Raw genomic sequence first — 57,671 nt, forward strand, 5'->3', positions numbered from 1 at the left:
CCTGCACGACCCACCAATGTAAAAAGGCGCCCTAAAGGCGCCTTTTTGCTATGCGCAGAACGCCAGATAGCGGAACGGCCTGCAACGACTGCCAACAATGAAGAACAGGCTATCAATACGCTTCTGAGGGAGTTTTTTCACTTTCTACTCCAGGTTCGATAATCGCCACGACAGTACAGGGTGGCGGCGGCATGATTCCATTATTAATCGCTATCAGATTGCCATCCTCTCTTTGCGCAAACAGCGGTGTTGCACCGGGGTTGGTGCTGAGATACCCCGGCCAACCAAAATTGTTATTCAGGCGAGTGACTTTCATGACTGCGCCTTTCGCTATCAGGCTACTAAGCCGTGCCCAGGTCATATCAGTATCGAAAAGCTGTTCGTGACGCGTTTCTTTCTCACTACGTCCTTTAGTCACAGGCCCCGTACGGATTGAGAAGACGCGATTATTACCAAATATATGCTGAAAATGCAGGGTGGTCAGCGCATTCTGGTGACGATTTGGCGACAAGGCGATCACCTGACGAATCTCACTCAGATTCAGGTAGTTTTCCGCATGTTCAGACCAGACATTGCCATAATATGTTGGTAAGCCTTCCATTCTTGCCAGCCGGTAGTATTCCCAGCTGTTATCGCTCAGCTGAACCGGAATATCGAGTTTTCTGAGCGCCTGGGCCAGGGTTCTGGCGACCGTATTCGCCCCGACAATCAGCACTCCTCGAGGCCTACGTTGCTGCACGCCAAGCCAGCGCGCCAATTGGCTGCTGGTAAGGCTTTGCAAAACTACCGTACCTATAATGATTGCGAAAACGACGGTTACCAGCTGATCCGCGTTCTCATAGCCTTTTTTTTGCAGCGTCAAAGCAAACAGGGAACTGACAGCGGCAGCAACGATTCCGCGCGGGGCGATCCAACATAACATCAGCCTGTCACGCCAATGCAAGCTGGAACGCCATGTCGAAACAAGAATGCATAGTGGACGGGCCACAAACTGGACGATAAGCATCAATATCAGCAGCGGCCAGCCCATCGCCCAGAGTGCATGGATATCAAGACGGGCCGCCAGGATGATAAATAGCGCTGAAAGTAAGATGGCGGATAGCTCTTCTTTAAATTCAACGATATCCGAGGTCTCAACCTCTCGCATATTAGCCAGCCAGATCCCCAGGACCGTTACCGCAAGCAGACCAGATTCATCCGCCAGCGTATTGGACACGCCAAACGTCAATAGAACGAAGGATAAAACAGCGAAGTTTTGCAGATAACCCGGGATCCAACCACGCCTGAGCGCATTCCCTAAGAAAACGCCAAACACCGCCCCGCTCACCAGCCCTATAACGACCGTTTTTGTAAGCATGATCAGCAAATGAAGCCATGTGCCCGTTTGCTCCTGCAAAGTAATAAACTCAAATACTAATAGGGTAAAAATCGCTCCCACCGGATCAATGACGATCCCTTCCCAGCGCAGTACCTGATTAATAGAGGCTGTTGGGCGAACCACTCGCATGAGTGGAGAAATCACTGTCGGCCCTGTAACCACCGTGACCGCCCCGATCAGCGCTGAAATCTGCGGCGTGAGGCCTAAAATTCCCCAGCAGGTTAGTGAGATAACGGCGAAGGTAATCAACATTCCAACTGTGACTAAATTGCGCACAATACCACCCAAGCCGCGAATCTCATCAAAGCGTAGCGTTAGGGCCCCTTCAAACAGAATGATGGCCACCGACAGCGATACCAGTGGGAAAAGTAGAGGACCAAATAATATATCCGGTTGCAATAAATGCACCCCGGGGCCAAGTAGTACGCCGATGAGCAACAGCGGCAGGATAGAAGGTATACGTAATCGCCACGCCAACCACTGAGCAAGCAGCGAAGCAATGGAAATAATAACGAGCATAAAAGGGACTGATAATTCCATTTTTTACCATTCTCAAATAGCGTGTGGAAAATTCAACAGCTCGGCCGCCCGACAATGACACGCTCCGCACTATTCTCTGTATAGTGTAAACAAGTTGATCGAACGTAGTGTATTTAAACAATGATTCAAATTGGGGCTGTTGATTTCTGAACCGACTAAAGCAGGGTTTTCATCAGGCATGAGAAAAGGAAATATCTACGATTGTGCAGTATAAAAAGTAGCATTCCCCACCAGCGTTAAGAATGACGCTTAGCGCTGATAAAGCGGGTCCTCGATCCTGGCTGATGTCAGGTTTGCCCCCTCTTCACGCACGATTTCCCATAGCGCCTGCGCCGCGGTCGACAGAGAGCGATTTTTTCGCTGCGCCAGCATCAATTGGCGCTCCACAACTGGGGTTAATCTTTTTACCTGCAAACGACTGCCCTGCGGCAAGGGTAAAGCCAGCGCCGGCAGTACGCTTATACCAATCCCCGATTCCACCATCGGGAACAGCGTCGCCGGATGACCAATCTCCTGCACAATATCGGCTTTGATGGCAAAACGCGCCAGCGCGGCATCAATCAGCGGCCGACTGCCGGAAGCATAGTCCTGCAATACCAGCCTCTCCCCCTGCAACTCCTGCCAGTTGACCGATAACTGCCGGGAGAAACGGTGATCCTCACGACATAACAACAAAAATGGTTCCGCCAACACCGACTCGCACTGCAAGTCTGCCGCCGTCCCCGGATCGATAACGATACCAAAATCAACCTCGCCCTGACGGATACTTTCCAGCACCCACTGCTGTGGCCTGTCATGCAGTACGAAATCTATATCTGGATAGCGGCGATTGCTATGAGCGATGCATTGCGGGATCAGATGCGCCGAGATGGTCTGGCTGGCGGCGACGCGCACGGTCCCCGTCAACTGCTGCCCTACCCGCCCCGCTTCACGCAGGGTCACATGGAGTTCATCAAGCAAACGTTCAAGCTTGCCCGCCAGCTGATGGCCTGCTTCGGTAAGCACCACTTCACGCGTCGTTCTGTCGAGCAAACGCACGCCGGTCTGGTGCTCCAGCTCCTTAACGCTATGGCTCACTGCCGACTGGCTAAGACCAATAATTTCCCCGGCACGGCTAAAACTACGCGCTCTGGCGACGGTGACAAAGACTTTTAACTGACGTAACGAGTAATTCATCTGTTTTATTCATGAATAGATGCAATAAATCAATTTTATTTCTCAAAACAAAGAAAGCACAATAGCGGCATCGAATTTCAGGAGCGTTTATGAAACTTTTCCGCATTCTTGATCCATTTACACTGACATTGATTACCGTGGTTCTGCTGGCCTCGCTCTTTCCGGCGCGCGGCGAATTCGTCCCTTTCGTCGAGCATCTCACCACCGCCGCCATCGCGCTGTTATTCTTTATGCACGGCGCCAAGCTGTCGCGTGAAGCAATTATCGCCGGCGGCAGCCACTGGCGTTTACACCTGTGGGTGATGTGCAGCACCTTTATTGTTTTTCCGGTTCTGGGGGTTCTGTTTGCGTGGTGGGCGCCGATTAAGGTCGACCCGATGCTCTATAGCGGTTTTATTTACCTTTGTATCTTACCGGCGACCGTCCAGTCAGCTATTGCCTTTACTTCGCTCGCCGGCGGTAACGTCGCCGCGGCGGTCTGTTCCGCTTCAGCGTCAAGTCTGCTCGGTATTTTTGTCTCGCCATTGCTGGTAGGACTGCTGATGCATTTGCATGGCGCTGGCGGCGATCTGGAACAGGTCGGTAAGATTATGCTACAGCTGCTGCTGCCGTTCGTCCTCGGCCACCTGTCGCGCCCGTGGATCGGTAGCTGGGTGGCGAAACATAAAAAATGGATTGGCAAAACCGACCAGACCTCAATCTTACTGGTGGTCTACTCCGCCTTCAGCGAAGCCGTCGTCAATGGTATCTGGCACAAAGTGGGCGTAGGCTCGCTGCTGTTTATCGTCGTTGTCAGCCTGGTGCTGTTGGCTATTGTCATCGCGATCAACGTTTTTGTCGCCCGCCGCTGCGGCTTTAGCAAGCCGGATGAAATTACCATCGTCTTCTGCGGCTCGAAAAAGAGCCTGGCAAACGGGATACCGATGGCGAATATCCTGTTCCCGGCATCGATTCTGGGGATAATGGTGCTGCCGCTAATGATCTTCCATCAGATCCAACTGATGGTCTGCGCCGTACTGGCTCGTCGCTATAAAGCGCAGACAGACGCCCAACAGGCGCAGGAGAAATCCCGCGCTACGGCAGGTTAACGCGGTTGTTTCAGGGGCTGCACCAGTTGCGTCAGCCCCTCGGTCTTGATCAATAAGGTCAACGCCATCAGCTCGCCGAGATGCCCGGCAGGGAATTGATCCTTACGGGCAAACCACAGCAAATACTCTTCCGGGACGTCGATCAAACGGCGCCCCTTATATTTGCCAAACGGCATTTCGGTATTAGCAATCTCGATGAGCTGCGCTTTATCCACGTTATTCTCCCAGCAGGCGCATCATTTCGGCTTCGTCGATAACCTCAATGCCTAACTCCTGCGCCTTCGCAAGCTTAGAGCCCGCCGCTTCACCGGCAATCACCAGATCGGTTTTCTTCGACACGCTGCCGGCGACTTTCGCCCCCAGCGCGACCAGCCGCGCTTTGGCCTCATCGCGCGACAGCTGGCTCAGGCTACCGGTTAATACCACGGTTTTACCAGCAAACGGACTGTCAATTTCTTCCGCCTTCACCACCACCGGCGCCGGCCAGCGGACGCCTTCAGCGCGCAGTTGCGCGATGACCTCTCGGTTGCTCTCTTCGGCGAAGAAGTTAAAAGTATGCGTGGCGACGACAATCCCGACGTCAGGCACCTTCTGCAGCTCCTCAATCGAAGCCTGTTCCAGCGCTTCAATAGTGCCAAAATGCGCCGCCAGTCCCGCGGCGGTCGCCTCACCGACTTCGCGAATACCTAACGCATACAGGAAGCGGGCGAAGGTCGTCTCTTTCGCTTTCTCCAGCGCGTTGACCACATTTTGCGCCGATTTCGGTCCCATGCGATCCAGCCCGGTAAGCTTACCGGCGCTGAGCCGGAACAGATCGGCTGGCGTATGGACGTACTCTTTCTCAACCAGCTGATCGATGATTTTATCGCCCATACCGTCGACATCCAGCGCCCGTCGGGAGACAAAGTGCTTCAGCGCTTCTTTACGCTGTGCGCCGCAGATAAGTCCGCCGGTACAGCGCGCCACGGCTTCCCCTTCCACCCGTTCAACATCGGAATGACATACCGGACAATGTGTAGGGAAGATGATTTCACGCGTATGTTCCGGGCGTTCAGAAAGCACCACGTTGACGACCTGCGGGATCACGTCCCCCGCGCGGCGAATCACCACTTTGTCGCCAATACGCAGACCTAAACGTTCGATTTCGTCGGCGTTATGCAGGGTGGCGTTACTGACCAGCACCCCGGCCACGTGCACCGGTTCAAGGCGCGCTACCGGCGTAATCGCTCCGGTACGGCCAACCTGGAATTCCACATCGTTGACAAAAGTCATCTGCTCCTGGGCCGGGAATTTAAAGGCCACCGCCCAGCGCGGAGCGCGGGCGACGAAACCAAGCTGCTCCTGCAGCGCCAGCGAATCGACTTTAATCACCACGCCGTCAATATCAAAACCAAGTTTCGGACGGTCTTCTTCAACCTGGCGATAGTAAGTAAGCACTTCCTCTGGAGAATGACACAGCTTCACGCGGTCGCTCACCGGCAATCCCCACTGCTTAAACTGCTGCAAACGCGCGGAGTGGCTGGCCGGTAGTTCACCGCCTTCCAGCACGCCAACACCGTAGCAGAAGAAAGTAAGCGGTCGCTTCGCGGTAATACGCGGATCCAACTGGCGCAACGAACCCGCGGCGGCATTGCGCGGGTTAGCAAATACTTTGCCGCCGGTGCGGCGCGCTTCTTCATTGATTTTTTCAAATCCGGCCTGCGGCAGGAACACTTCTCCGCGCACTTCCAGCCGCGCCGGGATATTGTCGCCGCGTAGCTTCAGCGGAATAGCGCGAATGGTTCGCACGTTGGAGGTAATATCCTCGCCGGTGGTGCCATCGCCACGGGTCGCCGCCTGCATCAGCACGCCGTTTTCATAGAGGATACTGACCGCCAGGCCATCGAGCTTGAGCTCGCAGCACCAGGTCAGATCCGCCGTATCGCTTAAACGGTCCTGCACGCGTTTGTTAAAGGCGAGGAAACTCTCTTCATCAAAGACGTTATCCAGCGACAGCATGGGCACTTCATGGCGAATCTGGCTGAAAGAGGCCAACGGCGCCGCGCCAACGCGTTGGGTCGGCGAGTCAGGGGTAATCAGCTCAGGATGTTGCGCTTCGAGTTCGCGCAGTTCGCGCATCAACCGGTCATATTCCGCATCGGGAATCTCTGGGGTGTCCATAACATGATACAGATATTCATGATGGCGAAGGGTGGTTCGCAGTTCAGTCAGTTTTTGTTCGATTGGTTCCATAACGCACCATCAATGATAAAAAACCCCCGACGGGCGGGGGTTCAGATTAAGCAGACGACACGCTAGCGCGTAGATCAGGCGTTAGCCTCTTTTACTTCGCGAATACGATCCTGGTACTCACGCAGTTTCTGCGGCGTCATCATCCGACGCTGGTCGTCAAGCACCACGCCGCCAACTTCATCGGCGATGTACTGCGCCGATTGCAGCATCAGTTTAAAGTTTTGCAGCTCGTCGCCAAACGACGGCACCTGCATAAAGATAGTCACGCCTGGCGTGGTCATATCCACCATCGCATCCGGATTGAAGGTGCCAGGTTTAACCATGTTCGCCAGGCTGAACAATACCTGTCCGCTACCGTCCGGGCTTAAATGACGATGGAAAATATTCATATCGCCAAACTTAAAGCCGGCCTGCTGGATGCTGTTGATCAGCAGTTCGCCATTAAGCTGAGAACCGTGATGCGCGGCGACGTTCATCACGATGACCGTCTCTTTGCGCTCTTTCGGCTGCGGCGCGGCGGCCGGCTGCTGAGGTTCAGCGGCTGGCGCTTCAGGGGCCGGTTGCGGCTGCGGCGCGGCAGGCTGTTGAACCGGCGCAGGTTGTTGAGCAACAGGTTGTGGGACTGGTGCCGACTGTTGAGCTACAGGCTGCTGCGGAGCTGGCTGCACCGGCTGCTGATATTGCGGCGGTACCGGCTGCGGCTGATGGACCGGCTGCGCTGGATGTACCGGCTGAGCAGGGGCAACATGATGCGGCGGCTGGGCCTGCGGCTGCGGAGCAACAGGCTGCTGCGGGCGCGGCGCGTGCGGCGGCGCCTGATGAACCGGCTCGTCCTGACGCACAGGCTGCTGCACCTGACGCTCATAAGGAGGCTGATACTGGTGTTGCGGCGCCTGACGAGGTGCTTCTTGCTCCCCATATGCGCCGTTCGGGGCGTGATTAACCCGGTGAACGCGAACTTCACCTACGCCTTCAACATCGTCATCAAAGTCATCGCCTTCCGATGTTTCATCGTCGCGAGACTTCATACGTTTCAGTGGGCGATCGCGGAACATCGAGGAACGCTCTTTACGGCTGGTCCAGAAACCATGTACCAGTAAAGCGATTATGGCGATCGCGCCAACAATGATTAATATCAGACGCAAATCCTGCATCATTATATTCTCTGTTGTTCTAACACCTTGCCACCACGGCAAACATTTACTCACTAAGAGTATTTGCCGATTACATCAAGTGCAAGTGCGTCTGCCCCTTTCACCCCATAAAGATGAACTAAATCGTGCTTTTTGCTGTTTTTTCGAACATTTCCTAACTGGTTATTGTCTGACAACCCGATAAAATAAGCGGGCATTCACACTGAATGTTAAAAAAGGAGCATCGCCTGACTATGGTTTCATCATCCGCAACTACCCCACGTAGCGGCGTCTACTATTTTTCACAAGGCTGGAAACTCATCAGGCTGCCAGGGATCCGACGTTTCGTGTTCCTGCCTTTATTAGTTAACGTGATTCTGATGGGCGGCGCGTTCTGGTGGCTGTTTACCCGCCTCGATAGCTGGATCCCTTCATTAATGAGCCATGTGCCTGAATGGCTTCAGTGGTTAAACTACCTGCTGTGGCCGGTGGCGGTTATCTCTATTTTGTTGGTATTTGGTTACTTCTTTTCGACCATCGCCAACTGGATTGCCGCGCCGTTTAGCGGCCTGCTGGCGGAACAGCTCGAAGCGCGACTGACCGGCGCGACACCGCCCGACGTTGGCATATTCGGCATCATGAAAGATGTCCCGCGCATCATGAAACGCGAATGGCAAAAGTTTGCCTGGTACCTGCCGCGCGCCATCGTTCTGTTACTGCTGTACTTTATCCCCGGCATTGGCCAAACCGTCGCGCCGGTACTGTGGTTCTTGTTTAGCGCCTGGATGCTGGCCATTCAGTATTGCGACTATCCGTTCGATAACCATAAAGTGCCGTTTAAAACCATGCGCGAGGCGCTGCGTTCGCGGAAGGTCATCAACATGCAGTTTGGCGCGCTGACCAGCCTGTTCACCATGATCCCGGTTCTCAACCTGGTTATTCTGCCAGTCGCTATCTGCGGCGCGACGGCGATGTGGGTGGATTGCTATCGCGATAAGCACGCGATGTGGAAATAGTGCGCTTAGCTCTCTCTTTCGGGGCGGTTCACGCCGCCCCTTATTTCCGTCTTATTCCTTCTTGCTCATCATTATTTCCCTTCAGCATATAGATATGCTAAATCCTTACTTCCGGATATTGTTTAAGCGGGTATGCTGAAGCCGTACCCCCAAATTTCATACAGTTAAGGACGGGCCATGAGTAAGATTTTTGAAGACAACTCCCTGACAATCGGTCATACGCCGCTGGTACGACTGAACCGCATCGGTAATGGCCGAATCCTGGCCAAGGTAGAATCTCGTAACCCGAGCTTTAGCGTTAAATGCCGTATCGGCGCCAATATGATTTGGGATGCTGAAAAGCGCGGCGTACTGAAACCGGGTGTGGAATTGGTTGAACCAACCAGCGGCAACACCGGTATCGCCCTCGCCTACGTCGCCGCCGCTCGCGGCTACAAACTGACGCTGACCATGCCGGAAACTATGAGCGTGGAACGCCGCAAGCTGCTGAAAGCGCTGGGTGCTAATCTGGTGCTGACCGAAGGCGCGAAAGGCATGAAAGGCGCCATCCAGAAGGCGGAAGAGATTGTCGCCAGCGACCCGGAAAAATATCTGCTGCTGCAGCAGTTCAGTAACCCGGCTAACCCGGAAATTCACGAAAAGACCACCGGCCCGGAAATCTGGGAAGACACCGATGGCCAGGTTGACGTCTTTATCTCCGGCGTCGGTACTGGCGGTACCCTGACCGGTGTTTCTCGTTATATTAAAGGCACGAAAGGTAAAAAAGATCTGATTACCGTCGCCGTTGAGCCGACCGACTCGCCGGTTATCGCCCAGGCGCTGGCTGGTGAAGAGCTGAAACCTGGCCCGCACAAAATTCAGGGCATCGGCGCCGGCTTTATCCCGGGCAACCTCGACCTGAAACTGGTCGATAAAGTGGTCGCCATCACCAACGAAGAAGCCATCTCCACCGCTCGTCGCCTGATGGAAGAAGAAGGTATTCTGGCCGGTATCTCTTCCGGCGCTGCTGTCGCCGCGGCGTTAAAGCTGCAGGAAGATGAAGCCTTTACCAATAAGAATATTGTGGTTATCCTACCGTCTTCTGGTGAGCGTTATTTAAGCACGGCGCTGTTCGCAGATCTCTTTACCGAGAAAGAATTGCAACAGTAGTGCCAGTTTGTAAAAACCGTGTAAAAAAGCACCTTTTCGGGTGCTTTTTTGTGGCATACATCAAAGTTTTACCCCTCCTGGCATTGATTCACCTCGTAGGGTCTGGTATTTAACCAGCACATTTATTTTGAAGCGCGAAATTATTCAGATTTGGATTTCCGCAGGCTGAATCGATTTTATGATTTGGTTCAAGTCTTCCTTTCGCGGCATAATGTTTAATGAAGTGCTAGACGTCAACGGACTTAAGGTCCTCTCAGCGGTTCCGCTGCTGACGCCTTAGCCACACACGTAACGCCGGCGCTAACAATACAGGCTAAAGTTTGGTCGTTAGGCTAGACTTTAGGTCCACAACACTAAACCTATAAGTTGGGGAAATATAATGTTCCAGCAAGAAGTTACCATTACCGCTCCGAACGGTCTGCACACCCGCCCTGCTGCTCAGTTTGTTAAAGAAGCGAAAGGCTTCACTTCTGAGATCACTGTAACCTCCAACGGCAAAAGCGCCAGCGCAAAAAGCCTGTTCAAACTGCAAACTCTGGGCCTGACTCAGGGTACCGTTGTGACCATCTCCGCTGAAGGCGAAGATGAGCAAAAAGCAGTTGAGCATCTGGTTAAACTGATGGCTGAACTCGAGTAAGTTCACGGGTTCTTTTTAATATCAGTCACAAGTAAGGTAGGGTTATGATTTCAGGCATTTTAGCATCCCCGGGTATCGCTTTCGGCAAGGCTCTCCTGCTGAAAGAAGATGAAATTGTCATCGACCGGAAGAAAATTTCTGCCGATAAGGTTGATCAGGAAGTTGAACGTTTCCTGAACGGCCGCACCAAGGCCTCCGCCCAGCTGGAGGTCATCAAAACCAAAGCTGGTGAAACTTTCGGTGAAGAAAAAGAAGCCATCTTCGAAGGGCATATTATGCTGCTGGAAGATGAGGAGCTTGAGCAGGAAATCATAGCCCTGATTAAAGATAAGCACATGACTGCCGATGCGGCAGCCAATGAAGTTATCGAAGGTCAGGCAACTGCACTGGAAGAGCTGGATGACGAATACCTGAAAGAGCGTGCCGCTGACGTACGCGATATCGGTAAACGTCTGCTGCGCAACATTCTGGGCCTGGCAATCATCGATCTGAGCGCTATCGCGGATGAAGTCATCCTCGTTGCCGCCGATCTGACCCCGTCGGAAACCGCACAGCTGAACCTGAATAAGGTGCTGGGTTTCATCACCGACGCGGGCGGCCGTACTTCCCACACCTCTATCATGGCGCGCTCCCTTGAGCTGCCGGCAATTGTCGGTACCGGAAGCGTCACCTCCCAGGTGAAAAACGGCGACTATCTGATTCTCGATGCGGTTAACAACCAGGTTCTGGTTAACCCGAGCAACGAAAAAATTGAAGAGCTGCGTGCGCTGCAGGCGCAGGTTGCTGAAGAAAAAGCGGAACTGGCGAAACTGAAAGATCTGCCGGCCATCACCCTCGACGGTCATCAGGTTGAAGTTTGCGCTAACATCGGTACCGTTCGCGACGTAGACGGCGCTGAGCGCAACGGCGCGGAAGGCGTGGGCCTGTACCGTACCGAATTCCTGTTCATGGACCGCGATTCTCTGCCGACTGAAGAAGAACAGTTCGCAGCCTATAAAGCGGTGGCTGAAGCGTGCGGCTCACAGGCCGTTATCGTTCGCACCATGGACATCGGCGGCGATAAAGAGCTGCCGTACATGAACTTCCCGAAAGAAGAGAACCCGTTCCTCGGCTGGCGTGCCGTGCGTATCGCGATGGATCGTAAAGAGATCCTCCGCGACCAGGTTCGCGCTATCCTGCGTGCCTCCGCTTTCGGTAAGCTGCGCATCATGTTCCCGATGATCATCTCTGTTGAAGAAGTGCGCGCACTGAAGAAAGAGATTGAGATCTACAAACAGGAACTGCGTGACGAAGGTAAAGCTTTTGACGAATCAATTGAGATCGGCGTGATGGTGGAAACCCCGGCAGCCGCGACTATTGCTCGTCATTTAGCCAAAGAAGTTGATTTCTTTAGTATCGGAACCAATGATTTAACGCAATATACTCTGGCAGTTGACCGTGGTAATGATATGATCTCGCATCTTTACCAGCCGATGTCACCGTCTGTGCTGACTCTGATCAAGCAAGTTATTGATGCTTCTCATGCAGAAGGCAAATGGACTGGTATGTGTGGTGAGCTTGCGGGCGATGAACGTGCTACACTTCTGTTGCTGGGTATGGGGCTGGACGAATTCTCTATGAGCGCCATTTCCATCCCGCGCATCAAGAAGATTATTCGTAACACGAACTTCGAAGATGCGAAAGTATTAGCAGAGCAGGCTCTTGCTCAACCGACAACGGACGAGTTAATGACGCTGGTTAACAAGTTCATTGAAGAAAAAACAATCTGCTAATCCACGAGATGCGCGGCCCAAATTACTGCTTAGGAGAAGATCATGGGTTTGTTCGATAAACTGAAATCTCTGGTTTCTGATGACAAAAAAGACACCGGAACTATTGAGATTGTTGCTCCGCTCTCTGGCGAGATCGTCAACATCGAAGACGTGCCGGATGTGGTTTTTGCGGAGAAAATTGTGGGTGATGGCATTGCCATCAAACCTACTGGCAACAAAATGGTTGCGCCGGTAGAGGGTACCATCGGTAAAATTTTTGAAACCAACCATGCTTTCTCTATTGAATCCGATAGCGGCATTGAGCTGTTTGTTCACTTCGGTATCGATACCGTTGAACTGAAAGGCGAAGGCTTCAAGCGCATCGCTGAAGAAGGTCAGCGCGTGAAAGTCGGCGACCCGGTTATCGAATTCGATCTGCCGCTGCTGGAAGAAAAAGCCAAGTCTACCCTGACTCCGGTTGTTATCTCCAACATGGACGAGATCAAAGAGCTGATCAAACTGTCCGGTAGTGTCACCGTTGGTGAAACTCCGGTTATCCGCATCAAGAAGTAATTCTTGCTTGCCGAGAAAATGGCGCCTGAAGGCGCCATTTTTTTATGCTGGGCGGTAGCACTTTTCACTCGCCAGGATTTTCATCCCCTGCGGGCTACTTTCCAGAATCCGCCGTTCGCTATCCGCCACCCATAGCTCGCACTAGTAGCCAGGATCGCTTTCAAACAACGACCTCGCCCTACAGGCATCTTCCAGCGCGTTCATTCCCGTTGTCTCGAAATGGCCGACGGTTCTTCCCTCCCTGCGTACCACTAACCGATAGTTATGCATCGTTAATGCGCTCCAGACGGCGGTAAAATGAGTTCATCGCAGCCCTGACTCTCGGTCCAGGTCATTACCGCCAGCACGCGCTGAGCGGCGGCGCGCGTAGCGTCGCCCAACGGCATGTCGCGCACCAGGTTGCTGATGAGCTCGGCGCAGAACAGATCGCCGGTGCCTTTGAGGTCGGTTTCGACGCGAGGATGGACGACCACTTCGACCGCGTCGTCGGTGACCACCAGCACGTTAATAGTCGAAGCATCCGGTCCAGGCGCGCTGGTAATCACCACCCACTTTAGCGTATCGGAAAGCAGACTTCGCGCGGCGACCACCGCTTCCTGCTGGTTGTGGCACGGCATGCCGCTGAGGGTTTCGAGCTCGAACTGATTTGGTGTGATACCCCGCGCCAGCGGCAATAGATGGCGGCGATAAGCCTCGGGGATCTCCGCTTTTACGTAAATGCCGCTATCCACGTCGCCAATCACCGGGTCAACCAGAATACAGAGGTCGGGATGGTGCACGCGGATGCGCTGCAGCCACTGCGCCAGCAGCGCAATTTGCCCGGCGCTGCCCATATAGCCGGTGGTTACCGCCCGCAGCTCGCGAAGCGCATCACGCTCCTCCAGCGCCCGCAGATAGCCGCTAAACCACTCTTCCGGGATCACTCCACCGTAGAAAGTATCGTAATGTGGGGTATTGCTGAATAACACCGTCGGCACCGCCATCACCCGTAATTCATGCTGCTTGATTGCCGGTACCGCGATACTGTTGCCGACGCTGCCGTATACCACCTGCGATTGCACCGCCACAATATCAACCTCCAGCGCCCGGCTGTGGTCGTTAAAGAGCACGGACTGTATTTCGTCTTGCTGACTCATCCTTTCTCCCCCCGCTGGACAGCGGGTCATACTCTGATTATCATTCGTCCTATGCTAAAATTCATTTTGTCATAGGTCAATAATGTTCACCGGAAAAACCGCAAGCGAGATTTTCGATAACATCCGTCATCTGGTGCAGAGCGGCGCGTTGCAACCCGGCGAGGCGCTGCCGCCGGTGCGCGAACTGGCAGGCGAACTGGCAGTCAACCGCAACACGGTGGCGGCGGCCTACAAGCGGCTGGTGACTTCAGGCCTCGCCGTCAGTCAGGGGCGTAACGGCACGGCCATTAAGGCGCGCAATACGCTTAATGCGGTCGAGGGTGGCGATCCAACGACATCGCTGATTGATATTTCCGGCGGCAATCCGGATCCACGATGTCTGCCGGATATTGGCCGTTTTCTTCCGCAGCTGGCGCAGACCCCGCACTTATATGGCGATGCCGCCGTTGAGCCACGGCTGGCTGACTGGGCCCGGGAGTGGGTCAGCGGTGATATCGGCCAGGAATTTGACATCAACTTGACCAGCGGCGCGATTGACGCTCTGGAACGACTGCTCTGCGCGCTGCTGCTACCCGGCGACAGCGTCGCGGTAGAAGACCCCTGCTTTCTGAGCAGCATCAATATGCTGCGTTACGCCGGTTTCCAGCCCAGCCCTGTCGCCGTCGACGGTGAAGGCATGGACCCGGTGCGACTTGAAGAAGCACTGCGCAACGGCGCCCGCGCGGTAATACTGACTCCACGCGCCCACAACCCGACCGGCTGCAGTTTGACGCCGGAGCGCGCACAAGCGATTCGCACCGTGCTCGCCCGCTATCCGCAGACGCTGGCGATCGTTGACGATCACTTCGCCCTGCTCTCAGCGACATGCTGGCACAATCCGCTACCTGACGGCATTCAGCGTTGGGCGCTGGTGCGCTCAATGTCCAAAACCCTGGGCCCGGATTTGCGGCTGGCGATAGTCGCCAGCGACCCGACAACCTCGGCGGCGCTGCGCCTGCGCCTGAACGCCGGTAGCCAGTGGGTCAGCCATTTACTACAAGAGCTGGCGTTCGCCTGCCTGAATGATAGCGCTTTTGCCGCTTCTCTGACTGCGAGCCAGCGCCATTATCAGCAGCAAAATCAGCGGCTCGCCGCCGCGTTGGCCCGCCACGGCGCTGGCGATTATCCGCCTGGCGATGGTCTTAACTTCTGGCTGCCGCTATCAGCCGCCAGCCAGCCGCTGGCGTTGCGTCTGGCGCGGGCCGGTTGGCTGGTGCGTGAAGGTGAAGCCTTTGGCGTGAAAACACCGGCGCACGGCCTGCGCCTGTCGCTGGGCGCCTTAACCGAGGCGCAAATTGAACAACTTGCACACGATTTATCGCTGGTCTTACCTTGTTAAACACGGGAGTTGTTATGCGGATCCACTTTATCGTTCATGAAGTTTTTGAAGCGCCTGGCGCCTATCTGCGCTGGGTTAACGCGCGCGGCTATCAGGCCAGCTGGTCGCGAGTTTATGCCGGGGATCCGCTGCCGGCGAATGCCGAAGGTTTTGATATGCTGGTGGTACTTGGCGGCCCGCAATCACCACGCACCACGCTTGCCGAGTGCCCATGGTTTGATGCCCATGCCGAGAAAAACCTGATTGCCCAGGCGATTGCCGCCGGGCGTATCGTGGTCGGGATTTGTCTCGGATCGCAGCTCATCGGCGAAGCGTTGGGGGCGCCGGTGATGCAAAGCCCGGAAAAAGAGATTGGCCACTATCCTATCATCCTGACCACCGCCGGACTGCAGGATGACAACATCGCCCATTTCGGACCATCGGTGGTAGTCGGTCACTGGCACAACGATATGCCGGGCCTGACGCCTGCGGCGGAAGTCCTGGCTTCCAGCGAAGGGTGCCCGCGGCAAATCGTCAAATATAGCGATCGGGTCTACGGTTTTCAGTGCCATATGGAGTTTGACGCGGAGGTCATCGAGTTACTAATTACGCATTCGCAACATGAACTTGCCGCCGCAAAAGGCAGGCGCTTTATTCGCAGCGAAGATGAAATGAGGCTATGGGATTATCGCGAGATGAATCAAAAACTATGGGCGTTTCTGGATAAGCTGGTAGCGAAACACGCACTTTAGTTAACCGACCCCCAAGCCTGGCATGGGGGCCGTGATAGCGCGTTTAGATACCCGCCCCCTGGCTGAAGTGTTCTTCGCCGAACACGCCGGTTGAGAGATAGCGATCGCCGCGATCGCAGATGATCGCCACCACCACCGCGCCCGGATTGGCGCGAGCAATACGCAGCGCCCCGGCAACCGCGCCGCCGGAACTGACGCCACAGAAGATCCCTTCCTGTACGGCCAACTGGCGCATCGTGTTTTCCGCATCCTGCTGGTGGATATCCAGCACCTCATCCACCAACGAGGCATTAAAAATGCCCGGCATATATTCCTGCGGCCAGCGGCGGATCCCCGGAATGCTGCTGCCCTCTTCCGGCTGTAGCCCAATGATGCTTACCGGCTTCGCCTGTTCGCGCAGAAAACGCGATACGCCGGTAATGGTACCGGTGGTGCCCATGCTGGAAACAAAGTGGGTGATACGCCCGTCCGTCTGGCGCCAGATCTCCGGGCCGGTGGTGGTGTAATGGGCGTAAGGGTTATCCGGATTATTGAACTGATCCAATAGCTTACCCTCGCCACGCTCGGCCATCGCGGCGGCCAGATCGCGAGCGCCCTCCATCCCCTGCTCTTTGGTGACCAGAATCAATTCAGCGCCGTAGGCGCGCATCGCGGCACGGCGCTCCTGGCTCATGTTGTCCGGCATCAGCAGTTTCATCTGATAGCCTTTTAACGCCGCAATCATCGCCAGCGCGATACCGGTATTACCGCTGGTCGCCTCGATCAATACATCGCCGGGTTTAATTTCGCCGCGCTTTTCCGCTTCGACAATCATCGACAGCGCGGCGCGATCTTTTACCGAGCCCGCCGGGTTGTTGCCCTCAAGCTTGAGCCAAATTTCGCTGCCGTTGTCCGGCCCCAGACGTTGTAATTTCACCAGCGGCGTGTTGCCAATTGTTTGTTCTAATGTGTTCACTTCAGCTGTCCAATAAAAAGCCCGGCCGCGTCATGCGCTCCGGGCTGTCAGCCGGGGCAGCGCTGAGCCGCCCGGCAAAAGCACGTAGATTTAAGCTATCAGGCCGACTCTGCCAGAGCAAGTTCGCCGCGCGGCTCGATGCGCTCTGTTCCGTTATACAGGCGCGCATTCTGCAAGCCGACAAACAGGCGTTCGCCGCGGGACGGGGCCTCATCGCCCGCCAGCACCACGCTCAGCGGCTCGTCGTACCACCCAAGAGGCTGGACGACTAATTGGGTGTAGTGCCCCTTCGGACTGGCTTCCAGCACCTGCACCGGCAACGGCGAATCCAGGCTGGTACGGCGGCTGATATCTACTTCCCACGGCCGCAGGAACAGATCGACCGGCCCCTGGTATGCCGGGGTATAGCCTAAAGGCCAGCGGTGGGCGCCGACGTGGAACTGGCCACCGCGAATGGTGCCCTGCAGGCGGTTAACTTCGCCCATAAACTCGAGCACAAAACGGGTCGAAGGTTCACGCCAGACGCGTTCAGGCGCATCGGCCTGTTCGATGTTGCCCTGGCTCATTACCACTACCCGATCGGCGACTTCCATCGCCTCTTCCTGGTCGTGGGTAACAAACACGCTGGTGAATTTTAATTCTTCATGTAGCTGGCGCAGCCAGCGGCGCAGTTCTTTACGCACCTGCGCATCCAGCGCGCCAAAGGGTTCATCCAGCAGCAGAATTTGCGGCTCGACCGCCAGCGCGCGCGCTAACGCCACGCGTTGCTTCTGGCCGCCGGAAAGCTGCGCCGGATAACGGTCGGCAAGATGGGCCAGTTGCACCATCTCCAACAGTTTGGTCACCTTGGCTTTGATCGCCGCCGCATTGGGACGCTCACGGCGCGGCAGCACGGTCAGGCCAAAGGCGATGTTATCGAATACCGTCATATGTCGAAACAGCGCATAGTGCTGGAAAACAAAGCCCACTTTACGATCGCGCGCGTGCATTCGGCTCACGTCGGTACCGTGAAAACGGATATGGCCGCTGGATTGATGCTCCAGCCCGGCGATAATCCGCAATAAGGTGGTTTTACCGGAGCCGGACGGCCCCAACAGCGCAACCATCTGCCCGGAAGGGATATCCAGCGAGATATCATTCAGCACCTGGGTGCGACCAAACGATTTCTTAATATTGGCAATCTCAATGCTCATGATTTCCCTCCTGTTGCGCGCGTTTTTCCTGATTGGCCAGACGCCATTGCAACATACTCTTTAAAAACAGGGTCAAAATAGCCATTAACGTCAGCAGGGCCGCGGCGGTAAACGAACCGACGGTGTTGTAGTCCTGCTGCAGTAATTCAATTTGCAGCGGCAGCGACAGCGTTTCGCCGCGGATCGAGCCGGAAACGACCGACACCGCGCCGAATTCGCCAATCGCGCGGGCGTTGGTCAGCACCACGCCGTACAGCAGCGCCCAGCGAATATTGGGTAGCGTCACCCGACGGAACATCTGCCAACCGGAAGCGCCGAGCAGGATCGCCGCTTCATCTTCGTTGCTTCCCTGACTCATCATGACCGGCACCAGCTCGCGGACCACAAACGGACAGGTGACGAAGATAGTCGCCAGCACCATGCCCGGCCAGGCGAACATGATCTGCAGGTTGTGCTCATCAAGCCAGCCGCCGAGTGGGCCGTTGGAGCCATAAAAGAGTAAATAAACCAGACCTGCCACCACCGGCGAGACGGCGAACGGGATATCCAGCATCGTCAGCAGCAGCTGGCGGCCAGGGAAGGTAAAGCGTGTTACCAGCCAGGCCAGCAGCGTCCCGAACACCAGATTCACCGGCACGGTAATCAACGCGATCATCACCGTCAGCCAGATGGCGTGCAGCATGTCCGGATTGGCCAGGTTTTCCAGCACCGGCATTAACCCTTTACTGAAAGCCTGGACAAAAATATAAATCATCGGCACCACGAGGATGAAGGCGGATACCAGCATCCCGACGCCGATCAGAAACCATTTGCCCCAGTTGATCCGGGGCGCGTCATAGCGCTTCAATTGAGTAACTTCCGCCATTAGTGACCTACCACGCGTCGACCAAAGCGACTCTGCAGGGTGTTGATAGAGAACAGCAGCAGCAGCGAAGCCGCGAGGATCACCGAGGCAATCGCGCTCGCCGCCGGGTAATCAAACTCCTGCAAACGAATGAAAATCATCAGCGAAGTCACTTCCGTTTTCCATGCGATGTTGCCGGCGATAAAGATCACCGCACCGAACTCGCCAAGGCTGCGGGTAAACGACAGCGCAATCCCCGCCAGCAGGGCTGGCGACAGTTCAGGCAGCACCACTTTGCGGAAACTCTGTAAGCGCGTCGCGCCAAGGGTTTCCGCCGCCTCTTCATATTCCGGCCCTAACTCTTCCAGCACCGGCTGCACGGTACGCACCACAAACGGGATGCTGGTAAAGGCCATCGCCACCGCGATGCCAAGCCAGGTATAGGTCACTTTGATATCAAACTTCGCCAGCCACTCGCCGTACAAGCCATTAACCGAGAACAGCGAGGCCAGCGTCAGACCCGCCACCGCCGTCGGCAGCGCGAACGGCAGGTCCATTAGGGCATCGAGCAGCGTACGGCCTGGAAAACGATAACGGGTAAGAATCCACGCCATCAGCAGGCCGAACACGCCGTTAAAAATCGAGGCCACGAAGGCCGACAGCAGCGTGACTTTATAGGCGGCGACCACCTGAGGGTTGGTAATCACCTCCCAATACTGCGCCCAGCTCATCTGCGCCAGCTGCATCACCAGCGCGCTGAGCGGCAACAGTAAAATCAGGCACACAAACAGCAGGCTGGTGCCAAGGCTCAGGGTAAAGCCCGGCAGCACGCGCTTGGACGACACAGCCAACATTACTGACGCCCCGCTGCCAGCAGTTTGTCCAGCTCGCCGCCGCTGACGAAGTGGGTTTTCATCACTTCAGGCCAGCTGCCAAATTGGTCTTCCACGCGGAACAGTTCGGTCTGCGGGAATTTATCTTTCAGCGACGCCATCACTTTCGGATCGTTCACGCGATAGTAGTAATCGGTGATGATGGTCTGCGCCTGCGGACTATAGAGATAGTTCAGGTAGGCTTTCGCCGCTTTTTCAGTACCGTTGGCCTTAACGTTTTTGTCTACCCACGCGACCGGGAATTCGGCGAGGATATTGACCTTCGGCACAACGACTTCGAACCCCTGCGCTTCATACTGTTTACGGATGTTGTTAACTTCCGATTCAAAAGTAATCAGCACATCGCCCAACCCGCGCTCGACGAAGGTGGTCGTCGCGCCGCGACCGCCGGTATCGAATACCTCGACGTTCTTCAGGAACTGGGTCATGAACTGTTCGGTTTTGGCTTTATCGCCGCCATCGGCTTTGTCTGCCGCCCCCCAGGCCGCAAGATAGGTATAGCGCGCGTTGCCTGAAGTTTTAGGATTCGGGAAGATCAGCTTCACGTCAGAACGCACCAGATCGTTCCAGTCGTGAATATTTTTGGGGTTGCCCTTACGCACCAGGAACGCCATGGTCGAATAAAACGGCGAGCTGTTATTCGGCAGACGGCTCTGCCAGTCTGCCGGGATCAGGTTGCCTTTATCATGCAGAATCTGGACGTCCGTCACCTGGTTATAGGTCACGACGTCAGCCTTCAGACCTTGCAGAATCGCCAACGCCTGCTTGGAGGAGCCCGCATGTGACTGCTTAATGGTCAGCTTGTCGCCGCCGTTTTCTTTTGCCCACTGCTGTTCAAAAGGCGGATTAAGGGCGGCGAACAGCTCGCGGGAAACATCATAGGAACTGTTCAGCAGTTCAGTCGCCTGCGCCTGCGCCACCAGCAGCATGGAAGCCGCCAGCGCCAGATATCCTTTTTTCAGTGATTTAACGGCCATTGCGCACCCTTATCAAAAATGATCATTTACTGATGATCATCATATTTATAACGAGTACGAAAGGAGTAACGGTTTTATATACCGTTTGGCGATTTGGAAGTAGAAAAGAGAATAAGCAACTGGCAAAGCTTTGCTGAAAGCGGCTGTACGTATGCTGGATTCGCTTACACCCTAACCCTCTGGGTTAGGATTAGGGTGAGGGGAAAAATTACAGCGCCTGAATACGCTCCAGCGACGGCGCGAAGTAATAACCGCCGGTCACCGGTTTAGTGAAGCGCAGCATGGCATCGCGCTTACCGTCGGTATCGCCGAACATGCTCAGCAGCTGCTGCTCAATGTTATACAGGCGCGCGCAGTAGGCGCAGAAGTACAGGCCGTTAGTGCCGCTGGCGGTACCGTATGGCAGGCTCTGGCGGACGATTTTCAGCCCTTTGCCATCTTCTTTTAAGTCCACGCGGCTCAGGTGCGAAGTAATCGGGCGCTCGTCGCCGTCGATCTCTTCGTTGGCGTCTTTGGTACGGCCAATCATCATCTCCTGATCCGGCACGCTCATGCGGTTAAGCTGCTTAAGATTGTGCTCCCAGCGTTGCACGAATACGTAGCTGCCGCCCGCGTCAACGCCGTCTTTAATCACCGCGACTTCACGGCGGGTTTCTTCGCCTGCCGGGTTTTCGGTGCCGTCGACGAAGCCGCTCAGATCGCGTTCTTCCACCCAGCGGAAACCGTGAATTTCTTCTTTCACTTCAATGGCGTCGCCGAAAGCGGCCACCGCCGCCTGGGCGACGGAAAAGTTCACTTCATGACGGGCGGATAAAATATGAATCAACACGTCATACTGCGTGGATGGCGCCAGCCCTTTGCCGTAAACCGGAAAATCTTTTAACTCTTCCGCGCCTTCACCACCGCTCAGCTGACGCCAGACGGTATTGCCGAAAGCGACCACCGCGCCGAGTTTGGCGTCAGGGAATTTAGCCTGGAAGGTGGCCACGTTATCGACAAAAATTTTGCTCGCTTCGCGCAGGGCGTTAACGTCCCCTTTTACATTGGCTTCAATCCAAATCGCCGCGCGGCAATGTTCCGGCAAAATGCCGCTCTGAACCTGAGACATCGCTCCTCCTGAAATGATGCAACCACAACGCTATGACGTTGCTAACGCGCCATTGTAACCGTTTTTATCCGCCCACGTGTCTCTTCAGATCAAATTAGCGACGCCAGATAATTTTGCTGACTTTCCAGTTCTTCAGGGTATCGTCGGACGGCATCAGCTCGTCCGGGCCGCTCCAGTGGCCGGTAAAGGCGTAGCTGATGTGCTGGCTACCTGCGGCTTTACATTCCACCACCGCACCGTTATCAGAGACGCCTTTCTCGCAGTTGCCGAACGCTTTGCCGTACAGCTCGCTAAACGGGGTACCGATTTTCACGCCGCTGGCGGCGGGAATCGCGCTATCGCGCACGTCAATGCGGCTCACCGTACCGCCATCGCCGTTGATGGTCAGCGCCAGCTTGTCATCCTTTAGCGCTTCAAAATAGTGAACGATTTTGCCATCCGCGGTTTTCATTCCGCTGCGCAGACGGTAGCTGCCGCCGAGGGCATCGCTAATTGCCTGTTCATTGAGCGGCGTCGACGCCGTCAGTTTACCCACGCCCTGCTCGGTGACCTCGTTGGAGGAACCAAACCAGTTCCATGGATAGGCAGCCGACCAGTTCACCGCGCTCATCGTTGAGCAGCCGGTTAGCGCCAGCGGAAGCGCGCAAAGCATTAGACGTAGCGATTTCATAACTCAATCCTTTCTGATTCATTCAACGCATGTTGGAGTGCGCGATCGGCAAAAAGTGCCATTAAAGCGCTTCAAGGCGAAAACAGGCGTGCAACCTGCGGCTGGTTATCAGCCACCATAGCGCATAAATATCGGCCGCCAGCAGGGCGATGGTCAGCGTGGAAGGCGCCTCGCCGGTGAACCACAGCCACGGCTGCCAGGCCAGCAATAGCGCCTGTGAAGCAATCAGCAGCCAACGCATCAGCGGCCAGATCCGGGGAAAACGCTGACGCTGACCGCTCAACAAAAATGCCGCGACCGCCGGTACGCCGGGCAGTAAACCCAGCCAGAAGTTATCGTGATCGGGATAAAACAGGTTCAGCAGCGCATCCCCCTGCTGGCGGGAGGCGCCGGCCATGACGAATAGCACCCAGGTGCGCGCCTGCAGCAACAGCACGCCCCAAAACAACAGCGGCAGCCGTAAACGACCCTGGGTATCATAATCGGCAGGAATAAATTCAGTATTCTTCATCTTCAATCAGGCGCTTACCCAAGGTGAGTACATCCGAGTGCTCGTAACCGAGACGCTCGTACATCCCCTGCACCACATCGTTATCGTCACGCACCATAATTGAAATTTTCGGGCAACCGCGGGCGATCAGCTTCTTTTCCAGCCGATTGAGCAGCGCATTAGCGATACCGCGGCCGCGGTATTCCGGATGTACGCCAAGATAGTAAGCGGAGCCGCGGTGGCCGTCGTAACCGCCCATCACGGTCCCCACCACTTCACCGTTCACTTCAGCGACCAGAAACAAGCTCACGTCGTGGTTGAGCTTACGCTCGATATCCATTTCCGGATCGTTCCATGGGCGCAGAAGATCGCAGCGCTCCCAAAGGGTGATCACTTCTTCGAAATCCTGCTGGCGAAAAACGCGAATCTCCATGGTATTCCCCACCATTTACGGTTAAAAACAGTGATTATGGCGCGAATATGACTGATAGCCAATATCAGGCGAAATCATCAGCAAAAAATGGCATAATATCGCTTTGTCATGTATTGAAATGAAAAGTAAAACAATTCTTATTTTGAGTGGTCGTAACGGGAAACGCGATACGATATAACATTGGACATCACTTGTTTACAATTCAGGCCGAATGAGCACTTTTAAACCATTAAAAATACTTGCTTCGCGCCGTCAGGTGCTGAAAGCAGGACTGGCTGCGATGACGCTAACCGGCGTCGCTTCCCAAGCCACTGCCAAAGAGCAGCCGCTAAAAACTTCCAATGGACACAGCAAACCCGTCGCAAAGAAAGCAGGCAGCAGGCGTCTGGTGATGCTTGACCCCGGTCATGGCGGCATCGATACGGGGGCAATTGGCCACAACGGTTCGAAAGAAAAACACGTCGTGCTGGCCATTGCTAAAAATGTGCGCAGCATTTTACGCAGCAACGGCATCGATGCCCGTCTGACGCGTAGCGGCGATACCTTTATTCCACTGTACGATCGCGTTGAGATCGCCCACCAGCACGGCGCCGATCTGTTTATGTCGATTCACGCCGACGGCTTTACCAACCCGAGTGCGGCCGGCGCCTCCGTCTTTGCGCTCTCCAACCGCGGCGCCAGTAGCGCCATGGCGAAATATCTCTCCGAGCGCGAAAACCGCGCCGATGAGGTCGCCGGTAAAAAAGCAACGGATAAGGACCATCTGCTGCAGCAGGTATTGTTCGATTTGGTGCAAACCGACACCATTAAGAACAGCCTGACGCTCGGCTCGCATATTCTGAAAAAGATTAAGCCGGTGCATAAACTGCACAGCCGCAATACAGAGCAGGCGGCCTTTGTGGTGCTGAAGTCCCCTTCGATTCCCTCGGTGCTGGTCGAAACGTCGTTCATTACCAACCCAAATGAAGAGAAGCTACTCGGCACAACCGCTTTCCGCCAGAAGATTGCTAACGCTATCGCTTCCGGCATTATTAGTTATTTCCACTGGTTCGATAACCAGAAAGCGCATTCGAAGAGACGCTAATGAAACCCAATGTACAGCAGGTCAAAGCCTTCCTTCTTCAGCTGCAGGATGCCATTTGCGCCAAACTCTCCGCCGTTGACGGCAAGGATTTTGTTGAAGATAGCTGGCAGCGCGAAGGCGGCGGCGGCGGACGCAGCCGGGTTTTACGTGACGGCGGCATCTTTGAGCAGGCCGGGGTTAACTTTTCTCACGTCCACGGCGATGCGATGCCCGCCTCGGCTACCGCCCACCGCCCGGAACTGGCCGGGCGCAGCTTTGAAGCAATGGGGGTTTCGCTGGTGGTGCATCCACGCAACCCCTATGTGCCGACCAGCCACGCTAACGTTCGCTTTTTTATTGCCGAGAAGCCCGGCGCCGACCCGGTGTGGTGGTTCGGCGGCGGGTTTGATCTAACGCCTTATTATGGGTTTGAAGAAGACGCCATTCACTGGCATCGTACTGCCCGCGATTTATGCCTGCCGTACGGCGACGAGGTCTATCCGCGCTATAAAAAGTGGTGCGATGATTACTTCTTCCTTAAGCACCGTAACGAACAGCGCGGCATTGGCGGTCTGTTCTTTGATGATTTAAATACTCCGGACTTCGACCACTGCTTCGCCTTTATGCAGGCAGTGGGCAACGGCTTTACCGACGCTTACCTGCCGATCGTTGAGCGCCGAAAAACCACGCCTTATGGCGAACGAGAGCGCGATTTCCAGCTTTATCGCCGCGGGCGCTATGTGGAATTCAATCTGGTGTGGGATCGCGGCACGCTGTTCGGCCTGCAGACCGGCGGGCGTACGGAGTCTATTCTGATGTCGATGCCGCCGCTGGTGCGCTGGGAGTATGACTACCACCCGCAAGAAGGCAGCCCGGAAGCCGCGCTGAGTGAGTTCATCAAAGTGAAAGAGTGGATCTGAATTTAGCCACCTGAGACAAAAAAGCCCCGGCATACCGGGGCTTACTTTTTTATTGTGCTTATAGCGGCTGGGTCTGCGCTTCCACGACCGCCAGCGCCACCATGTTGACGATACGGCGCACGGAGGCGATAGGCGTGAGAATATGCACCGGCTTAGCGATACCCATCAGTACCGGCCCGACGGTTACCCCTTCCGAACTGGAGACGCGCAGCAGGTTGTAGCTGATACGCGCGGCTTCCATATTCGGCATCACCAGAATATTAGCCGCCCCTTTCAGCGGACTATCCGGCATACGATCGTTGCGGATGCTCTCCACCAGCGCGGCATCGCCGTGCATTTCGCCGTCAATCATCAGATCCGGCGCGCTCGCTTTCACCAATTCCAGCGTTTTGCGCATTTTGCTGGCAGACGGGCAATCAGCGGAACCGAAGTTAGAGTGCGACAGCAGCGCCACACGCGGTTCGATACCAAAACGACGCACGCTTTCCGCCGCCATCAGGGTGATCTCCGCCAGCTCTTCCGGCGATGGATCGTGATTGACGTAGGTGTCGGCGATAAAGGTGTTGCCGCTTGGCAGCAGCAGCGCGTTCATCGCCCCGGCGGTGCTGACGCCGTCGCGGAAGCCAAACAGCGGCTGAACCACGCGATAGTGCTCATGATAATCACCGATGGTTCCGCAGATCATCGCATCCGCCTCACCGCGATGAACCATAATCGCGCCAATGACCGAAGTGTTGCTAATGACCGCCCGCTGCGCCTGCTCTTGGGTAATGCCGCGGCGCTTCATCAACTGGTAGTACTCGCTCCAGTACTCTTTGAAGCGCGGATCGGATTCATTATTGACGATTTCGAAGTCCACGCCCGCTTTAATCTGCAGGCCCAGTTTCTGGATGCGCATTTCAATCACGCTCGGACGACCGATGAGGATCGGCTTCGCCAGCCCCAGAGAAACCAGCTCCTGCGTGGCGTGCAGCACACGAGTCTCCTCACCTTCCGCCAGCACCACGCGCTTCGGCTCTTTGCGCGCCTGGGAGAAGATCGGCTTCATAAACAGGTTAGTTTTATAAACGAACTCGCTCAGTTTCTCGACGTAGGCATCGAAGTCGGCAATCGGCCGGGTCGCCACGCCGGATTGCATCGCCGCTTTAGCGACCGCTGGCGCGATCTTGACGATCAGGCGCGGATCGAACGGTTTCGGAATAATGTACTCCGGGCCAAAGCTGAGATCCTGGTCGCCATAGGCGGAAGCCACGACTTCGCTCTGTTCGGCATGCGCCAGCTCGGCGATAGCATGAACCGCCGCCAGCTTCATCTCTTCGTTTATCGCCGTCGCGCCAACATCCAGCGCGCCGCGGAAGATGAACGGGAAGCACAGCACGTTGTTGACCTGGTTTGGATAGTCGGAACGGCCGGTACAAATAATCACGTCGTCGCGCACTTCCTTCGCCAGCGGCGGCAGGATTTCCGGCTCCGGATTCGCCAGCGCGAGGATCAGCGGTGAGCGCGCCATCTTCTTGACCATCTCCGGAGTCAGAACTTTCGGCCCGGAGCAGCCAAGGAAAATGTCCGCGCCATCGATGACATCGTCGAGGGTACGTTTCCCGTCGTCTTCCACCGCGTAGGCCGCTTTGGTTTCCGCCATGTTGGCTTCGCGGTCTTTATAGATAACGCCTTTCGAGTCGCAGACCACGATATTGTGTTTCTGCATTCCCAGCGCCACCAGCAGGTTCATACAGGCGATAGCCGCCGCTCCCGCGCCGGAGACCACCATCCGCACATCAGAGAGATTCTTCTCAACCACCCGCAGACCGTTGAGGATCGCCGCGGTGCTGATAATCGCCGTGCCGTGCTGATCGTCGTGAAACACCGGAATATTCATGCGTTCACGCAGTTTCTGCTCAATGTAGAAACATTCCGGCGCTTTAATATCTTCGAGGTTGATGCCGCCAAACGTCGGCTCCAGGGCGGCGACGACATTAATGAATTTGTCAGGATCCAACTCATCGACTTCAATATCGAACACATCGATACCGGCGAACTTTTTAAACAGAACGCCCTTTCCTTCCATTACCGGTTTTCCGGCCAGCGCGCCGATATTGCCTAAACCGAGGACGGCGGTACCGTTAGAGACCACCGCAACAAGGTTGCCGCGAGCGGTGTATTTGTAAGCGGCCAAAGGATCCTTCTCAATTTCCAGGCACGGCGCGGCAACGCCCGGCGAATATGCCAGCGCCAGATCGCGTTGGGTCGCCAGGGGTTTAGTCGGCGACACCTGAATTTTCCCGGGCACCGGGAACTCGTGGAAATCGAGGGCGCTTTGTTTCAACTGCTCATCCATTTTATGGTTCCTTTCACGTATCGAATCGTAGGGGGTGAAGCGTGATGGCGAGCCGTCGGCCCGCCTTAAGGCGAGGCTTAGTATCGCGCCTGACGGCGGTTTAAACTTTGAAGGCCGCCATACTCTTGCCATCACAAAGGTCTGGTTGTTATCAATTTATAATATTTATGTAACCTAGTTTCACGGTCAATGATAGCCCCGTCTGCTATGCTTTTTAGTTATGTACCTCATCACGACCTCTACCGCATAACGACAAGAACTCATGCAACTTATTGTTCCAGGAGTACTTTTTAATGAACCAGCTAGACAGTATCAAACAATTCACCACCGTAGTCGCCGACAGCGGCGACATTGAATCTATCCGCCACTATCAGCCTGAAGATGCCACCACCAACCCTTCGCTGCTCTTAAAGGCTGCCGGACTGGATAACTACGCCGGGCTTATCGATGATGCCCTCGCCTGGGCTGCAAAACAGGGCGGCAACCGCGAGACGCAGGTCGCCAATGCCTGCGATAAACTGGCGGTCAATTTTGGTGCGGAAATACTCAAAAGCATCCCAGGGCGCGTCTCCACCGAAGTCGATGCCCGTCTCTCCTTCAATCGTGAAAAAAGTATCGAGAAAGCGCGCCATCTGGTCGCTCTTTATCAGGAAATGGGGATCGATAAGTCGCGGATCCTGATCAAACTAGCCTCCACCTGGGAAGGGATCCGCGCCGCGGAGGTGCTGGAAAAAGAAGGGATTCACTGCAACCTGACGCTGCTGTTCTCTTTCGCCCAGGCTCGCGCCTGTGCTGAAGCCGGCGTGTTTCTGATTTCGCCCTTCGTCGGGCGTATTTACGACTGGTATCAGGCGCGTCAGCCGTTAGATCCTTACGTGGTTGATGAAGACCCGGGGGTGAAATCGGTGCGCAATATCTACGACTATTTCAAACTCCATAAGTACAACACCATCGTGATGGGCGCCAGCTTCCGCCGCACCGAACAAATCCTCGCGCTGGTCGGCTGCGACCGCCTCACCATCTCCCCAGCCTTGTTACAAGAGCTGCAGGCCAGCGACGCGCCGGTAATACGCAAACTCATCCCCGCTCATCAGATACTGCCACGCCCGGTTCCGATGAGCGAAGCGGAATTCCGCTGGGAGCATAACCAGGATCCGATGGCGGTAGAAAAACTGGCGGAAGGTATTCGCCAGTTCGCCGTCGATCAACGCAAACTGGAAGATCTGCTAGCAGCAAAACTGTCATCCTTTGTCACGGAGTAAACGACTATGTCCCGAAGAGAGCTTGCTAACGCCATTCGCGCCCTGAGCATGGACGCCGTCCAGAAAGCCAATTCCGGCCACCCCGGCGCTCCGATGGGGATGGCGGATATCGCCGAAGTGCTGTGGAACGATTTTCTCAAGCACAACCCGACAAATCCGCACTGGTACGATCGCGATCGTTTCATTTTGTCTAACGGCCATGCTTCGATGCTGCTGTATAGCCTACTGCATTTGACCGGCTACGATCTGCCGATGAATGAGCTGAAAAACTTCCGCCAGCTGCATTCGAAAACGCCGGGTCACCCGGAACATGGTTATACCCCCGGCGTGGAAACCACCACCGGGCCGCTCGGCCAGGGGCTGGCTAACGCCGTCGGGATGGCTATCGCCGAACGTACGCTGGCGGCGCAGTTTAACCGTCCCGGCCACGACATCGTCGATCACTACACCTGGGTGTTTATGGGCGATGGCTGTCTGATGGAGGGGATTTCTCACGAGGCCAGTTCGCTGGCGGGCACCCTGGGATTAGGCAAGCTGATCGGGTTCTACGATCACAACGGTATCTCTATTGACGGCCACGTTGAAGGCTGGTTCACCGACGATACCGCCGAGCGCTTTCGCGCCTACCACTGGCACGTGATTGGCGATATCGACGGTCACGATCCGCAGGCGGTGAAGCAGGCAATCCAGGAGGCGCAGGCGGTAACAGACAAACCCTCGCTGATTATTTGCCGCACCATAATCGGCTTTGGTTCACCAAATAAAGCCGGTTCCGAAGAGTCGCACGGCGCGGCCTTGGGGGAAAAGGAGGTCGCGCTGGCCCGCGAACAGCTGGGCTGGAAATACCCGCCGTTTGAAATCCCGAAAGAAATTTATCAGGGCTGGGATGCGCGGCCGCGCGGCGAGAAAGCAGAACATGCGTGGAATGAAAAATTCGCCGCTTATCAGCAGCAGTATCCAGAACTGGCGGCTGAGCTCAAACGGCGCATGGAAGGCGAGCTCCCGGATAACTGGCAAAAAACGGCCCGCGATTATGTAGCGAAGCTACAGTCGGAACCGGCGAAGATCGCCAGCCGTAAGGCTTCACAAAATGCGCTTAACGCCTACGGCCCGGATTTGCCTGAGCTGCTCGGCGGTTCCGCCGACCTGGCGCCCAGTAACCTGACGATCTGGTCCGGCTCGAAGTCGATCAAAGAGGATCAGGCGGGTAATTATATCCACTACGGCGTACGCGAATTCGGTATGACCGCGGTGGCTAACGGCATCGCCCTGCACGGCGGTTTTATTCCCTATACCTCGACTTTCCTGATGTTCGTCGAATACGCGCGTAACGCCGCACGCATGGCGGCGCTGATGAAGGCGCATCAGATTATGGTCTATACCCATGATTCAATCGGCCTTGGCGAAGATGGCCCAACGCACCAGGCGGTAGAGCAGCTGGCAAGCCTGCGGCTGACGCCCAATTTTAGTACCTGGCGGCCGTGCGATCAGGTGGAAACCGCCGTCGCCTGGCAGGCGGCCATTGAGCGCAAGGACGGCCCTACCGCATTAATCCTTTCGCGACAGAATCTGGCGCAAATGGCCCGTACGCCGGAACAGGTGCAGGAAATTGCTCGCGGCGGTTACGTTCTGAAGGATGCGGGCGGCAAGCCGGATCTCATCCTGATCGCCACCGGTTCGGAAGTCGAGATCGCCGTTCAGGCGGCGGAGACGCTGCTGGCCAGCGGCATAAACGTGCGGGTGGTGTCGCTGCCTTCCACCGACGTTTTCGATGCTCAGGATGAGGCCTGGCGCGAGTCGGTGCTGCCTTCCGATGTTAGCGCCCGCGTCGCTATCGAAGCCGGTATCGCCGACTACTGGTATAAATATGTCGGCCTGAAAGGCGCAATTGTTGGTATGACCCGCTACGGGGAATCGGCGCCCGCCGACAAGCTGTTCCCGTTCTTCGGCTTTACCGCTGAACATATTGTCGAAGTCAGCCGTAAGGTGCTTAACGGGTGATCCATAGTGTGGGCCAGGCGTCTGGCCCTTGCCAGTTATCGCACTGCGGTTGCTGAGCGTAGCGGGTCAAATTGAACCGCTGGCCGTCATAACGCCAGCGGGTTTGGATCCCGCAATCGCCCGGCGCGCGGCCTTTATCGAAGGTCACCAGTTCATGACGCTGCTCGTCAAAGCTGGCGTTAATCAACTCAATATCACGCGGCGCATTGCCGGGCGGCTGGAAAGGCAGCGCCAGGCGCACCTGGCGGGCAAGATGCGGCGTTTTGCGCGACACCAGCCACGCCAGCCAAACGGTATTGTAGGCGCCCGCTTCGCAACTGGTCATCAGCAGAACTTTCTCATCGGTCAGCGCGGTGACGCGGATTTCCCGGCGGAAAGGATCGAGCGAACAGGGGCTGGCGTTCATCCGCTCATTGCCGTAATCGATAAGTTCATTAAGTTCGTCGCGGCTGAGGGGCGACTGCGCCACCTCCGCTTTGCCTACGGTGCGCAACGCCGGCGCTGGCGGTACGCTGAGCGGTGGTTCTTCACCTTTGCCGACCCACGCGGTTTCGCTGCCGACCCGCTTTTGCCGATTATCAATAAATAGCAGCGCGGCCTTCAGGCCCTTCAACGAAATGCTTTGCAGACCGTTTTGCAGGGTAATCTCTTTCCCCTCCTGGGCCTGCTGCAGGAAAGCGTCGATACTGACGCTATCACCGGTTTTAATCAGCTTATCGGCAATCTGCCAATGTTTACCGTCAAAATGCAGCGGTTTTCCATCTAGCTGCAGCCGCGGGCCGATGGCCGCCAGCGCGGCGACCGGATTACCAACGCCGCCAAGTTCGATGCGTAAAGCGGCATCGGTGGCCGCCCCCGCGCTGCGGCTTAACGTCATCACCAATCCATGATGTAGCCCGACATTACGCGTGACGCAATAATTTTGATTGTTGCAGGTGACAAGCCAGTCTCCAAACAACTGCTGGGCTGGCGCCGCCCACGCCAACGACGTCGGCAGAAAACCGAAAAAAAGCAGTATTAAAACCCGATAAAGCATGAGCGGCACAATCCCGAAGTATGACTGACAGAATGATTTCTAATTCGTCATTATCATCAGCACTGGCGGGGTTTTGCTCAATCAGATTTATCAGAGATCCCGCGACATCAGGCCGGAATTTTGTAGGTATTGCAGCAGGATCACCGCTTTGCCATCCTGGATTTCACCGCTGGCGACCATTTCCAGCGCCCGGACGAACGGCAGTTCCAGCACCTCAATATCTTCATCATCTACGCCGCCGCCCCGGTTAGCGCGCTGCGCCTCGCTGTATTCGGCGATAAAAAAGTGAATCAGTTCGGTCACGCCGCCGGGCGACATATAGAGTTCGAAGACCTTGCGCGCCTCGCCGACCTGATAGCCGGTCTCCTCAATCGCCTCCTTGCGGATGCATACCTCTGGCGCGTCGTTATCCAGCAGCCCGGCGCAGGTTTCAATCAGCATGCCATCCGGGTTGCCGTTAACCCAGGTGGCGACGCGGAACTGACGCACCAGTACCACGCTCTGCTTGTTGGGGTTGTAAAGCAGAACCGTGGCGCCGTTGCCGCGATCGTACACTTCGCGTTTGTGACGCACGACGCTGCCGTCGCGGCGCGTCAACTCATAGGTCATGTTGCGCAGCAGAAAGTAGTTTTCGGAGAGGATTTTATCTTTAATGACGTGAATATTAAGTGACATGCAAACTCCGCAGCGTGAAATAACCCAGTCATACTACGCCGCGGAGCCTGCTTTGTCGTTAGTGCGGCAGTGCGGAAGCGACACCAAGATAGTCCATGATCCCCTGCGCGGCATGCCGCCCTTCCGCCATCGCCGTCACCACCAAATCCGCGCCGCGTACCGCGTCGCCGCCGGCAAAGATCTTCTGATTACTGGTCTGGTAACGATAGCGGCTCTCCACGTTCGCCTTGATCCGCCCGCGACTGTCCAACTGTACCCCTGCGACTTCCAGCCACGGCATCGAATGCGGGTGGAAACCAAACGCCATAATGACCGCATCGGCAGGCATCACAAATTCGCTGCCGGGGATCGGCGACGGGCTGCGGCGGCCCTGAGCGTCCGGTTCGCCAAGCCGGGTACGCAGAAAGCGCACGCCGCTGACCCGGCCGTCCTCGCCGAGCTCAAGGGTGATCGGCTGAACATTGAATTCAAAGCTCGCCCCCTCTTCGCGGGCGTTTTTGACCTCTTTTTTCGACCCCGGCATGTTAGCTTCATCCCGACGATAGGCGCAGGTAACCTGTTGCGCACCGTGGCGCAGCGCGGTACGCACGCAGTCCATCGCCGTATCGCCGCCCCCCAGCACGACAACATTCAGCCCGGCGGTATCGATATAAGGTTCATCGGCCAGCGCTTCCAGCCCCATCACTTGTTTAGTGTTGGCGATAAGGAACGGCAGCGCTTCATACACGCCCGGCGCCTCCTCATTGGGCAGATCGGCTTTCATCGAGCGATAGGTACCGGCGCCGACGAAAACCGCGTCATAGTCTGCAAGCAGTTGAGCGAGTTCGATGTCTTTGCCCACCTCGCAGTTCAGTTCAAAGCGGATACCCATTTGGCTGAAAATCTCGCGCCGACGGGCCAGCAATGATTTATCCAGCTTGAAAGGCGGAATACCGAAAGTCAGCAAGCCGCCGATTTCCGGGTGGCGATCGAACACCACCGGCGCCACGCCGCTACGCGCCAGAAGGTCGGCGCAGGCCAGGCCCGCAGGCCCGGCGCCGATGATGGCAACCTTCTTGCCGCTGGCTTTTACCGCCGAAAGGTTCGGGCGCCAGCCGTCGGCCAGCGCCTGGTCGGAGATATAGCGTTCGATGTTGCCGATAGTCACCGAGCCGCTCTCGTCGCGCAGCGTGCAGGCGCCTTCGCACAGGCGATCCTGCGGGCAGACGCGGCCGGTGATTTCCGGCAGACAGTTGGTTTGATGGGAAAGCTCAACGGCGCTGGCGATGTCGCCGGCTTTTACCCGCTCGATCCACTGCGGAATATGGTTATGCAGCGGACAGGTCCACTCGCAGATGCTGCGATCGCCGCATTTCAGACAGCGTTGCGTTTCCCGCCGCGCCTGCGCGGCGCTGAAGGGCAAATAGATTTCGCCAAAGTGCTGTTTACGCGCATCAGCCGCCAGTTTATCCGCCTCGCCGCGCGCGGGCGTGGCCACCATCTGGCTGGCCTTATCGCCAGAGGTTGACGCTAAAGCGGTCAAAGTACGATGTTGCCACGACGCCGCATCCGCACGCGCTGCCCGCAGGCGCCGCGTTTTCGACATCTCGCTTAGCGTGGAATCGGTCGCCAGCTGTAATGCCTGCGCCGGACAATTCTGCACGCAGGCCGGCCCGGCTTGGCGCTCATGGCATAAGTCGCACTTGTGCGCCGTTGCCCTGCCGTCTGGCGTGACGACGATTTGCATCACGCCAAAGGGGCAAGCCACCACGCAGGATTTACAGCCAATACATTTTTCTCCATGCACCAATACGCTGTCATCCTGCTGGCTAATGGCGCCATTAGGGCAGCTACGCACGCAGGGCGCGCCTTCACAGTGACGACAGGTTACCGCGTTACGCTGTTTCTGGTTTTTAATAACGGTAATACGCGGCAAAAAGCGCTGTGGGGTCAAGACATGTTGTTCGCCATTATGCGCCATCACGCAGGCCACTTCGCAGCCCCTGCATCCGATGCATTTGCGACTATCGCTCATAATAAAGTGGTTCATACATCCTTCCGGCTTATCGCTAATAACCCCTCATTTAGTATGACTGTTTATTACCTGACATCATGACCGTGGGACAATGGTCATTTGCCCAGAAATCGGCTTTTCTCGCCAGAATCCGGTTTAGATCAAAAATATTGACCTGAATGAAATTTTGTTTCATTTAGCTGAGCAATAATAGGCGGCTTTGACGGAATGACAGAAAAGACGTGATAAGCGCATATAAATTCAGAGAGGAGCGGCAGAGGTTTCTTTACGCTCTCATAAAAGACACATGATAAATTACACTATCTCCTTAATTTCTCCACGATTGCCTGCGGGGTTAACTATAAAGTGTCACAAGCTGCGCAATAACAAAAAATGTATACAATGAGGTCCTGATTCCGATGGCGAATTTCTTTATCGATCGCCCCATCTTTGCCTGGGTTTTGGCTATTCTGTTGGTCCTGACCGGCACGTTGGCAATTTTGTCGCTCCCCGTAGAACAATATCCGGATTTGGCGCCGCCTAACGTCCGGGTGACGGCCAATTATCCCGGCGCCTCCGCGCAGACGCTAGAGAATACCGTGACCCAGGTTATCGAACAGAATATGACCGGCCTCGATAACCTCATGTACATGTCATCGCAAAGTAGCGCCACCGGTCAGGCAACGGTTACCCTGAGCTTTACCGCAGGTACCGACCCGGATGAAGCAGTGCAGCAGGTACAAAACCAGCTGCAATCGGCGATGCGTAAACTGCCGCAGGCGGTACAGAATCAGGGGGTCACGGTGCGCAAAACCGGCGACACCAACATTCTCACTCTTGCGTTTGTCTCTACCGACGGCAGCATGGATAAGCAGGATATTGCCGACTACGTCGCCAGTAACGTGCAGGATCCTCTAAGCCGCGTCAACGGCGTCGGCGATATCGACGCCTACGGTTCGCAGTACTCAATGCGTATCTGGCTCGATCCGGCGAAACTCAACAGCTATCAGATGACGGCGAAAGATGTGACTGACGCCATCGAATCGCAGAACGCGCAGATTGCCGTCGGCCAGTTGGGCGGTACCCCGTCGGTGGATAAACAGGCGCTGAACGCCACCATCAACTCACAATCGCTGCTGCAAACGCCGCAGCAGTTCCGCGATATTACCCTGCGCGTGAATCAGGATGGTTCGGAAGTCACGCTGGGCGACGTCGCCAGCGTCGAAATGGGCGCTGAAAAATATGATTATCTGAGCCGCTATAATCGTCAGGCCGCTTCGGGACTAGGGATTAAGCTCGCCTCCGGCGCCAACGAAATGGCCACCGCCGAGCGCGTTATCGCCCGTCTTGATGAACTGTCGCAATATTTTCCGCACGGGCTGCAGTATAAAGTCGCCTACGAGACCACCTCTTTTGTCAAAGCCTCGATTACCGATGTGGTAAAAACGCTGCTGGAGGCGATTCTGCTGGTGTTCCTGGTCATGTATTTGTTCTTGCAGAACTTCCGCGCGACCCTGATCCCGACCATCGCCGTACCGGTGGTATTGATGGGCACCTTCGCGGTGCTCTACGCCTGCGGCTACAGTATTAACACCCTGACGATGTTCGCGACGGTGCTGGCTATCGGCCTGCTGGTCGATGACGCCATCGTCGTGGTCGAAAACGTCGAGCGCATTATGAGCGAGGAAGGGCTCTCGCCGCGCGAAGCGACGCGAAAATCGATGAAGCAGATCCAGGGCGCGCTGGTCGGTATCGCTATGGTGCTATCGGCGGTATTCGTGCCCATGGCCTTCTTCGGCGGCACCACCGGCGCCATTTACCGCCAGTTCTCCATTACCATCGTTTCAGCAATGGTGCTGTCGGTGCTGGTAGCGATGATCCTCACCCCGGCGCTGTGCGCCACGCTGTTAAAACCGATTCACAAAGGCGAAGTACATGGTCAAAAAGGGTTCTTTGGCTGGTTTAACCGCGCCTTCAACCGCAGCGCCAGCCGCTATGAAACTTTCGTAGGCAAAATTCTCCACCGCTCGCTGCGCTGGATTTTGATTTACGTCCTGCTGCTCGGCGGCATGGTGCTGCTGTTCCTGCATCTGCCGACTTCGTTCCTGCCGCTGGAAGACCGCGGTATGTTCACCACCTCGATACAGCTTCCGAGCGGTTCCACCCAACAGCAGACGCTGAAAGTGGTGCAGAAAGCGGAGGATTATTTCCTCAATAACGAGAAGAGTAACGTCGAGTCGGTGTTTGCTACCGTCGGCTCCGGCCCCGGCGGCAACGGCCAGAACGTCGCTCGTATGTTTGTCCGCCTTAAAGACTGGGACCAGCGAGACCCGACAACCGGTTCCTCGTTCGCTATCATTGAGCGCGCGACCAAAGCCTTCAATAAAATTAAAGAAGCGCGCGTTTTTGCCAGCAGCCCACCGGCCATCAGCGGTCTTGGCAGCTCCGCGGGCTTCGATATGGAGCTCGAAGACCACGCCGGTAATGGTCACGAGGCGTTGATGTCAGCACGCGACAAGCTGCTGGAGCTGGCGGCGAACAATGACCAGCTCACCCGCGTTCGCCACAACGGTCTGGACGACAGCCCGCAGCTACAGGTTGATATCGACCAGCGTAAAGCCCAGGCGCTGGGGGTCTCTATTGATGATATTAACGATACGCTGCAGACCGCCTGGGGTTCGAGCTACGTAAACGACTTTATGGATCGCGGACGCGTGAAGAAGGTCTACGTCCAGGCAGCGGCGAAATATCGCATGCTGCCTGACGATATCAATTTGTGGTATGTGCGTAACAGTAGCGGCACCATGGTACCGTTCTCCGCCTTCGCCACCTCGCGTTGGGAAACGGGGTCACCGCGCCTCGAACGTTACAATGGCTACTCAGCGGTCGAGATCGTCGGTGAGGCCGCGCCAGGCGTCAGTACCGGTACCGCCATGACCATCATGGAAGAGTTAGCCAAACAGCTACCGAACGGTTTCGGCCTTGAATGGACGGCGATGTCCTATCAGGAGCGTTTGTCTGGCGCTCAGGCGCCTGCCCTGTACGCCATTTCTCTGCTGGTGGTGTTCCTGTGTCTGGCGGCGCTATATGAAAGCTGGTCGGTACCATTCTCGGTGATGCTGGTGGTGCCGCTGGGGGTTATCGGCGCGCTGCTGGCGACCTGGATGCGCGGCCTGGAAAACGACGTCTACTTCCAGGTTGGTCTGTTGACGGTCATCGGCCTGTCGGCAAAGAACGCCATCCTGATTGTTGAGTTCGCCAACGAACTGAACCAGAAAGGCGAAGATCTGCTGATCGCCACGCTATCGGCCTGCCGCCAGCGTCTACGCCCGATACTGATGACCTCGCTGGCGTTTATCTTCGGCGTGCTGCCGATGGCCACCAGTACCGGCGCGGGTTCCGGCAGTCAGCATGCGGTCGGTACCGGCGTCATGGGCGGGATGCTCTCCGCCACCGTGCTGGCCATCTTCTTTGTACCGCTGTTCTTCGTGTTGGTGCGCCGCCGCTTCCCGCTGAAAGAGAGGCCGGAATAAACCTGCAAATAACAGAAAAGGCGACTGTCATAGTCGCCTTTTTCATGGGTCAAACATTGTCTTCAGTACCGACAAAGCCAGATTTTATTTACGCAGCATGTCTTCGATAAAATCTTTCCAGTTCCCCAGTTCATGTTCAATCATAATAGCCTCTCTTATTATTATGGCGATTTTAGGTAATTTCCCCGCTCAGGAGAAGTTCGTCCGATCTATCGCTCTAATCGCTTTTCTTGTCGCCGCAAACCTTGAATACTCTGGCTTGCCGCTACCATAAGCCGGTTCATGTAAATTTAATGTGACATAGAGCAACATTAAGCAACATTTTGTTAATATCAGAATTCCTGTAATTCATTATCTTAGTCTGCCGTGAAAAAGAACAAATTTTAATCAGACAAGACTGAAAAGTTATATTTATCCAGCCAATTCACGTATTATTTAACAAAACTTATATATTCGGAAAAGACTGAGAAACATATTCTTTTAACGTGAAGGTTTAATTATGTTGACCATGTACGGCATCAAAAACTGCGACACCATTAAAAAGGCCCGCCGCTGGCTGGAAGCCCATCAGATTGACTATCGCTTCCATGATTATCGTGTTGACGGACTGGACCGCGAATTGCTGAATACCTTTATTGCCGAATTAGGCTGGGAAGCGCTGCTTAACACCCGCGGCACCACCTGGCGCAAACTCGATGAATCGGTCCGCACTGGGATCGATAATGCCGATGCGGCGGCGGCGTTGATGCTGGAAATGCCGGCAATTATCAAACGCCCATTGCTCTGCGCGCCCGGTCAGCCTATGCTGCTGGGCTTTAGCGAAGCAAACTACGAAAAATTTATTAACGAGGTGTAGTCTATGTCTTGCCCGGTCATTGAGCTGGCTCAGCAGCTTATTCGCCGCCCTTCCCTTAGCCCCAATGATGCGGGATGCCAGGCGTTAATGATTGAACGTCTGCGGGCGATCGGTTTTACCGTTGAAGCGATGGACTTCGGCGATACGCAAAATTTCTGGGCCTGGCGTGGACAGGGTGAAACGCTGGCCTTTGCCGGCCATACCGATGTGGTGCCGGCCGGCGATGCCGACCGCTGGATCAACCCGCCGTTTGAACCAACTATTCGCGATGGCATGCTGTTTGGCCGCGGCGCGGCGGATATGAAAGGGTCGTTGGCGGCGATGGTTGTCGCCGCCGAGCGCTTTGTCGCGCAGTATCCGAACCACAAAGGCCGTCTGGCGTTTCTCATCACCTCAGATGAAGAAGCCAGCGCCACCCATGGCACGGTAAAAGTGGTCGAAACGCTGATGGCGCGTAACGAGCGCCTTGATTACTGCCTGGTCGGCGAACCTTCAAGTACCGAAGTGGTTGGCGATGTCGTGAAAAATGGCCGTCGCGGTTCACTCACCTGTAACCTGACGATTCATGGAGTCCAGGGCCACGTCGCTTATCCGCACCTCGCCGATAACCCGGTACACCGCGCGGCGCCGATGCTGGCGGAGCTGGTGGCTATTGAATGGGATAAAGGCAATGAGTACTTCCCGCCGACCAGCATGCAAATCGCCAACGTGCAGGCTGGCACCGGCAGTAACAACGTCATCCCTGGCGATATGTTCGTTCAGTTCAACTTCCGTTTCAGCACCGAGCTGACCGACGAGATGATCAAAGCACGCATCATCGCGCTGCTGGAAAAATATCAGCTGCGCTATACCGTCGAATGGTGGCTTTCCGGCCAGCCATTCCTGACCGGCCGCGGCAATCTTGTCGATGCGGTAGTGAACGCCATTGAGCACTATAATGAAGTAAAACCGCAGTTGCTAACCACCGGCGGTACCTCTGACGGACGCTTTATCGCCCGCATGGGCGCGCAGGTAGTTGAACTGGGTCCGGTGAATGCGACCATTCATAAAATTAATGAATGCGTCAATGCCGCCGACCTGCAGCTGCTGGCGCGGATGTATCAACGCATCATGGAACAACTGGTCGCCTGACGACAATAACGATTACCCTGCAGCGCCGCTGCGGGGTAAAAAGAGGACACAGCATGGAATGGCTTATCAACCACTGGTGGATTCTGGTGTTGGTATTTTTAGTCGGCGTGATGATCAACGTGATTAAAGATCTTAATCGCGTCGACCCGAAAAAATATCTCGATAACAAACCGGATCTGCCGCCGCATCGCGACTTCAATAGCAAGTGGGATGACGACGACGACTGGCCGAACAAAGACCAGCCGAAGAAGTAAACCTGCGCTCCCCGTCATCGCGTAGGCTGGATGCATTCCCGGGTAGCGGCTGACGCCTTACCCGGGCTACGGCCCGTACCATTGCGAGATGAAGCTCTCAATTTTACCTCTGTTCCCAAGGCTACTGAAACTGCCGGTGTTGGTGGCCTCAAAATTCCCCGGTGGCGCTGCCGCTTACCGGGGCTACAGCGCTGTGCGATTTGGTAGCCCGGAGAAGGCGCAACGCGCCGCATCCGGGAAAACCCTTAAAACAGTTGTAAACCGATAACAGTATTTACCTAAACCAGCCGACGTTGTGCCGCGGGGCCATTACAGCATTTCGATAATATCGTCATCTTTCGGCGTACCGCCGCTTAGCGCTTCATCAAAATAGTGCTTCGGTACGGTATAACGCAGCCGATCGAGGGCAAACTGCATGCTCCGGTCATCAATGGCATGTCCGAGATCTTCAACGATATCCAGCGTGACATCTCCCCCCAGTTCCTGCAGCCGCTCCTGCGCGGAAACCGCCCACGCCAGATCGATCACCCGATCCTCGCCGCCGTGGATCAGATGCACGGTGGTTTGCGTGGTCGCCGTTTGCGGCAACGACGCGTAACGGCCGTTAAAGGCAATCACCCGCGACGCCAGCCCTGGCTCGGCTTTAATACTCTCAAGCGACATAATCGCCCCCTGCGAAAAACCGATCAGCGCCGTCGCCTGTGGGCCTAAACCGCTCTGTTTTTGCCAGTAGCGCACCGTTTCAATAAAGGTCGGCATAATGGCATCGATGCGTTGCTGACGATTTTCTTCCGTCACGCCTTGCACCGAAAACCACTGCCGCGCCGGCGCCGGGCCGCAGGGTTCTGCGCCGCCGATACTGACAATGAGCGCATTAGGAAATTGCGGCGCAAACCAGCTACCAATTTGCCCCATCGAAACCGGATTATCGCCAACGCCATGAAACAGCAGCAGCAACTGTTGCGCAGGTGTTGCCGGGCTCTGAACAATAAAGTGATCGTGTTTCATGGTTATCTCCTGATGTCTCAGATAAGCAGGAATCTGGCTCCTGATTGATGCAAGGCAGTTTACGCCGCGCAGAGAATATGACCATGCCATTTAACTGAATGAGTTAGTTAAAAAAATTGCAGCTTCCTGACCCACTCGTCCAGCCGTTGCGCGCGGGCAGGATCGAGGCCTGACAGCGCCGCCGCCGCCTCTTCCCGCAGTCGCCCCAACAGCGCCTTGCGCCCGGATAAACCAAGGTTTGCGCACAGCGCTGCCTCATCGTGCTGCGCTAATCGCGCACGAAGCGCCACTAACGGCAGCGGCGTCACCTGCAGAAGCCGGTTCAGACTCCCAACCGCCGTCAGCAGTGGACGATGCGCAAAGGCAAAACCGGCAATCTCCAGCCAGTCCTCCTCAGTAAGCATAGCTGTTTCATCCGCCATCACCGGAGCGCGTTCGTCACGCCACTGACTTAGCCAGCGTTCATCCCGCGCCAGCCGTTGATGTTCGCGCCAGGCCAGCTGCTGCCCCGCTGCACTGAGCGGATAAAGCGCCATCGCCGTATAGCAACCGCTGCTCGCCTCGCGATGCGTGCCCATCCGCACCAGCAGAAAACCGCAGCGCTGCCAGAAGCGCCATAGTTCAGGGGTATAACCAAAGCTGACGGAGAGATAGTCACAGCCGTGCGTCTGCTTGACGGCATGGGCGATTAAACGCTGCCCCAGCCCTTCGCGCTGACGCGCTGGATGTACGGCAATACGGCTGACGCGCCTGCCGGTCAGCGTCGCCGCCAGCGGGCTGCCGCCATGCGCGGCCAATGACTGGGCCACAAGATTGCCGCGCGGGCGACGATATCCGGCCCAGACGGCACGGCTAAGTTCAGGTTCAAGCCCTCCCTCCTCCACCAGCCACACCGCGCCAGCGACGCCATCCCCGCAGCGAGCCACGGTAAAGTGCTGGCCCGGCGCATCCATCATCCTGCGCAAATCCAGCGGCGAAGTGCGGTAATGCGCGCCGGAAAGCAGTTGATAAGCCTCTGATGGGCGCGTGGGTTGTTCGCGCCAGGCATCCTGGCTTAACGTCTCCAGCTGCGGTTCCCCGTGCGGAGCCTGGAGAAACGCCTCATCGTTAAACAACAATAGCCGATCGATAACCGACTCCAGCGGGCAACCCGGCGCCCAGCGAATCGGCGACGACAGGTTATACCGCCGTAGCGTTGGGAAACTGGCGCAAAATTTCAATAAGAAGCCGCGACCGGTACCCTCATAGCCCTGAACAGTGGTCGTTAATAGCGTATGGGGAAAACGCGTCGTCAGCTGGCGCAGCGTCGGTGCCGGGATAGCGGCAGCCTCATCGACCACCAGCCAGTCGGCTTTCGCGTCGCTTGCCAGCAAGGCATCAGGCGCCATAAAGCGCATCTTCTCCCCCGCAAAAGCGGCGATGACCGCTGTCGCGTCGCGCGTCGGCGCGGTGATGATGGCGGAGCCGGCGAGCTGATGGATCAACATTCCCGCCAGCGCAGATTTACCGCGCCCGCGCCCGGCGGTGACGGCGGCAATTTCCGGGGGCGATGACAGTAGTGACGAAAGAATGGCAGCCTGTTCGGCCTGCGGGTAGCCATCGGCAGCATGCCAGTGCCTGCGCGGCGCGGCCTCCGGCAACCGTAAGCCGTCGCCCTGTCGCCACAGTGCGACCTCAGGATCCGCGCTAAAGAGTTGAAGACAACGATGGACAAAGTTAGGGGTGGCGAGCGGTTCAGACGTATCGCTCCAGCGCAGCGAATCGCCATCCACCTGCTCAGGCCAGCGGGCAAAATCCGGCGCGAGGAGCACTAACCAACTGCCGGCGCGCAGCGTACCGCCGAGGGCAGCAAAAGCCGCCACGTCAAAACCGTGACGAGCATCGAAGAAGGCATGCAGGAACTCGCGCCCGAGCAGCGTTTTCAGCGCGCCCGACGCCACGTAGGGTTCCTGCCGCGCCAACGCGCCGACCCATAGACTATCGCCGCCCAGCCGCTCTCGCAGCTCAACGGCCTGCGCCAGACACCAATGTTCGTCGCCGCTGAGCACCAGCAGGCGACGAATACCCTCGCGCGCCATCTGCGCGGTCAGGTCAAGCAGCGTTTCCATCGGCAAACGTTAGCGAAGCGCGCTGCCGAAGGTATTACACTGCGAAGGATCGCCGCTATCGAAACCGCGTTTGAACCACGTATAGCGCTGCTGGGAGGTCCCATGGGTGAAGCTGTCCGGCACCACGCGGCCCTGGCTCTGCTCCTGCAGACGATCGTCGCCGATGGCCTCAGCGGCATTGAGCGCCTCTTGCAGATCGCCGGTTTCCATCACATCCTGTTTCTGCATGTTATTGCCCCAGACGCCCGCAAAGCAGTCTGCCTGCAGCTCCATTTTCACCGACAGGCGGTTCACTTCAGTCTGCGAAGCCTGCTGCTGCATCTGACGGACCTTAGGTTCGATGCCGAGCAGCTTCTGCACATGGTGGCCGACTTCGTGCGCAATCACGTAGCCCTGCGCAAAGTCGCCGTCAGCGCCGAGTTTGTTTTTCATCTCGTCATAGAATGACAGGTCGATATAGACCGTGCTGTCCGCCGGGCAGTAGAACGGCCCCATCACCGATTGACCGGTGCCGCAGCCGGTACGGGTCGCGCCGCGATACATCACCAGCTTCGGCTGTACGTATTGCCGCCCCATCTTTTCAAAAATAGGCCCCCAGGTATCTTCGGTAGTGGCCAGAATAACGGAGGTGAACTTCGCCGCTTCATCATCCTTCGGGCTGATCGAACGCTGGGTTGAAGTCTGCTGCTGCGGCATCGGTTCGCCGGTCAGCATGCCGGTTAAATCCACGCCATAGTAACCCGCCACCAGAACGATAATTAGCAGGACGATGCCGCCTTTACCGCTTGGAATACGGAAACCGCCACCGCCGCCGCCCAGCGGCGAACCTGAATCACTACGTCTGTCTTCCACATTGTCGCTTTCACGACGCCCTTGCCAGCGCATAAGCACCTCTATTCCATCATGTTACGAATATGAGAGATCGTAGGCGGTTCAGCGGAGGATTACCACAGGAAACAACGAATAAGAGTGCCGGAAGAGACGATTTCTTCCGGCGCGGAGGGGATTAGTCGAGCTTGACGCCCAGACGGTGGGCCACTTCTTCGTAAGCTTCGATCAGGCCGCCGAGGCTCTGGCGGAAGCGATCTTTGTCCATTTTATCGAGGGTGTTTTTATCCCACAGACGGCTACCGTCCGGAGAGAATTCATCGCCAAGCACCACTTCGCCTTTGAACAGACCGAACTCCAGCTTGAAGTCGACCAGAATCAGACCAGCATCATCAAACAGTTTGCTGAGTACGTCATTCGCTTTGTAGCTGAGCTCCTTCATGCGCGCCAGGTTTTCTTTATTCACCCAGCCGAACGTCTCACAGTAGGATTCGTTGACCATCGGGTCGTGCATGGCGTCGTTTTTCAGGAACAGGTCGAACAACGGCGGAGTCAGTTCGATACCTTCTTCAATACCCAGGCGTTTCACCAGTGAACCCGCCGCGCGGTTACGAATCACGCATTCAACCGGCACCATATCCAGCTTTTTCACCAGGCATTCAGTATCAGAAAGCAGCGCTTCCATTTGGGTCGGGATACCGGCTTCTTCCAGCTTGCTCATAATGAAATGGTTGAATTTGTTATTCACCATACCTTTACGATCGAACTGCTCGATGCGGGCGCCATCCCCTGCTGACGTATCGTTACGGAATTCAAGTACCAGCAGATCCGGGTTTTCGGTGCTGTATACCGTTTTCGCTTTGCCACGATACAACTCAGCTTGCTTTTTCATCTTTCACCACTCCAGTGATATTAAGCCAAAAAATTACCTTTCCGCCCGTAGGCAAAATCAGGCAAATTACCTGATTTTGCGGCTACGCACACGTTTGCGTCACTATACATTAAAAAGGGCCGGATTGCTCCAGCCCTTTTTATTACTTGTTAAATGCGGCCTGGAATACGGCTACCAGGGCGTCATTTTGCGACTGCGTCAGGGTGTGGCCTTTCGGGTCGATAAACTGCAGACTACTGCGGTTATCGAGATCGCCGACCTGCAGTTTATAGTCGCCAGAGGCCAGCTGCGGGTCACTGGCGCCCAGATCCTGCCAGCTGCTGTCAGACAGCGGCTTGTAAGTTACCGCCATGCTGCCCTGAGAGCGAGTGCTGTCGGTTACCTTCATGCCCACTTTTTCAAGCGCGGCCGGCAGTTTCTGCCACACCATGTTGAACGGCGCGCGTACCACTAGCATCGGCAAGCCGGTGTCATCCGCCGCGCTCTGCACGTCGAAGGTCGCGCCAGCGCTTCGCTGCGCCGCGTTCTGCGCATTAGTGGCGTTGGAATCAAGACCGGAAGAGATAACGTTCAGCATTGAGGTGCTGTAGCGCTGCAGAGAAGCCGGGTCAGACACGGGCTTGCCCGCCTGCTCCAGGTTCACCAGCTTCACCACCACCGCCTGCTGATAGCCCTGCGGCTTAACGGAGATTTGATAACGGCCACGGTACTGCTGGTCTTCATCAAGGCGGTTCCACTCTACCCAATCGGTATTCAGCGTCTGGCCTGCATCGTCACGCTTGGTGATGGTGTAGTTTTTCGCCTGTACGATGCTAACCACCTGCGCCCATAAAGAACCGCTGCGGCTGTTTTCCACCATCAGGGTGGAGGTGTCGCCGTTAAACTGGGTACGCGCGCCGCTGACCAGGGCTAAAGGCTGAGCTGGCGGACGAATATCCAGCGCCTTGCCTACCGCACCGGTGCTGGCGGCAACCGGAATGTTGTAGTCGCCAGTCTGCAGCGGCAGGATCATCCCCGCCGGGGCGTGAAGTTCACTGAGCGGCGTGGCATCTAAATAAGCCTCGTCGCCGCTAACCTGACGCTTATAGCGCGAGTCAGAACTACAGGCCGCGAGGAGTAAAACCAGCGAAACACCCGCAACCTTCGCCAGGCGCGACTTCTGTACTGAGTAAGCCATCAAATCTCCCTAAACTCTACAGCAAACCGGCATGCTTCAGCGCTGCGGTAACCGCTTTCGTACCCGCTTCGGTAATCGGCGTCATCGGCAGGCGCAGCGTGTCGGTCGCTACAAGTCCCAACGCCTTACAAGCCCATTTGACTGGGATCGGGTTGGGTTCGACAAATAATTTTGTATGCAGCGGCATCAGACGCTGGTTAATCGCGCGAGCTTCCGCGAATTGACCCGCCATCGCCAGTCGGCACATGTCCGCCATTTCACGCGCAGCAACGTTCGCCGTGACGGAAATGACGCCGACGCCGCCGAGCTGGATAAAGTCCATGCCGGTTGCGTCATCGCCGCTCAGCAGAATAAAGTCATCTGAAACCAGCTCTTTGATCTGGTGAACGCGACTTAAGTTCCCTGTTGCTTCCTTAATACCGACAATATTTTTAATTTCCGCCAGGCGGCCAACGGTTTCCGGCAGCATATCGCAACCGGTACGGGACGGCACATTATACAGAATTTGCGGCAGGTCAGTATGTTCAGCGATAGCTTTAAAGTGTTGGAACAGGCCTTCCTGGGTCGGACGGTTATAATAAGGAGTGACCGTCAGGCAGCCGACAACGCCGCTATCGTTGAAACGTTTGGTCAGGCTAATTGCCTCTGCGGTTGCATTTGCACCGGTACCTGCAATGACCGGGATGCGGCCATCGGCCAGCTCAAGGGTCATCATCACGACGTCGCCATGCTCTTCATGGCTCAACGTTGCGGATTCGCCGGTAGTCCCTACCGAAACAATCGCCGAGGTTCCGTTGGCGACATGGTAATCAATCAGTTTTTTCAGGCTTGACCGGCAGACATTACCGTTATCATCCATCGGCGTGACAAGCGCTACAATACTTCCCGTGAACATGGGCCATCCTCAGAGCAGAAGTGGGACAAGATTCTCAATGTTACGTTTGGTGCTGCAATAAAAGCAAGAGACCCAACGCCATCTGGGATGTTGTACGCCGGTTTTTTTTATGCTTTCCTAATGTTACCTCACCTTTTTAAAGGAAGAACAGGTTTGACAGCCTCATTACAACACTATCTGGTGATTACCGCTCTGGGCGCAGACCGCCCCGGCATCGTAAACACAATCACTCGCCACGTCAGCAGCTGCGGCTGCAATATTGAAGACAGCCGCTTGGCCATGCTCGGCGACGAGTTCACGTTTATAATGCTGCTTTCCGGCTCGTGGAACGCGATTAACCTGATCGAATCAACGCTGCCGTTAAAAGGAGCCGAGCTGGATTTGCTGATCGTAATGAAGCGCACCTCCGCCCGCCCACCGCAGGCGATGCCGAATACGGTTTGGATCCAGGTAGAGGTGCCGGACTCGCCGCATATCATTGAGCGCTTTACCGCGCTGTGCGACACGTGGAATATGAATATCGCCGAACTGGTCTCCCGTACTCAACCGGGAGAAGATAAAGACGCCGCTCAGCTATTTATTCAAATCACCGCACACAGTCCTGCCTCGCAAAACACGACAAATATCGAGCAAGCGTTCAAAGCACTATGTACAGAACTGAGCGCACAAGGCAGTATTAACATCGTTAATTATTCACAGCATGATGAACAGGATGGAGTTTAACCAATGACCCCACTGAAAGCCGGTGATATCGCACCGAAATTTAGCTTACCGGACCAGGACGGCGAGGAAGTAAATTTAACCGACTTCCAGGGACAGCGTGTTCTGGTTTATTTTTACCCGAAAGCCATGACCCCAGGCTGCACCGTACAAGCGTGCGGTTTACGCGATAATATGGACGACCTGAAAAAAGCGGGCGTCGAAGTACTGGGTATCAGCACTGATAAACCAGAAAAACTGTCTCGTTTTGCCGAAAAAGAGCTGCTGAACTTTACGCTGCTGTCTGATGAAAATCATCAGGTCTGCGAACAGTTCGGCGTCTGGGGCGAAAAATCATTTATGGGGAAAACCTACGACGGCATTCACCGTATTAGCTTCCTCATTGATGCTGACGGCAAGATTGAACATGTGTTTGATAACTTCAAAACCAGCAATCACCACGATGTCGTGCTGAACTGGCTGAAAGAAAACGCATAACGTCTAAATGAAAACGCCGGGGATAATAAATCGCCCGGCGTTTTTTTGCGTCAGTCAGCGCGTCACTCGTCTTCAATAACCATTCCATCAGGCCAGGCGTGAACCACCGCCTTGATTAATGTCGCCAGCGGAATCGCGAAGAATACCCCCCAGAAACCCCACAGCCCGCCGAAAATCACTACCGACAGAATAATCACCAACGGATGTAAATTCACCGCCTCCGAGAAGAGAACCGGCACCAGCAGGTTGCCATCCAGCCCCTGAATTATCAGGTATACGGCAAACAGGCTCCAGAACTCAGTACCCGCCCCGAACTGGAACAACGCCACGCCGACCACAGGAATGGTGACCACAAAAGCGCCGATATACGGAATTAGCACCGAGAATCCCACCAGCACCGCCAGCAGCAGCGAGTAGTTGAGACCGAAGAGAATGAAGCCTATCCAGGTGGCGACGCCGACGACAATCATCTCCAGCACCTTGCCGCGGATATAGTTGGTAATCTGCTGGTTCATCTCTTTCCACACCTGCCCCGCCAGGCCGCGATTACGCGGTAATACGCGGCGTACGGCATTGAGCATCTGCTGTTTATCTTTCAGCAGGAAGAAAACCATCAGCGGAACCAGGACCAGATAAACCGCCAGCGTCAGCAGGCCGACCAGCGAGGCGAGCGAATACTTCACTACCGAATCGCCAACGGTCAGCATGCGGCTGCGCATATTTTCGGCCATTGCATCAATGATGCCGGCATCCATCAATGCCGGATAGCGCCGCGGCAGCGTGGCGGCGAAATCGGAAAGCTTATTGAGCATACCAGGCATATCGCGGATGAGATAAATGCCCTGTTGCCAGGCCACCGGCATCACCACAAAGGCCATTAACAGCAAGATACCGACAAATAGCACCAGCACCAGCGAGGTGGCCCAGGTTCGCGACAAGCCGATACGCTCCAGACGAACGGTGGGCCACTCCAGCAGATAGGCCAGCACGATGGCGACCAGCAGCGGCGCCAGCAGCCCGCTGAAAAAGAACATAATGCCGAAGCCGGCCAGCAGAATAACCAGCAGCGCTATCGCTTCCGGGTCGCTGAAACGACGACGATACCACTGCATTAACATCTCAAGCATAAACCCTTCCCTGAAGCGCAAATCGCCACAATCCTGGGAATTGTATCTAAGTGTCACAAAAAAGACTTCGCTTTTTATTGGCTATGACACAAACCTGCACAACTGTGCGAATATCATATTTTCAACGCCATCAACGACAGCTAAACTCGCTGAATCTGCGGCATGGGAACATTGGGCCGCACAACCGGTCAAACTGGCACACCCACATTACAGGACAGAGGTTATGTTCAGGCAGTTAAAGAAAACGCTGGTGGCCGCCGCCGTCGCGTCGTTGACGCTGGGGACGATATTACCTGCCGCCGCTGACTCGGCGGATACGCTGCCGGATATGGGCACCTCGGCAGGAAGCACCCTTTCCATCGGTCAGGAAATGCAGATGGGGGATTACTACGTACGCCAGCTACGCGGCAGCGCGCCGCTGATAAACGACCCGCTGTTGGTGCAATACATTAACGGGCTGGGCATGCGCCTGGTCGCTCACGCTAATTCCGTCCGTACGCCGTTCCACTTTTATCTGATTAATAACGATCAGATTAACGCCTTTGCCTTCTTCGGCGGCAACGTGGTGCTGCACTCGGCGCTGTTCCGCTATGCGGATAACGAAAGCCAGCTCGCCTCGGTAATGGCGCACGAAATCTCCCACGTCACCCAGCGCCATCTGGCGCGTGCGATGGAAGATCAAAAACGTAGCGCGCCGCTAACCTGGGTTGGCGCGCTGGGCTCTATTCTGCTGGCGATGGCCAGCCCGCAGGCGGGGATGGCGGCATTAACCGGCACCCTGGCTGGCACCCAACAGGGGATGATTAGCTTCACCCGTCAGAACGAAGAAGAAGCCGACCGCATCGGTATTCAGGTACTGCAGCGCTCCGGTTTCGATCCGCAGGCGATGCCGGCGTTTATGGGTAAATTACTCGACGAATCCCGCTATTCCAGCCGCCCGCCGGAAATGCTGCTCACTCACCCACTGCCGGAAAGCCGTCTGGCCGACGCCCGTAACCGCGCCAATCAGATGCGCCCGGTGGTAGTCCAGTCGTCGGCGGATTTCTATCTCGCCAAGGCCCGTACCCTCGGTATGTACAACTCCGGGGAAAATAAGCTCGGCAGCGATCTGCTTGACGCCTGGTCAAAAGGGAACATCCGCGAACAGCACGCCGCGCAGTATGGCCGCGCGCTACTGGCTATGGAGAGCAATAACTACGATCAGGCGCGCAAAGCGCTCCAGCCGCTGCTCAGCGCCGACCCACAAAATCCCTGGTATCTGGATCTCGCCACCGATATCGATCTTGGGCAGAAAAAGACCACTGACGCAATTAACCGCCTGAAAAACGCCAAAGAGATCCGCACCGATCCGGTCCTGCAACTGAACCTGGCCAATGCCTACGTACAGGGCGGGCAGCCGGCGGAAGCCGCGACCATTCTCAACCGCTACACCTTTAACAATAAAGATGACGGCAACGGTTGGGACCTGTTGGCGCAGGCGGAAGGCGCATTGGGTCATCGCGACCAGGAGCTGGCGGCGCGAGCCGAAGGCATGGCGCTGGCCGGTAGGCTTGACCAGGCCATCTCGCTGCTGAGCAGCGCCAGTTCGCAAGTAAAATTGGGCAGTTTGCAGCAGGCGCGCTACGACGCTCGCATCGACCAGCTGCGCCAGCTGCAGGAAAGATTCCGCCCCTATCAGAAAATGTAAGGAGACCACATGTCTGACGCGGTAAAAATTTACCACAACCCTCGCTGCTCGAAGAGCCGTGACACGCTCAGCCTGCTGAAAGCTAACGGCATCGACCCTGAAGTGGTGCTGTATCTGGAGACGCCGCCGGATGCCGCGACGCTGCGCCAGCTATTGAAAATGCTGAATATGAGCAGCGCCCGTGAACTGATGCGCCAGAAAGAAGATCTGTATAAGTCGCTCAATCTCGCCGACCCACAGCTCAGCGAAGAGGCGTTGATTCAGGCCATGGTCGAGAACCCGAAGCTCATCGAACGGCCCATCGTGGTCAGCCACGGCCAGGCGCGTATCGGCCGCCCGCCGGAACAGGTACTGGAAATCGTCAGCTAACCCCTACGCGCCGCCGGTCTTGCCCGCGGCGCGATTTTTTTCAACATAAGGAGACGCTGATGACTATTGCAGAATATCTCGAGCAGCAAGGGCTGGAGCGCGGTTTGCTTCAGGGACGGCAAGAGGGCCGGAAAGAAGAAGCACAGCGTATCGCCGCCGCAATGTTACGTAGCGGTCTCGCCCCCGCGCTGGTGGCGCAGCTAACCGGGCTGGCAGAGCAGGAACTGGCGTCGCTTTCGGCTTAAAGCTTCAGGATCTCTTTAACGAATGGGATCGTCAGTTTTCGTTGGGCGGTAATCGATGCGTGATCGAGCTGATCGAGCGTCATAAACAGCGAGCGCATTTCTCTATCCAGCCGCTTGAGCAGGAATCGGCAGACGTCTTCCGGCATCTCGAAACCGCGCAGTCTGGCGCGCAGCTGCAGCGCCTGCAGCTTATCTTCATCCGACAGCGGCTGCAGCTTATAGATTTGCCCCCAGTCAAGGCGCGAGGCGAGATCCGGCAAGCCGAGATGCAGCTGCCGCGGTGGGCAATCGCCGGTGATCAGCAGGCGGGTTTTACCTGATTCGAGAATACGGTTATAGAGATTAAAGATAGCCATCTCCCAGGGCTCGTCCCCGGCCACGCACTCGATGTTATCGATGCACACCAGCGCCAGTTGCTCCATGCCGTCCAGCACTTCCGGCACGAACCACGTGCGCTTATCCAACGGCACGTAGCCGACGGCATCGCCACGCTGGGATAGCTCAGCGCAGGCGGCATGCAAAAGGTGGCTACGCCCCGCGCCTTCACGAGACCAGATATAGATGTATCCGCTGTGTTCCTGCCGCAACACGTTCTGCAGAGCGGCAAGTAGGGAAGGATTATCACCCGGCCAGAAACTCGCGAACGTTTCGTCGTCAGGAAGATACAGTGGCAAAGAGAGCTGTGCCGGAGCGTTCAGATGGACCTCAACATAGGCTTACAGAAAAACGCGAAGAGTTTAACACAGTTTTAGGTCCGGAGAGAACCGGACAGGATCGCTGCCCGGTATCAGGATCGTTATTTCGCTTCTTCGCTATCCGCGGCGTCCAGCACCACTTCTTCCGGACGCAGAACGCTGATCAGTTTAAAGATCAGGCTCAGACAGATACCGACGATCGTCGCCAGCGCCATGCCTTTCAGCTCCGCCGCGCCAATATGCACCTTCGCGCCGCTCACGCCGATAATCAGAATAACTGAGGTCAGAATCAGGTTCTGCGCTTTGCTGTAATCGACTTTTGATTCGATCAGCACGCGGATACCGGATGCACCGATCACCCCGTACAGCAGCAGAGAAACGCCGCCCATCACCGGTACCGGGATAATCTGAATCGCCGCCGCCAGCTTGCCGACGCAGGAGAGCAGAATCGCAATAATCGCCGCGCCGCCAATAACCCAGGTACTGTATACGCGGGTAATCGCCATCACGCCGATATTTTCACCGTAGGTGGTGTTTGGCGTTGAGCCAAAGAAACCGGAGACAATCGTCGACAGCCCGTTGGCGAACATCGAGCGGTGCAGACCCGGATCGCGGATCAGATCGCGTTTAACGATATTGGCGGTCACCACCAGGTGCCCCACGTGCTCGGCGATCACCACCAGCGCGGCAGGCAAAATGGTGAAAATGGCAAACCATTCAAAGCGCGGGGTGTAGAAAGTCGGCAGTGCAAACCAGTGCGCTTCGGCGATAGGCGTCGTATCGACCACACCCATCACGAAGGAGAGCGCATAGCCCACCAGCACGCCGATAAGAATCGGGATAATCGCCAGGAAGCCGCGGAACAGTACGGAACCAAAAACCGTCACCGCCAGCGTCACCATCGAAATAATAATGGTTTTGCTATCGGGCGATTGGCCATCAGCCGGCAGCAGCCCGGCCATGTTCGCCGCCACGCCCGCCAGTTCCAGGCCGATAACCGCCACGATGGCGCCCATCGCCGCCGGCGGGAACATCACATCCAGCCAGCCGGTACCGGCTTTTTTGACAATAAAGGAGACAATGCAGAACAGGACGCCGCACATAATGAAACCGCCGAGCGCCACTTCATAACCCAGCGGCAACAGCAGCAGCACCGGGGAGATAAAGGCGAAGCTCGACCCCAAATAGGCCGGAATTTTGCCTTTACAGATAAAGAGGTACAACAGCGTACCGATGCCGTTAAACAGCAGTACGGTAGCCGGGTTAATGTGGAACAGAATAGGCACCAGAACCGTTGCGCCAAACATGGCGAACAGATGTTGCAAACTAAGCGGGATTGTCTGTAAAAGCGGCGGTCTTTCACTCACCCCGATTGCACGGCGCGTCATAATGTTATCCTCTGAGAGTCGTTTGTTATTTGTTGTGGGCGTGATTTATTCAAAAAAAAGCCGACTCTCAAAGTCGGCTTTTTATCACTTCATCATTTATTTGGTACCGAAAATCTTATCGCCGGCATCGCCGAGGCCCGGAATAATGTATCCGTGCTCGTTGAGGCCCTGGTCGACGGAGGCGGTGTACAGCTCGACGTCAGGATGCGCTTTCTCCAGCGCGGCAATGCCTTCCGGCGCCGCCACCAGCACCAGCACCTTAATGCTCGAACAGCCCGCTTTTTTCAGCAGGTCGATAGTTGCGATCATCGAACCGCCGGTTGCCAGCATCGGGTCAACCACCAGCGCCATACGCTCGTCAATGTTAGAAACCAGCTTCTGGAAGTAAGGAACCGGCTCCAGCGTTTCTTCATCACGGTAGATGCCAACCACGCTGATACGCGCGCTAGGCACGTGCTCCAGCACGCCTTCCATCATCCCCAGACCGGCACGCAGGATAGGCACCACGGTAATTTTCTTACCTTTGATCTGCTCAACTTCGACCGGACCGTTCCAGCCTTCGATAGTGACACGCTCGGTAGCGAGATCGGCGGTTGCTTCGTAGGTCAGTAAGCTACCAACCTCTGAGGCGAGTTCACGGAAGCGTTTAGTACTGATGTCATGCTCACGCATCAGGCCCAGCTTGTGTTTGACGAGTGGATGTTTCACTTCCACGATCTTCATTCTCTTTCTCCTCTGAGGGGCAGCCACAAAAAAAATCGCGGGATTATACCGCTTTTTGCGGATTGCGCCATACCCATCTTGCTTGACGTATATCAAACAAAGTGATTTATGGATTGTTACACATTATAAAACAAACAAAAAAAGCCGGAGGTTCCCCTTCGGCTTTTATCTTTGACAAGGCTATGCTTGTTGGCGATTACAGATTTTCGCCGTTACTGGCAATAACCTGCTGATACCAGGCAAAGGATTTTTTACGGCTGCGGGCCAACGTGCCGCGACCGTCGTTATCTTTATCGACAAAGATAAATCCATAGCGTTTTTTCATCTCGCCGGTACCGGCGGAGACCAGATCGATACAACCCCACGGGGTATACCCCATCAGATCGACGCCATCTTCCACTACCGCTTTTTTCATTTCGGCAATATGGGCACTGAGATACTCGATACGATACTGGTCATCCACGCTGCCGTCAGCTTCACGCACGTCAATGGCGCCAAAGCCATTCTCAACGATAAACAGCGGCAACTGATAGTGATCCCAGAACCAGTTGAGCGAGTAACGCAGACCAACCGGGTCAATCTGCCAGCCCCAATCCGATTTCTTGACGTAAGGGTTGGAGACCAGGCTGGTGCTTTCGTCGTAATCCAGGTGCGGATTATCGTCAGTCGCTTTGGTGGCGAAGGACATGTAGTAGCTAAAACCAATATAGTCGACGCAACCCTCTTTTAACGCCAGGCGATCGGCGTCGGTGATATCCAGCGTAAAACCGCGGCGCGCGAAGTAGTTGAGCAAATGCTGCGGATAGCGGCCACGCACGTGCACATCGGTAAACCAGTAACGACGATGCATAGCGTTCATCGCCATCATGATGTCGTCCGGCGCGCAGGTGAGCGGATAGATTGGACACATCGCGATCATACAGCCAATCTGCAGGTCCGAATTAATCTCACGTGCCGCCTTTACCGCCAGCGCGCTGGCCACCAGTTCATAATGGGCGGCCTGAAACATCACCGGCTCACGGTCTTCTCCGGGCTGATACTTCAGGCCGGAGTTGGTAAAGGGGGCGAAATCTTCATGGAAGTTGGCCTGGTTGTTGATCTCGTTAAAGGTCATCCAGTACTTCACTTTGTGCTGATAGCGGGTAAACACCACCTTCGCGAAGCGGACAAAGAAATCAATCAGCTTACGGTTGCGCCAGCCGCCGTATTCAGTCACCAGGTGGTAAGGCATTTCAAAATGGGAGAGCGTGATCACCGGTTCGATGCCATATTTCAGGCACTCGTCGAACAGATCGTCATAGAATTGCAGGCCCGCCTCATTGGGCTCCAGCTCATCGCCCCGCGGAAAAATTCGCGTCCAGGCAATTGAAGTACGGAAACACTTAAATCCCAGTTCGGCAAACAGCGCTACGTCTTCTTTATAACGATGATAAAAATCAATTGCCTCATGGTTGGGATAGTCATGACCAGGCAGTACGCCGTCGGTGATCGTTCGCGGCACCCCATGGGCGCCTGCGGTCATCACGTCCGCGACGCTAATCCCCTTCCCTCCTTCTTGCCAGCCGCCCTCAAGCTGATGCGCCGCTACCGCGCCGCCCCACAAAAAACCTTCTTTGAATCCGGACATATACTCTCCCTATAGACGATCGTTATGCGCTTTTCACCAAACAGAAACCGGTTTCATTGGCATAATGATCATTCATTAAAGGCGAGGCAAGCAGAAGACTGTACCCGGTTTCATTTTCGTGAACAGTATCAAATTTGCTCATCTGTTAGCCGTTTTAAATCGAGTGTAAAGCAGGCTCGCAAACGTTTGCTTTCCCTGTTAGAATTGCGCCGATTTTTCTTGCTACCGCAAACGCGTGGAGACTTCGCAGTGACCGATAAAACCTCTCTCAGCTATAAAGATGCCGGCGTGGATATTGATGCAGGCAACGCTCTCGTCGACCGTATTAAGGGCGTGGTGAAGAAAACCCGTCGCCCGGAAGTGATGGGCGGACTGGGCGGATTCGGCGCGCTGTGCGCTCTGCCGCAGAAATACCGCGAACCGGTACTGGTCTCCGGTACCGACGGCGTCGGCACCAAGCTGCGTCTGGCGATGGACCTTAAACGTCACGACACTATCGGTATCGATCTGGTCGCTATGTGCGTCAATGACCTCGTAGTTCAGGGCGCCGAGCCGCTGTTTTTCCTCGACTACTACGCGACCGGTAAACTGGACGTAGACACCGCGGCAAGCGTCATCAACGGCATCGCCGAAGGCTGCTTACAGTCCGGCTGCGCGCTGGTTGGCGGCGAAACGGCGGAGATGCCGGGTATGTACCATGGTGAAGATTATGACGTGGCCGGTTTCTGCGTCGGCGTGGTAGAAAAATCAGAAATCATCGACGGCAGCAAAGTGGCTGACGGCGACGTCCTGGTCGCGCTTGCCTCCAGCGGCCCGCACTCTAACGGCTACTCGCTGGTGCGTAAGATTATCGAAGTCAGCGGCGTTGATCCGCAGACCACCGACCTCAACGGCAAACCGCTGGCCGACCACCTGCTGGCGCCGACCCGCATCTATGTCAAATCGATTCTGAATCTGATTGCTAACGTCGACGTCCACGCCATCGCCCACCTGACCGGCGGCGGCTTCTGGGAAAATATCCCGCGCGTACTGCCGGACAACACCCAGGCGGTAATCGACGAGTCCTCCTGGCAGTGGCCGGAAGTCTTCAACTGGCTGCAAACCGCCGGTAATGTCAGCAGCCACGAAATGTACCGCACCTTTAACTGCGGCGTCGGCATGC

51 protein-coding genes and 3 pseudogenes (1 of these 54 running past the window's edge) are annotated in these 57,671 nt (G+C 55.9%); 22 read left to right on the forward strand and 32 right to left on the reverse strand.

From position 1 onward, the window contains the following. Positions 1-112: 112 nt before the first annotated feature. Positions 113-1,918: a sodium:proton antiporter gene (locus ABLU86_RS15800; protein ID WP_348796242.1), complete on the reverse strand. Its 1,806-nt coding sequence runs from the start codon at positions 1,916-1,918 to the stop codon at positions 113-115. A 249-nt stretch (positions 1,919-2,167) separates the two neighbouring features. Then, on the reverse strand, positions 2,168-3,094 hold the full coding sequence (locus ABLU86_RS15805) for a LysR family transcriptional regulator (RefSeq protein WP_020078207.1): 927 nt from the start codon (positions 3,092-3,094) through the stop codon (positions 2,168-2,170). A gap of 89 nt (positions 3,095-3,183) precedes the next feature. On the opposite strand from ABLU86_RS15805, the gene ABLU86_RS15810 reads away from it, so the two are divergent. Further along, positions 3,184-4,182 carry a bile acid:sodium symporter family protein gene (locus ABLU86_RS15810; RefSeq protein WP_047042257.1) on the forward strand — a complete coding sequence of 333 codons (999 nt, stop codon included), beginning with the start codon at positions 3,184-3,186 and terminating at the stop codon, positions 4,180-4,182. Here the strand turns inward: ABLU86_RS15810 and ABLU86_RS15815 are convergent. From ABLU86_RS15815 to zipA, 3 genes are all read right to left on the reverse strand, one after another. After that, positions 4,179-4,397 (reverse strand): DUF3820 family protein, encoded by a 219-nt coding sequence (locus tag ABLU86_RS15815; protein ID WP_013878164.1) that lies wholly within the window; start codon positions 4,395-4,397, stop codon positions 4,179-4,181. The two genes, ABLU86_RS15810 and ABLU86_RS15815, sit on opposite strands and share 4 nt — an antisense overlap. Before the next feature lies 1 nt (position 4,398). Next, positions 4,399-6,414, reverse strand: coding sequence for an NAD-dependent DNA ligase LigA (ligA, locus tag ABLU86_RS15820; RefSeq protein WP_348796241.1), 2,016 nt, complete (start codon positions 6,412-6,414; stop codon positions 4,399-4,401). A gap of 74 nt (positions 6,415-6,488) precedes the next feature. Next, the gene (zipA, locus tag ABLU86_RS15825) at positions 6,489-7,571 is read right to left on the reverse strand and encodes a cell division protein ZipA (RefSeq protein WP_045367605.1); all 1,083 of its coding nucleotides are present in this window, start codon (positions 7,569-7,571) and stop codon (positions 6,489-6,491) included. 230 nt (positions 7,572-7,801) lie between these two features. On the opposite strand from zipA, the gene cysZ reads away from it, so the two are divergent. The 5 genes from cysZ (at position 7,802) to crr (ending at position 12,673) form a co-directional block, all read left to right on the forward strand. Then, positions 7,802-8,563, forward strand: a complete 762-nt coding sequence (cysZ, locus tag ABLU86_RS15830; RefSeq protein ID WP_013878167.1) for a sulfate transporter CysZ — start codon at positions 7,802-7,804, stop codon at positions 8,561-8,563. A gap of 177 nt (positions 8,564-8,740) precedes the next feature. Further along, the gene (gene cysK, locus ABLU86_RS15835; RefSeq protein ID WP_013878168.1) at positions 8,741-9,712 is read left to right on the forward strand and encodes a cysteine synthase A; all 972 of its coding nucleotides are present in this window, start codon (positions 8,741-8,743) and stop codon (positions 9,710-9,712) included. Positions 9,713-10,091: 379 nt separating this feature from the next. Then, positions 10,092-10,349 carry a phosphocarrier protein Hpr gene (ptsH, locus tag ABLU86_RS15840; RefSeq protein ID WP_000487600.1) on the forward strand — a complete coding sequence of 86 codons (258 nt, stop codon included), beginning with the start codon at positions 10,092-10,094 and terminating at the stop codon, positions 10,347-10,349. A 44-nt stretch (positions 10,350-10,393) separates the two neighbouring features. After that, a complete protein-coding gene (ptsI, locus tag ABLU86_RS15845) occupies positions 10,394-12,121 on the forward strand; it encodes a phosphoenolpyruvate-protein phosphotransferase PtsI (RefSeq protein ID WP_015365498.1) in 1,728 nt (575 codons plus the stop codon). Between the two features lie 42 nt (positions 12,122-12,163). Then, the gene (gene crr, locus ABLU86_RS15850; protein WP_015365497.1) at positions 12,164-12,673 is read left to right on the forward strand and encodes a PTS glucose transporter subunit IIA; all 510 of its coding nucleotides are present in this window, start codon (positions 12,164-12,166) and stop codon (positions 12,671-12,673) included. A 42-nt stretch (positions 12,674-12,715) separates the two neighbouring features. Here the strand turns inward: crr and ABLU86_RS15855 are convergent. After that, positions 12,716-12,943: pseudogene (locus tag ABLU86_RS15855) on the reverse strand (cytoplasmic protein). A 2-nt stretch (positions 12,944-12,945) separates the two neighbouring features. After that, on the reverse strand, positions 12,946-13,809 hold the full coding sequence (pdxK, locus tag ABLU86_RS15860) for a pyridoxine/pyridoxal/pyridoxamine kinase (protein ID WP_348796240.1): 864 nt from the start codon (positions 13,807-13,809) through the stop codon (positions 12,946-12,948). An 82-nt stretch (positions 13,810-13,891) separates the two neighbouring features. Here pdxK and ptsJ point away from each other — a divergent pair, with 82 nt between their 5' ends. Together ptsJ and ABLU86_RS15870 are read left to right on the forward strand one after the other, a co-directional pair. Continuing rightward, complete coding sequence (gene ptsJ, locus ABLU86_RS15865) at positions 13,892-15,187, forward strand: transcriptional regulator PtsJ (RefSeq protein WP_336193751.1); 1,296 nt, start codon at positions 13,892-13,894, stop codon at positions 15,185-15,187. A 14-nt stretch (positions 15,188-15,201) separates the two neighbouring features. Next, positions 15,202-15,918 (forward strand): type 1 glutamine amidotransferase, encoded by a 717-nt coding sequence (locus ABLU86_RS15870; protein ID WP_063444482.1) that lies wholly within the window; start codon positions 15,202-15,204, stop codon positions 15,916-15,918. A 43-nt stretch (positions 15,919-15,961) separates the two neighbouring features. Here the strand turns inward: ABLU86_RS15870 and cysM are convergent, their stop codons facing one another. From cysM to ABLU86_RS15915, 9 genes are all read right to left on the reverse strand, one after another. Next, a complete protein-coding gene (gene cysM, locus ABLU86_RS15875; protein ID WP_015365492.1) occupies positions 15,962-16,873 on the reverse strand; it encodes a cysteine synthase CysM in 912 nt (303 codons plus the stop codon). Between the two features lie 98 nt (positions 16,874-16,971). Then, positions 16,972-18,066: a sulfate/thiosulfate ABC transporter ATP-binding protein CysA gene (cysA, locus tag ABLU86_RS15880; protein ID WP_015365491.1), complete on the reverse strand. Its 1,095-nt coding sequence runs from the start codon at positions 18,064-18,066 to the stop codon at positions 16,972-16,974. Beyond that, a complete protein-coding gene (gene cysW, locus ABLU86_RS15885; protein WP_015365490.1) occupies positions 18,056-18,931 on the reverse strand; it encodes a sulfate/thiosulfate ABC transporter permease CysW in 876 nt (291 codons plus the stop codon). Before cysW ends, cysA begins: the two co-directional genes overlap by 11 nt. Next, the gene (gene cysT, locus ABLU86_RS15890; protein ID WP_015365489.1) at positions 18,931-19,764 is read right to left on the reverse strand and encodes a sulfate/thiosulfate ABC transporter permease CysT; all 834 of its coding nucleotides are present in this window, start codon (positions 19,762-19,764) and stop codon (positions 18,931-18,933) included. The genes cysW and cysT overlap by 1 nt, the downstream gene beginning before the upstream one ends. Then, entirely contained in the window at positions 19,764-20,780 is a 1,017-nt protein-coding gene (locus tag ABLU86_RS15895; protein ID WP_015365488.1) for a sulfate ABC transporter substrate-binding protein, read from the reverse strand. Before ABLU86_RS15895 ends, cysT begins: the two co-directional genes overlap by 1 nt. A gap of 208 nt (positions 20,781-20,988) precedes the next feature. Continuing rightward, positions 20,989-21,888 (reverse strand): Dyp-type peroxidase, encoded by a 900-nt coding sequence (locus ABLU86_RS15900; RefSeq protein WP_015365487.1) that lies wholly within the window; start codon positions 21,886-21,888, stop codon positions 20,989-20,991. Between the two features lie 94 nt (positions 21,889-21,982). Further along, complete coding sequence (locus tag ABLU86_RS15905; protein ID WP_348796239.1) at positions 21,983-22,558, reverse strand: RpoE-regulated lipoprotein; 576 nt, start codon at positions 22,556-22,558, stop codon at positions 21,983-21,985. A gap of 61 nt (positions 22,559-22,619) precedes the next feature. Further along, on the reverse strand, positions 22,620-23,069 hold the full coding sequence (locus tag ABLU86_RS15910; protein ID WP_032708856.1) for a DUF2919 domain-containing protein: 450 nt from the start codon (positions 23,067-23,069) through the stop codon (positions 22,620-22,622). Beyond that, the gene (locus tag ABLU86_RS15915; RefSeq protein ID WP_015365484.1) at positions 23,056-23,481 is read right to left on the reverse strand and encodes a GNAT family acetyltransferase; all 426 of its coding nucleotides are present in this window, start codon (positions 23,479-23,481) and stop codon (positions 23,056-23,058) included. The genes ABLU86_RS15910 and ABLU86_RS15915 overlap by 14 nt, the downstream gene beginning before the upstream one ends. Positions 23,482-23,692: 211 nt before the next feature. On the opposite strand from ABLU86_RS15915, the gene amiA reads away from it, so the two are divergent. After that, positions 23,693-24,565, forward strand: coding sequence for an N-acetylmuramoyl-L-alanine amidase AmiA (amiA, locus tag ABLU86_RS15920; RefSeq protein ID WP_015365483.1), 873 nt, complete (start codon positions 23,693-23,695; stop codon positions 24,563-24,565). Beyond that, positions 24,565-25,464, forward strand: a complete 900-nt coding sequence (gene hemF / locus ABLU86_RS15925; RefSeq protein ID WP_348796238.1) for an oxygen-dependent coproporphyrinogen oxidase — start codon at positions 24,565-24,567, stop codon at positions 25,462-25,464. The genes amiA and hemF overlap by 1 nt, the downstream gene beginning before the upstream one ends. A 58-nt stretch (positions 25,465-25,522) precedes the next feature. Here hemF and maeB read toward each other — a convergent pair whose 3' ends face one another. Continuing rightward, positions 25,523-27,802 carry an NADP-dependent oxaloacetate-decarboxylating malate dehydrogenase gene (maeB, locus tag ABLU86_RS15930; RefSeq protein ID WP_348796237.1) on the reverse strand — a complete coding sequence of 760 codons (2,280 nt, stop codon included), beginning with the start codon at positions 27,800-27,802 and terminating at the stop codon, positions 25,523-25,525. A 293-nt stretch (positions 27,803-28,095) separates the two neighbouring features. Between maeB and tal the strand changes: the two genes are divergently transcribed. Further along, entirely contained in the window at positions 28,096-29,064 is a 969-nt protein-coding gene (gene tal / locus ABLU86_RS15935; RefSeq protein ID WP_015365479.1) for a transaldolase, read from the forward strand. A 6-nt stretch (positions 29,065-29,070) separates the two neighbouring features. Continuing rightward, positions 29,071-31,065 carry a transketolase gene (gene tkt / locus ABLU86_RS15940; RefSeq protein WP_015365478.1) on the forward strand — a complete coding sequence of 665 codons (1,995 nt, stop codon included), beginning with the start codon at positions 29,071-29,073 and terminating at the stop codon, positions 31,063-31,065. On the opposite strand, the gene ABLU86_RS15945 is transcribed toward tkt, so the two are convergent. The 3 genes and pseudogenes from ABLU86_RS15945 to aegA form a co-directional block, all read right to left on the reverse strand. Further along, on the reverse strand, positions 31,055-32,101 hold the full coding sequence (locus ABLU86_RS15945) for a DUF1176 domain-containing protein (RefSeq protein WP_042892993.1): 1,047 nt from the start codon (positions 32,099-32,101) through the stop codon (positions 31,055-31,057). The two genes, tkt and ABLU86_RS15945, sit on opposite strands and share 11 nt — an antisense overlap. A 77-nt stretch (positions 32,102-32,178) precedes the next feature. Continuing rightward, positions 32,179-32,776: pseudogene (gene nudK, locus ABLU86_RS15950) on the reverse strand (GDP-mannose pyrophosphatase NudK). Positions 32,777-32,834: 58 nt separating this feature from the next. Further along, a complete protein-coding gene (aegA, locus tag ABLU86_RS15955; protein ID WP_045367594.1) occupies positions 32,835-34,805 on the reverse strand; it encodes a formate-dependent uric acid utilization protein AegA in 1,971 nt (656 codons plus the stop codon). A 383-nt stretch (positions 34,806-35,188) separates the two neighbouring features. On the opposite strand from aegA, the gene acrD reads away from it, so the two are divergent. Beyond that, on the forward strand, positions 35,189-38,302 hold the full coding sequence (gene acrD, locus ABLU86_RS15960) for a multidrug efflux RND transporter permease AcrD (RefSeq protein WP_020078200.1): 3,114 nt from the start codon (positions 35,189-35,191) through the stop codon (positions 38,300-38,302). A gap of 84 nt (positions 38,303-38,386) precedes the next feature. On the opposite strand, the gene ypfM is transcribed toward acrD, so the two are convergent. Next, positions 38,387-38,446 (reverse strand): protein YpfM, encoded by a 60-nt coding sequence (gene ypfM, locus ABLU86_RS15965; RefSeq protein WP_087867655.1) that lies wholly within the window; start codon positions 38,444-38,446, stop codon positions 38,387-38,389. Between the two features lie 355 nt (positions 38,447-38,801). On the opposite strand from ypfM, the gene ABLU86_RS15970 reads away from it, so the two are divergent. Genes ABLU86_RS15970 through ABLU86_RS15980 form a run of 3 tightly spaced genes read left to right on the forward strand, consistent with a single transcriptional unit; the run spans position 38,802 to position 40,543 of the window. Next, complete coding sequence (locus ABLU86_RS15970) at positions 38,802-39,158, forward strand: ArsC family reductase (protein WP_015703145.1); 357 nt, start codon at positions 38,802-38,804, stop codon at positions 39,156-39,158. 3 nt (positions 39,159-39,161) lie between these two features. Beyond that, positions 39,162-40,289, forward strand: a complete 1,128-nt coding sequence (gene dapE / locus ABLU86_RS15975) for a succinyl-diaminopimelate desuccinylase (RefSeq protein ID WP_045410914.1) — start codon at positions 39,162-39,164, stop codon at positions 40,287-40,289. A 53-nt stretch (positions 40,290-40,342) separates the two neighbouring features. Beyond that, positions 40,343-40,543: a YpfN family protein gene (locus ABLU86_RS15980; RefSeq protein ID WP_015365470.1), complete on the forward strand. Its 201-nt coding sequence runs from the start codon at positions 40,343-40,345 to the stop codon at positions 40,541-40,543. 309 nt (positions 40,544-40,852) lie between these two features. Here the strand turns inward: ABLU86_RS15980 and ypfH are convergent, their stop codons facing one another. The 6 genes from ypfH to dapA form a co-directional block, all read right to left on the reverse strand. Beyond that, a complete protein-coding gene (ypfH, locus tag ABLU86_RS15985) occupies positions 40,853-41,551 on the reverse strand; it encodes an esterase (RefSeq protein WP_015703146.1) in 699 nt (232 codons plus the stop codon). Positions 41,552-41,658: 107 nt separating this feature from the next. Continuing rightward, positions 41,659-43,659 (reverse strand): GNAT family N-acetyltransferase, encoded by a 2,001-nt coding sequence (locus tag ABLU86_RS15990; protein ID WP_049033429.1) that lies wholly within the window; start codon positions 43,657-43,659, stop codon positions 41,659-41,661. A 9-nt stretch (positions 43,660-43,668) separates the two neighbouring features. Next, positions 43,669-44,544 carry a neutral zinc metallopeptidase gene (locus tag ABLU86_RS15995; protein ID WP_015365467.1) on the reverse strand — a complete coding sequence of 292 codons (876 nt, stop codon included), beginning with the start codon at positions 44,542-44,544 and terminating at the stop codon, positions 43,669-43,671. Between the two features lie 121 nt (positions 44,545-44,665). After that, complete coding sequence (purC, locus tag ABLU86_RS16000) at positions 44,666-45,379, reverse strand: phosphoribosylaminoimidazolesuccinocarboxamide synthase (RefSeq protein WP_015703148.1); 714 nt, start codon at positions 45,377-45,379, stop codon at positions 44,666-44,668. Positions 45,380-45,521: 142 nt separating this feature from the next. Beyond that, positions 45,522-46,556, reverse strand: a complete 1,035-nt coding sequence (gene bamC, locus ABLU86_RS16005) for an outer membrane protein assembly factor BamC (protein WP_015365465.1) — start codon at positions 46,554-46,556, stop codon at positions 45,522-45,524. 16 nt (positions 46,557-46,572) lie between these two features. Next, positions 46,573-47,451 carry a 4-hydroxy-tetrahydrodipicolinate synthase gene (gene dapA, locus ABLU86_RS16010; RefSeq protein ID WP_015365464.1) on the reverse strand — a complete coding sequence of 293 codons (879 nt, stop codon included), beginning with the start codon at positions 47,449-47,451 and terminating at the stop codon, positions 46,573-46,575. Between the two features lie 153 nt (positions 47,452-47,604). Between dapA and ABLU86_RS16015 the strand changes: the two genes are divergently transcribed. After that, the gene (locus ABLU86_RS16015) at positions 47,605-48,174 is read left to right on the forward strand and encodes a glycine cleavage system transcriptional repressor (protein WP_015365463.1); all 570 of its coding nucleotides are present in this window, start codon (positions 47,605-47,607) and stop codon (positions 48,172-48,174) included. Positions 48,175-48,177: 3 nt separating this feature from the next. Then, complete coding sequence (gene bcp, locus ABLU86_RS16020; protein ID WP_087858425.1) at positions 48,178-48,648, forward strand: thioredoxin-dependent thiol peroxidase; 471 nt, start codon at positions 48,178-48,180, stop codon at positions 48,646-48,648. 62 nt (positions 48,649-48,710) lie between these two features. Here bcp and ABLU86_RS16025 read toward each other — a convergent pair whose 3' ends face one another. Then, complete coding sequence (locus ABLU86_RS16025) at positions 48,711-49,775, reverse strand: AI-2E family transporter (RefSeq protein WP_015365461.1); 1,065 nt, start codon at positions 49,773-49,775, stop codon at positions 48,711-48,713. Positions 49,776-49,998: 223 nt separating this feature from the next. Between ABLU86_RS16025 and bepA the strand changes: the two genes are divergently transcribed. The 3 genes and pseudogenes from bepA to ABLU86_RS16040 form a co-directional block, all read left to right on the forward strand. Then, positions 49,999-51,462: a beta-barrel assembly-enhancing protease gene (gene bepA, locus ABLU86_RS16030; protein ID WP_015365460.1), complete on the forward strand. Its 1,464-nt coding sequence runs from the start codon at positions 49,999-50,001 to the stop codon at positions 51,460-51,462. 9 nt (positions 51,463-51,471) lie between these two features. Next, positions 51,472-51,831 carry an arsenate reductase (glutaredoxin) gene (arsC, locus tag ABLU86_RS16035; RefSeq protein ID WP_015365459.1) on the forward strand — a complete coding sequence of 120 codons (360 nt, stop codon included), beginning with the start codon at positions 51,472-51,474 and terminating at the stop codon, positions 51,829-51,831. Between the two features lie 41 nt (positions 51,832-51,872). After that, positions 51,873-52,076 (forward strand): annotated as a pseudogene (locus tag ABLU86_RS16040) (ISNCY family transposase); the annotation flags it as partial. On the opposite strand, the gene ABLU86_RS16045 reads toward ABLU86_RS16040, so the two are convergent. The 4 genes from ABLU86_RS16045 to ABLU86_RS16060 form a co-directional block, all read right to left on the reverse strand. Continuing rightward, positions 52,073-52,774, reverse strand: coding sequence for a DnaA inactivator Hda (locus tag ABLU86_RS16045; RefSeq protein ID WP_026612247.1), 702 nt, complete (start codon positions 52,772-52,774; stop codon positions 52,073-52,075). The pseudogene ABLU86_RS16040 and the gene ABLU86_RS16045 overlap by 4 nt on opposite strands. A 98-nt stretch (positions 52,775-52,872) precedes the next feature. Next, positions 52,873-54,159, reverse strand: a complete 1,287-nt coding sequence (uraA, locus tag ABLU86_RS16050; protein ID WP_015370403.1) for a uracil permease — start codon at positions 54,157-54,159, stop codon at positions 52,873-52,875. 96 nt (positions 54,160-54,255) lie between these two features. After that, positions 54,256-54,882 carry a uracil phosphoribosyltransferase gene (upp, locus tag ABLU86_RS16055; protein WP_015370402.1) on the reverse strand — a complete coding sequence of 209 codons (627 nt, stop codon included), beginning with the start codon at positions 54,880-54,882 and terminating at the stop codon, positions 54,256-54,258. A gap of 196 nt (positions 54,883-55,078) precedes the next feature. Continuing rightward, the gene (locus ABLU86_RS16060) at positions 55,079-56,509 is read right to left on the reverse strand and encodes a 6-phospho-beta-glucosidase (protein WP_348796236.1); all 1,431 of its coding nucleotides are present in this window, start codon (positions 56,507-56,509) and stop codon (positions 55,079-55,081) included. A 249-nt stretch (positions 56,510-56,758) separates the two neighbouring features. Between ABLU86_RS16060 and purM the strand changes: the two genes are divergently transcribed. Beyond that, positions 56,759-57,671, forward strand: partial view of a phosphoribosylformylglycinamidine cyclo-ligase gene (gene purM / locus ABLU86_RS16065; protein WP_045392672.1) — the 5' portion only. It continues 125 nt past the right edge of the window; only the first 913 of its 1,038 coding nucleotides appear in the window; its start codon is at positions 56,759-56,761; its stop codon lies off the right edge, out of view.

This window comes from Klebsiella sp. JN_Kp121, assembly GCF_040062145.1.
GTDB lineage: Bacteria > Pseudomonadota > Gammaproteobacteria > Enterobacterales > Enterobacteriaceae > Klebsiella > Klebsiella aerogenes.

What these genes read in the sequence shown, in the direction of transcription:
- ABLU86_RS16025 (WP_015365461.1), bottom strand. Translation starts at nt 49,775, where the DNA reads ATGCTTGAGATGTTAATGCAGTGGTATCGTCGTCGTTTCAGCGACCCG.
- upp (WP_015370402.1), bottom strand. Translation starts at nt 54,882, where the DNA reads ATGAAGATCGTGGAAGTGAAACATCCACTCGTCAAACACAAGCTGGGC.
- ABLU86_RS15905 (WP_348796239.1), bottom strand. Translation starts at nt 22,558, where the DNA reads ATGAAATCGCTACGTCTAATGCTTTGCGCGCTTCCGCTGGCGCTAACC.
- aegA (WP_045367594.1), bottom strand. Translation starts at nt 34,805, where the DNA reads ATGAACCACTTTATTATGAGCGATAGTCGCAAATGCATCGGATGCAGG.
- dapE (WP_045410914.1), top strand. Translation starts at nt 39,162, where the DNA reads ATGTCTTGCCCGGTCATTGAGCTGGCTCAGCAGCTTATTCGCCGCCCT.
- bcp (WP_087858425.1), top strand. Translation starts at nt 48,178, where the DNA reads ATGACCCCACTGAAAGCCGGTGATATCGCACCGAAATTTAGCTTACCG.
- pdxK (WP_348796240.1), bottom strand. Translation starts at nt 13,809, where the DNA reads ATGAGTCAGCAAGACGAAATACAGTCCGTGCTCTTTAACGACCACAGC.
- ypfH (WP_015703146.1), bottom strand. Translation starts at nt 41,551, where the DNA reads ATGAAACACGATCACTTTATTGTTCAGAGCCCGGCAACACCTGCGCAA.
- ABLU86_RS15805 (WP_020078207.1), bottom strand. Translation starts at nt 3,094, where the DNA reads ATGAATTACTCGTTACGTCAGTTAAAAGTCTTTGTCACCGTCGCCAGA.
- ABLU86_RS15945 (WP_042892993.1), bottom strand. Translation starts at nt 32,101, where the DNA reads ATGCTTTATCGGGTTTTAATACTGCTTTTTTTCGGTTTTCTGCCGACG.
- cysA (WP_015365491.1), bottom strand. Translation starts at nt 18,066, where the DNA reads ATGAGCATTGAGATTGCCAATATTAAGAAATCGTTTGGTCGCACCCAG.
- ligA (WP_348796241.1), bottom strand. Translation starts at nt 6,414, where the DNA reads ATGGAACCAATCGAACAAAAACTGACTGAACTGCGAACCACCCTTCGC.
- bamC (WP_015365465.1), bottom strand. Translation starts at nt 46,556, where the DNA reads ATGGCTTACTCAGTACAGAAGTCGCGCCTGGCGAAGGTTGCGGGTGTT.
- acrD (WP_020078200.1), top strand. Translation starts at nt 35,189, where the DNA reads ATGGCGAATTTCTTTATCGATCGCCCCATCTTTGCCTGGGTTTTGGCT.
- purC (WP_015703148.1), bottom strand. Translation starts at nt 45,379, where the DNA reads ATGAAAAAGCAAGCTGAGTTGTATCGTGGCAAAGCGAAAACGGTATAC.
- ptsH (WP_000487600.1), top strand. Translation starts at nt 10,092, where the DNA reads ATGTTCCAGCAAGAAGTTACCATTACCGCTCCGAACGGTCTGCACACC.
- ABLU86_RS15900 (WP_015365487.1), bottom strand. Translation starts at nt 21,888, where the DNA reads ATGTCTCAGGTTCAGAGCGGCATTTTGCCGGAACATTGCCGCGCGGCG.
- zipA (WP_045367605.1), bottom strand. Translation starts at nt 7,571, where the DNA reads ATGATGCAGGATTTGCGTCTGATATTAATCATTGTTGGCGCGATCGCC.
- ABLU86_RS15895 (WP_015365488.1), bottom strand. Translation starts at nt 20,780, where the DNA reads ATGGCCGTTAAATCACTGAAAAAAGGATATCTGGCGCTGGCGGCTTCC.
- ptsJ (WP_336193751.1), top strand. Translation starts at nt 13,892, where the DNA reads ATGTTCACCGGAAAAACCGCAAGCGAGATTTTCGATAACATCCGTCAT.
- ABLU86_RS16060 (WP_348796236.1), bottom strand. Translation starts at nt 56,509, where the DNA reads ATGTCCGGATTCAAAGAAGGTTTTTTGTGGGGCGGCGCGGTAGCGGCG.
- cysK (WP_013878168.1), top strand. Translation starts at nt 8,741, where the DNA reads ATGAGTAAGATTTTTGAAGACAACTCCCTGACAATCGGTCATACGCCG.
- ABLU86_RS15995 (WP_015365467.1), bottom strand. Translation starts at nt 44,544, where the DNA reads ATGCGCTGGCAAGGGCGTCGTGAAAGCGACAATGTGGAAGACAGACGT.
- crr (WP_015365497.1), top strand. Translation starts at nt 12,164, where the DNA reads ATGGGTTTGTTCGATAAACTGAAATCTCTGGTTTCTGATGACAAAAAA.
- ptsI (WP_015365498.1), top strand. Translation starts at nt 10,394, where the DNA reads ATGATTTCAGGCATTTTAGCATCCCCGGGTATCGCTTTCGGCAAGGCT.
- ABLU86_RS15970 (WP_015703145.1), top strand. Translation starts at nt 38,802, where the DNA reads ATGTTGACCATGTACGGCATCAAAAACTGCGACACCATTAAAAAGGCC.
- bepA (WP_015365460.1), top strand. Translation starts at nt 49,999, where the DNA reads ATGTTCAGGCAGTTAAAGAAAACGCTGGTGGCCGCCGCCGTCGCGTCG.
- dapA (WP_015365464.1), bottom strand. Translation starts at nt 47,451, where the DNA reads ATGTTCACGGGAAGTATTGTAGCGCTTGTCACGCCGATGGATGATAAC.
- ABLU86_RS15980 (WP_015365470.1), top strand. Translation starts at nt 40,343, where the DNA reads ATGGAATGGCTTATCAACCACTGGTGGATTCTGGTGTTGGTATTTTTA.
- tal (WP_015365479.1), top strand. Translation starts at nt 28,096, where the DNA reads ATGAACCAGCTAGACAGTATCAAACAATTCACCACCGTAGTCGCCGAC.
- maeB (WP_348796237.1), bottom strand. Translation starts at nt 27,802, where the DNA reads ATGGATGAGCAGTTGAAACAAAGCGCCCTCGATTTCCACGAGTTCCCG.
- ABLU86_RS15915 (WP_015365484.1), bottom strand. Translation starts at nt 23,481, where the DNA reads ATGGAGATTCGCGTTTTTCGCCAGCAGGATTTCGAAGAAGTGATCACC.
- uraA (WP_015370403.1), bottom strand. Translation starts at nt 54,159, where the DNA reads ATGACGCGCCGTGCAATCGGGGTGAGTGAAAGACCGCCGCTTTTACAG.
- hemF (WP_348796238.1), top strand. Translation starts at nt 24,565, where the DNA reads ATGAAACCCAATGTACAGCAGGTCAAAGCCTTCCTTCTTCAGCTGCAG.
- arsC (WP_015365459.1), top strand. Translation starts at nt 51,472, where the DNA reads ATGTCTGACGCGGTAAAAATTTACCACAACCCTCGCTGCTCGAAGAGC.
- ABLU86_RS15870 (WP_063444482.1), top strand. Translation starts at nt 15,202, where the DNA reads ATGCGGATCCACTTTATCGTTCATGAAGTTTTTGAAGCGCCTGGCGCC.
- ABLU86_RS15810 (WP_047042257.1), top strand. Translation starts at nt 3,184, where the DNA reads ATGAAACTTTTCCGCATTCTTGATCCATTTACACTGACATTGATTACC.
- tkt (WP_015365478.1), top strand. Translation starts at nt 29,071, where the DNA reads ATGTCCCGAAGAGAGCTTGCTAACGCCATTCGCGCCCTGAGCATGGAC.
- cysZ (WP_013878167.1), top strand. Translation starts at nt 7,802, where the DNA reads ATGGTTTCATCATCCGCAACTACCCCACGTAGCGGCGTCTACTATTTT.
- cysW (WP_015365490.1), bottom strand. Translation starts at nt 18,931, where the DNA reads ATGGCGGAAGTTACTCAATTGAAGCGCTATGACGCGCCCCGGATCAAC.
- ABLU86_RS15910 (WP_032708856.1), bottom strand. Translation starts at nt 23,069, where the DNA reads ATGAAGAATACTGAATTTATTCCTGCCGATTATGATACCCAGGGTCGT.
- cysT (WP_015365489.1), bottom strand. Translation starts at nt 19,764, where the DNA reads ATGTTGGCTGTGTCGTCCAAGCGCGTGCTGCCGGGCTTTACCCTGAGC.
- ABLU86_RS15800 (WP_348796242.1), bottom strand. Translation starts at nt 1,918, where the DNA reads ATGGAATTATCAGTCCCTTTTATGCTCGTTATTATTTCCATTGCTTCG.
- amiA (WP_015365483.1), top strand. Translation starts at nt 23,693, where the DNA reads ATGAGCACTTTTAAACCATTAAAAATACTTGCTTCGCGCCGTCAGGTG.
- ABLU86_RS15990 (WP_049033429.1), bottom strand. Translation starts at nt 43,659, where the DNA reads ATGGAAACGCTGCTTGACCTGACCGCGCAGATGGCGCGCGAGGGTATT.